We start from the raw sequence: 57,671 nt of genomic DNA on the forward strand, positions 1-57,671 counted from the left end.
ATAAGGTGCAGGACAATTCACACACATGGTTTTTGGGGTATAGCCTGGTCTTGGTGTGACTTTAATAATTTTACCTGTAAAGCTGCCATTTTCAGCTTTGGTAATTTCAATAAGTGCTTTAGGTGAGCCTGTTTTGTCATCAATACTTTGCCAGATACCCGTTAGGTCTGATGCAAATGCTGAGCCACTGAAGATGAAGCTTGCAAATACGCCCATCAATACATTTTTCTTCATATCAGTTCCTTTGATTGTCGAAAGTTATTACAGAGGTTAATTCAAGATATAAAGCGAGTTGTGGTAAGAGTCAAGAGATTTGAGGAAATTTTTAATCTTAAACTTGCAGGGAAAATGCTGGAAAAGATGTGAAAAATGCCACGAACGTGTGGCATTTTAAGTGAAAAGTGAATTAATTAAGTTGATGGAATAACTTATAAATTAATCACTTTTAATCCAAGTTTGGCTGCGACCTAAAGCCGATACACCGACATAACCGCGCATGGTCAAACGCTTACCATTATTGCTCAATTTGGCTTTGGTGCTGTAAATATTGCCGCTTAAAGGGTCAATAATTTTCCCGCCTGTGAAATTGGAATTACCTGTATATTTTAAGCCAGTGAGTACATCCATACCTAAAATCGGTTGGTTGGTATAAGGTGCAGGGCAGTTGACACAGGTTTCTCTTGGTGTGTAACCTGGGCGTGGCGTCACTTTAACGATTTTAGCGGTATAGCTACCATTGCTTTCCTGACGAATTTCTAAAATGGCTTTAGATGAACCCGTTTTATCGTCAATGTTTTTCCAAGTTCCTGTAATATCTTGAGCCAGCGCAAAACTACCTAAGGCTGAGCAGATTAAGGCAACGGTGAGTTTCATCTTGACCATGTTCAATGTTCCTTCATTTCGCAAACTGGATATTTCATAATAAAAAGAAAGTGAAATGGTCACAATCTTTAAAAGTGATTGCTCAGTCACATTCTTTGTAAATACAGTATAAATGTTGGCAGCCAAACTGCGGTAAAGACTGCATTGACTGCCATGCCAAAGGCAGCATAACGTCCTGCAACACTGCCACGTTGCCATGCTTGAGCAGTACCAATGGCATGTGCAGCTAAGCCAAGTGCCAAACCTGAAGCACGTTCATCATTGATATGCCTTAAAATAAGTGGTGAAAAAGCAGCACCCACGACACCTGATAAAATTACAATTAATACTGCCAATTGAATCGGTGCTTCTAATAAGGTTGCGATATTAATCGCAATCGGCGTGGTCACTGCACGGGTGGCAAATGCCATAATATCGGCACTGGACATATGTAGCGCATAAGCAAGCCCCATCGGCAGCGCCACAGCACTAAGACTGGCAAAGAACAAAATACCTAAAATCGCTTTGAGGGGTAAATCGTCATAACGCATGGCTGCTAGAGGAATGGCGAGTGCAACTGTCACATAGCCCAATAATTGATTAAACAAAGGGTTGGTTTGTGCGACGTAAGTTTCGTATGGAATCCCGAAAAAATACAACAGTAGCAACACAAAACACATGCCAAAGACAATCACAGGGATTTGCGGGACTTTTTGGTTGCAAGGTTTTGCCAGTAAATATGCAACGAGAGTGATTAAAAAACCATATAGAATTGACAGCATTTTAATCTCCTAAAGCCAGCGTTTTGCCATTTTGGCATACAGCCAAAGCGGGATCAGCGTACTGATAAACAACACAATTAAGAAGATTGGAATTTGTTTGCCCATGTGCGTGAGCATAATTAATGAACCCGCGCTGATGGGTAAAAAGGCAAAGGCACTTTCTTTCATGATTTTGTTGTTGGTATCGACCAGACGAGCAGGAATTTTACTGAGTTTGCGCCATGTAAATAATACCGCCAGCAGGCTGAGCAAACCGACTAAATTGCCTAATTCTGGGTGATTCAATTGGGTCATGATCCATACAGAGGCTTCACGAAACACAATAATCAAAAGGAGTGTGCCGATCCATGCTGGCCAATCGATATGTTTTATCCTGCTCATTTTTGATCTTTCATTAAAATTTTACTTATCACGTTTTAACCGATCTGATCGTCAATTTCAAATGCTTCAAGCGGACGTTTAAATTGTTCTGCCTGTGCACCTAAAATTTCGTCTATCGGTAAATGTGCCTGTTTAATCAGTTGTTCCAGTTTATGTGGTGCCATGCTGACTTGTAGATGTAATTGACCTTCATCATCGTACTGTTCTGCCTGAATGACATTGAGCGCATACAGTTGATTGCGCAGTTTGCCATAAGCAGGTTGTAATTTAAGATCAAACTTTTGAATTTGCCCCATCAAACATTCATGTACGGCTTGTTTTAACAAGTCTAAACCTTGCCCTGAATGTGCCGATACATAGACACGGTCAGGTTGATGCGGTTTTTCATAGATAATTTTGGCTGTTTCGCCTGAGACATCAATTTTATTGTAAACCCGCAAAATAGGTACATCTGCGCCAATTTCTTTTAGCACACCTTCGACTGCTTCAATTTGTTCCAACACATCGGGGTTGCTTGAATCAATCACATGCAGCAATAAACTGGCTTCTAAGGTTTCTTCCAAAGTTGCTTTAAAAGATTCCACCAAAGAGTGAGATAGGTTTCTTACAAAGCCAACGGTGTCTGCCAATACCAGACGTCCGATGCCATCCCATTCTAAACGCCGTAAAGTAGGGTCAAGCGTAGCAAACAGTTGGTCAGCAGCATAGACATCACTTTGCGCCAAAATATTAAATAAGGTCGATTTGCCTGCGTTGGTATAACCGACCAATGAAACGGTAGGAATGGCGGCTTTTTGCCGAGCCACACGACCTTGTGCACGGGTTTGACGGACTTTATCGAGTTTGGTTTTTAGTTGTCCCATGCGAATACGCAATAAGCGTCGGTCAGTTTCAAGCAAGGTTTCCCCAGGACCACGTAAGCCGATACCTCCTTTTTGACTGTCTAAGTTGCTGCGACTACGCACCAAACGTGAAGATAAATGTTGTAATTGTGCCAATTCGACCTGTAATTTACCTTCGTAAGTGCGGGCGCGTTGAGCAAAAATATCTAAAATGAGTTCGGTACGGTCAACCACACGGCATTGCATCACTTTTTCTAAATTACGTGCCTGTGCAGGACTGAGTGCATGATCAAAAATGACCAAATTGGCGTCGTGTTCTTTGACCAATGCGGCAATTTCTTCGGCTTTGCCTGAGCCAATAAAGAGTTTGGCATCGGGTTTACTACGTTGAGTGTGGACGTGTTGTAAAACTTCTGCACCCGCAGATTCAGCCAAGAGCTGAAATTCTTCGGCATCTAGGTCTTCTAAAATTTGGACAGCGACACTGACCAGTACAACACGCTCGCCATCTTGATGTGGCACAAAATTTTCCACTCAGCGCAATCTCCATGCTAAAGCTATATTCTAGTAGAAAAAATGTTTGTGCAGGGAAATATAGATGATTGGATTTTTCCTGCGCCCTGATTTGATGCTATATCAACGTATGTAAACTCAATTATAAGGATGACCCCAATATAGAATTTATCTATTTAGATTTTGCCAAAAGTCGCATGTTTGCATGCAGGTTTCGGTTTTTATTATCAATGCAAGTTCAGATTGAACAGTATAGAATGAGCAAAATATAGACCTTTATACGTTGTTTTGCGTTTAACAATTATTAGTGATGACCCTATGAACCCAGCTGTTGAAACTCACACATCTCCAATTCATGGTTTTGCAAAGCTTGCTTTGTATAGCAAAAAAGTTCTGGCAACGGCTGGCGCGATTGGTGAAGGGTTTTATTTGGTCTATCGTCATCAATTGTATAAAGACACCAACAACCCGAACAATACGCGCTATGTGCAATATTTTTGCCGTCAATTGTGCAAAGTTTTTAATATTGAAGTGCAAATTCATGGTGAAATTCCGCATGACCCTGCGCTATGGGTCAGTAATCATATTTCGTGGTTAGATGTAGCGGTATTGGGTTCTAGTGCGCGGGTATTTTTTCTGGCCAAAGCTGAAATTGAAAAATGGCCGTTATTGGGTAAGTTAGCCAAAGGTGGGGGGACGCTATTTATTAAGCGTGGCTCTGGCGATTCAGTCAAAATTCGTGAACAAATCACGCAATTTTTAAAACAAGATATTCCTGTATTATTTTTTCCTGAAGCGACCACGTCAGATGGAAGCAAAATTAAAAAAGTGCATGGTCGTATTTTAGGGGCAGCAATTGAAGCCAAACGACCTGTGCAAATTTGTCTGATTTGTTATGTGAATCAGCAAGGTGAGTTAGATACTGTTGCGCCGTTTATTAATGACATGACCTTTGTTGATCATGTGAAAGATGTTTTGGAAATGTCGAAAGTGACAGCGCATTTAATGGCGTTACCTGCAATTGTGGTAGAAGGGCACGATATTGAATCTTTAACTGCTGTGGTACAGGAACGCATGACAGAAGGTTTGGCTGAGTTGCATCGTCAGGTATTAAAACCACAAGTGCTGACATCATAAAACATGCTTAGGCGCATCTTCATGTTAAAGATAGCCTAAGCACATCACATTTTTTTAAGAATAATGGTCATCATCCAACAGCTTCAATATTATGTTGCTACATAAAGCCTTCAATTGGCAGCCATGAGGTAATTTTCATTGCCGCACGTTGATACCATTTCATCCCTGGTTCTTTTTTCAGAATTTGAGTTTCGCCTTGTGGATTTTTCATGTGCCATTGAATGTTTTGCTGTGCATCCAAAACCAGTTTATAAGCATATTTGGACAAATTGACATCCATGGTGTGGTGAACTGCGCGAGCCAATGGCGGACTGTTTAAAATCACCCCAATTTCAGTATTTAAATATGCCGAGCGTGGGTCAAAATTAAACGAACCAATAAATACCTGTTTTTCATCCAATGCCATGAGTTTGGCATGTAAACTAGAACGGCTTAAACCTTTCATACTGACTTTGGCTTTTTTGGAAATTTCGTGCGTATGTGTGTTTAGGTTTTCCATTTCAGGTCGCGCCAAAAACTCATACAGCTGCACGTTATTTGCCAATAAATCTTCTCGATATTTGGCGTAAAAAGCATGCACCACAGGAACATCGTTGGCTTTAAAGGAGTTGGTCAGTACGCGTACCTGAACGCCATCATCCGCCAAGTCTTTTAGTTTTTCTGCCCCCGATTGTTCAGGGACAAAATACGCAGAAATAATATCGACACTACTGCTTGGCTTCTCTAAATGCGTCAGCAATTGAAAGTTGAGATGTTCTTCTTTTGAGGCGCGGTCTTTAATTTTACTCGGCGCATCTTTGACCACTTCAGCACTGACCCAATCGAACTTAATACTATGCGTCATCCACTGTTCAATCGCTTTAGAACGAGTCACCAAATCTAAATAATTTTGTACGGTGGCTTCTTGATCGTGCTGTTCTAATTGCTGTTTTAAGCTTTCATAACGCAAGGTGTAATGTTGTGGATTGACCAATTGCTTGACTGAATAAGCATAGTCATCATTCCAGTATTCATCAAAAGAGTGAATAATTTCATCCGAAGCCGAGCCGACTAACATCACATCGACATCAGAAAATTGATAATTGTCGCTGACGTTATAGTATTGATTGCTCATATTGCGCCCACCAATCAGAGAAATTTGGTTATCGGCAATAAAGCTTTTGTTGTGCATACGACGGTTAATACGCTTCAAATCCAAAATCATGTCCATGGCACGATAATGTCGAAAGCGATATGGATTATACAGTTTGATGTCGATGTTGACGTGTTGATCGAGCGCGAGATAAATGCCTTCCATTTTTTTGGCATTGTTATCATCGACCAATAAGCGGACTTTCACCCCACGATCTGCCGCACGAATAATGGCGTGTAGTGCAAGCGCGCCAATTTTATCGTTATCCCAAATATAATATTGTAAATCTAAAGATTTTTCTGCTTTATTAATCAGATAGATACGTGCTGCTAGGGCTTCGAGCGGATCATACAGGACATGATAACCCGTAAGCTGCGGATATTTTTCGCGTAGCGGCAGTACAATTTTGGCCAAACTGGTTTGATCGGTTGGGGTTTCAAACGCCATCTGGATCGGATGTTCAATCTGTTTGGGCAGCGTGCTACAGCCTGAGAGTGTCAAAACGAAGGCGCAACTCAGCCACAAGACGTTGTGCCGAATATTTTGAAATGGAGCGGATGAGCTGCGGTTTGCCAAATTAAATTCCTTTTTAGCACGAGGAGCAAATAAGTTAAAAATAGGGTTTGAGTATAATTGTCAGCTATGAAAAGATAAATATGACAATACAGATATATGACGTGTGTGGGTTAAATGCGACATCTGGGTTTAGCGCAGCATTGAATAGCAGAAGTATGAAGTAATAGAGAATAAATATGTGGGATAACGATTCAGTCGTGTTGTATTTCTATATGGGTATGGCAATTTTGACGCTGTGGGCAGTTTCGCAAGCATGGCGCAGTCAGGCCAATACAGAAACCATTCACCCGTTTAAGGCCTTTGTGCATTTGTTGGCATTTTATTTGTCTTACCTGTTGCCGCCTTTGGTTTTTTTTAGTGTCTATGCGGGTATTCAGGGCTATTACTCCATCCACGAAGCGATTTTTGTATTTTTAGTCAGTGCTGTGTTGAGCTATGCGCGTTTTATTGAACCGCATTTGATTCAAGTCAAAACTACCAAATATCAAATTCATGCAGATCGCCGTTTATTAAAGCCTGTCAAAATTGCTTTAATTGCAGATTTACATATTGGCTTGTTTTCTGGGCATGAGCGTCAATTGAAGCAAATTGTGAAAAAACTCAATTTGCAAAACCCCGATATTGTCGTTGTAGCAGGCGACTGGACTTATGAGCCTGAAAATAAATTGGTCGAAGAATTGGCGGTATTAAAAGAAATTTGTGCGCCTGTATATTCGGTAAATGGTAATCATGATGAGCAGTATCCTGGCCCGCCCATTCAAGAGCTGTTAAAAACGGCTTTAGAACAAAATAACGTGATTGATATTGAAGGTAGAATTGTCGAGTTTGATGAGTTTCGTTTGCTCGGTATTGGCGATTTATGGGCAGGTAAAACCGACATGCGCTATATGCCCGATTTACCTCAGGATAAGCCGTGGGTGTTGTTATCACATAACCCCGATACAGTGGATATGGTGCCAAAATTGCCGACACGTCCGTTGATGTTGGCAGGACATACCCATGGTGGGCAGGTTGAACTGCCGTGGCTGACCGATTATGTGATGAAAAAAGTATCTATTTTAGGGCATAAAAAGGGGTTATATCGCCATGATCATGCCGATGTATTTGTGACTGTAGGGACAGGAATGGTCGGTGTTCCTTTTCGTTTTGGTGTGCCGCCCACGATTGATATTATTGAATTATTGTAAGCACCGTCACCATCGCCTACATGAAAAAAACCAGCCGAGGCTGGTTTTTTGATGCAATTTTTGCGCTTAAATTTGATTGTTTACATCATCATGCTTGGTTTCTCGAATCATTAAAAATGCGATTAAAGACAAGATGGATGCTGCACTTAAATAATAACCAACTGCAGCCAAGCCATAAGTGGTGGCAAGTTTGGTGGCAATCAGTGGGGCAAACGATGCGCCAAAAATACCCGCCAAGTTAAAGGTGAGTGCCGAGCCTGTATAGCGTACAGAAGTAGGAAAAATTTCAGACAACACTGTACCAATTGGTCCGTAAGTAAGTCCCATAATTGCCAAGCCAATACACAGGAAAATAAATACAATCCACGTGCTGCCTGAAGCAAGCATATCGGCAAAGAATAAGCCAAAAATTGCAGAGACGATGCACACCGCAATAGAGGTAGTTTTACGTCCAAATTTTTCGGCTAAAACGGCTGAGAGGGGAATAAATGCGGCAAAACACAATGTGGCTAGTAGTTGAAGTTTTAAGAATTCTTCACGTGAATAACCCAGTTGTTTGGTGCCCCATTGCAAGGCAAATACCGTAGTCAGATAAAACACCACAAAGGTACAAATTGCAGCGATTGTACCGAGCACTAACATTTTAGCGTGTTTTTTAAAGACCTGAATAAATGGCACATTGACTTCTTTTTGTTTATTCAACACTTTTTGGAAGGCAGGCGTTTCATGCAGTTTTAAGCGAATCCATAAACCGACAATCACCAATAAGGCACTCGAAATAAACGGGATGCGCCAGCCCCATGTCATAAAGTCTTGCTCAGACATCAGCGCACCTAAAATAAGGAATGAACCTGTGGCAAGAATAAAACCAATCGGAGCGCCCAATTGTGGGAACATGCCATACCAAGCACGTTTACCTTCAGGGGCATTTTCTGTGGCTAACAGTACTGCTCCCGACCATTCACCGCCCAAGCCTAAACCTTGCCCTAAGCGACACAACGCCAACAGTAATGGCGCGATAATCCCAATTTGTGCATACGTCGGCAGTAAACCAATACAGACTGTAGAAATTCCCATGGTCAATAATGCCGCGACCAAAGTGGCTTTGCGTCCAATCCGATCTCCTAAATGTCCAAATAAAGCTGCGCCAATTGGACGGGCGATAAAGGCAATTGCAAAGGTGGCGAGAGATTGAATGGTTGCCGTCATTGGGTCAGTACTGGTCGGAAAGAACAGATACGGGAAAATAATGACTGCCGCAGTGGCGTAGATATAAAAGTCAAAAAACTCGATAGTTGTACCGACCACGCTTGCAGTCAGTACTCGAAATTTAGAATTTTGAGTCGGCTGTTCAGCGGCAGCAGTAGATGAAGATGCCATACAGGACCTTATGTAAAGTGAATTTTAAATGAAAGTGCAATTTGGCACAGACTGCACGGGCAGAAAAATAGTCAACACTTCTTGTAGTTATGCTTTTTTGGACAAGAAGTTGGTCACTAAACTGCATCCATGAGCATCGTTTAAATCTGACCGATTCATCTGTAAGGCATGAACGAGATTCAACATGATTAAATCACATACAGATAAATTGCCAGAAAGTGTGCCCCTGCACCAATGAGGACAAATACATGCCAAATTGCGTGGGTATATCTTACGCGTTTTAAGGCATAAAACAATGCACCCACGGTGTAGGCAATGCCGCCAATTAGCAAAAAGGTCAGGGCTTGGCTGCTTAAATAGGCTTGCATATCGTCCATGACCAGAACGGCTAACCAACCCATCACCAAGTAGGCAATTAAAGAAATTTTATGAAAACGGTTGATGAATACCAGTTTAAATAGGGTGCCAATCAGGGCAATAATCCACAGGGCAATTAACAAATATTGTGCTTTTTGAGTAGGAATCGCGATGGATAAAAATGGGGTATAAGTCCCTGCAATTAAATAATAAATTGCGGTGTGATCTAACTTTTTATAAAAATAACGACGGTCTGCTGCGGTTGCCATGTGATACAGCATTGAAGCAGAAAAAAGCAGTACCATGCTTATTGCATAGGCCCACAAACCTAGCCATTGTCCCGTACTTAAATACGCACCTTTAATGATTAAAAGAATACCTGCAATAAATGCCAAGGCCGCACCAACACCATGGCTCAGATAGTTAATCCGTTCTTCTTGCAGGTCATAATCAGGCACTAAAGGGGCATTTAATTTCATGGCGAATCTGCTTTAATTTCTTAATTATACAACTGTATCGTAATTCAATTTTGCTTTTAGGGTAATAACAATTAAACTTGAATTGTAATTTTTTCAGGTTTTTATTATGTCGACTTTGGCTTCTCCCTCTGTGCAGGAACAACAATTCTTAGAGGCTTTTCAGCAAGCCATTGATACACAAAAGCTTGATCGTGTGGTGCTGAGTCAATATAAAGGCGAACTGGAACAATTAGAAAAAATCACCTTACGGGTGATTCAGCTAAATCAAGACACCGTTTTAACTTGTTTGTATCGCCATAAAACGCAGGATATCACCAAAAACTATCCTTTGGCAGAAGCACAGATACAATTGAGTCACTTATTGGCAGATTGTAAACAGGCCAATTTATTCACGACAGATCAGGAAATTCAGCTAAAAAAGAACAAAAAGAAAGCCATGCTTAGCATCAGTAAAACAGCACCGACTATAGCGAAACCGAAAGAACCACAAGGACATGACCGAGAAAAGCAGCGTTATGTCGATCAATCCAGCCCATTTTTACAACACTTGGGGATTAGCGATGCCAAAGCGCAAATTATTCCGAGCATGGCGCGGAAATGGAAACAGATTAATAAATTTATTGAAATTTTTTCGGGTGCCTTGGCGCAAATCAAAATTTCGGAAAATACCTTGCGCGTGGTGGATTTTGGTTCAGGCAAAGGCTATTTAACTTTTGCACTATATGACTATTTGCAAAAGCAGCAATTTATTCCCTTTGTGACTGGGGTGGAACTAAACCTGAAAATGGTTGAGTTTTGTCAGTCGGTGGCGAGTGCTTCAGACTTTCAGCAGCTAGATTTTTTTCAGGGCGATGTGCGCACCTATCAGCCAGAACATTTAGATGTAATGATTGCTTTGCATGCCTGTGATGTCGCCACCGATTTTGCAATTCATACTGGTATTCGCCTGAATGCACAAATGATTATGTGCGCGCCGTGTTGCCATAAAGAGTTGCGTCCACAATTACAAAGCCCAAGCGTGTTGCAACCGATGCTGCAATTTGGCATTCACGCAGGGCAACAGGCGGAAATGTTAACCGATACCATCCGCGCTTTATTGCTCAAAGCCTATGGTTATGACACCAAAGTTTTTGAGTTTGTCGCTTTAGAACACACCAGTAAAAACAAAATGATTTTGGCAACCAAACGTCAAAATTGGAGTGAACCTGATCAAGCAGTTTTGGCACAAATTCGTGATTTAAAAACCATGTACGGTATTCAAAAACATTCTTTGGAGTTGTTGTTGAACGATCAGTGGGATCAACAGGGCATTGGTTCTAAGTGCTAAGCAAGATGGAACAGGATATAAAGATGCAAGATTATGAAATTCAATCGGGCACTTGGACACAATTTGCTGCAAAGGCCAAATCTATTCGTGAGCAAGTCTTTATTCAGGAACAGCGAATTGCGCCTGAAGATGAGTGGGATGCACAAGATGCAGTTGCCTTGCATTTTGTGGTCTATGCAACTGGACAGGCGATTGCAACAGCACGTTTACTGGAAAATCACAGTATTGGGCGGGTCGCGGTACTGAAGTCACAGCGTGGTTTAGGTGTGGGACGTGTTCTAATGCAGCATATTATTCAGATGGCAAAGCAGCAGCAACGTCCGTGGGTCAAGTTGTCTGCGCAGGAACACGCGATTCCGTTTTATCAAAGCTTGGGTTTTCAGGTGGAGGGTGAGTCGTATTTAGATTGTGGTATTGCGCATGTAGATATGCGATTGATATTTTAAATGAATTGTCGATAGTCCTGATTTTAATCGTGCAAAATAAAAATCGCCATGATGAGATGTGATCATGGCGATTTCTTTTTATGAACTATATGAACTGAGCGGCTAGTGCATATTAATGTCCATGTGCGGGTGCTGGCTCATGGTTTTCAGGCATATTGGCATGTTCTGTTTCAGTCATACCGTGTGCATCTGCAGTTTCAGCAGCCAAAGCTTCACGTGCTTCACGATCTGCTTGTGCTTTTGCCAATGCTTCTTGTGACATAGCTGGCGCATTTTTAAAGGCGTGTTGCTGAGTATTCTGCTTTTGTTGCTGGCTAGGCATGTAGTCAGGTTCATTCGTGACCGCTAACCAGAAAATAAACATGAAAATTCCACCCAAAATACAGAAAATAAAGAGTGCTTTCCAACCCCAAGGTGATTTTTCAGGAGTAAGGCGTTCGGTCATGTGCATCTACCCAATTTGAATCTAAATCTTAAAATTATGTAACTTTATAACATAAAATGCATGAAAAACGGATTACATTCTATTTATGCAGGGATATTCATTGTAATTTTGAGCAAATAAAAAGAGGGATGATATATCCCTCCCAGATTGCTTTAAATTTAAAGTTTAGCTTTAAATGCTTTTAGCACCTGCAGCAACACGATCTTGCAAGATTTTAGGTGGGGTAAAACGCTCGCCATATTCAGCAGTAAGTTGCTGTGCTCGTGCCAAAGCCTGTGTTAAACCATATTGATTCAAAAATTGTAAAGCACCACCTGTCCATGCAGGGAAGCCAATGCCAAAAATTGAACCAACATTGGCATCAATGACAGATTCTAAAACACCTTCTTCCAAGCAACGTAAGCTGTCCAGTGCTTGTACAAATAAGAAACGGTTAATCATCTCTTGTTCAGCGATTTCGGTATTTTTATACCAATGACTTAACCCCGACCAAAGCTGTTTTTTACCCTGCTCAGGGTAGTCATAAAAGCCTGCACCTGCAGCTTTGCCTTTACGTGAGAATTGATGAATCATGGTTTGAATGACTTCATCTGCACTCGACAGTGGTCGGTCTTTTCCTTCGGCTTGCAGCGCCTTACGTGCTTCCTGTGCCACGTGTTCAGATAAGGTTAAAGATACTTCATCCTGAATAGCAAGTGGGCCAACAGGCATACCTGCTTTTAAAGCTGCCATTTCAATTTTGGCAGGATGTACGCCTTCTGCCAGTAAGCGCAAGCCTTCCTGCACAAAAGTGCCAAACACCCGACTGGTAAAAAAGCCACGTCTGTCATTGACTACAATCGGTGTTTTACCAATGTGTTGCACAAAGTCATATGCTTTTGCCAAAGTATCGGCAGAGGTGTTTTTTCCTTTAATGATTTCTACCAACGGCATTTTATCGACAGGACTAAAGAAATGCAGTCCAACAAAGCGCTGTTGATCTTGCGCAGCTTGGGCAAGCCCGCTTATTGGCAAAGTTGAGGTATTGGATGCCATCACACCTTGTTCTGCCAGAAAAACTTCGGCTTCTTGTGTGACTTGCGCCTTGAGTGCGGGATTTTCAAATACCGCCTCAATAATCAAATCACAGCCTTGTAAATCGGCAGCCTGTGCCGTTGGATGAATATTGGCTAAGACTTGTGCTGCTCGCTCTGCACTTATACGACCTTGCGATACTTGTTTATCCAATAGTTTTTGACTGTAAGCTTTGCCTTTTTCAGCTTGTTCGATGGATACATCTTTAAGAACAACCGCAATGCCTTTGCTTGCTGTGGCATAAGCAATGCCTGCGCCCATCATGCCTGCACCTAAAATGCCGACTTTTTGAGTTTGATGCGGTGCAATGCTTTGCGGACGGCCACTGCCCGATTTAATCGCATTCAGCCCATGCCAAAAGGTGCCAATCATATTTTTAGAAATTTGACCTGTTGCGAGCTGGGTAAAATAGCGAGATTCAATGCGTAAGGCTGTATCGACATCAACCTGCGCACCTTCTACTGCTGCACTCAAAATTGCTTCAGGTGCAGGGTAACAGCCTTTGGTTTTGTCGCGTAGCATGGCAGGAGCAATGGAAAGCATTTGCGCGACAGCAGGTGTAGATGGTGTTCCCCCAGGGATTTTATAGCCTTTGACATCAAATACTTGTTGTGATTGAGGATGTGCAAGAATCCAGTCTTGGGCTTTGCTGAGTAATTCTGTTTCATTTTCAGCAAGATCATGGATTAAACCTAAACTTTGTGCTTTTTCCACACTCAGCTGTTTGCCTTCCATCAACAGCGGCAGGGCAGTTTGTAAACCCAATAAACGTACCATCCGCACAATACCACCGCCACCAGGCAATAAACCTAAAGTCACTTCGGGTAAACCAAACTTGGTTTTTGCATCACGAATTGCAATACGATGATGACAGCACAGAGCAAGTTCCCATCCGCCGCCGAGTGCCGTGCCATTTAAGGCAGCTACCACAGGAATACCACGGGTTTCAATATAACGCAGCTGTGCTTTTAGGTTTTCAATCATCTGAAAAAATGAGCTGGCATGCTCAGGCTGTACTTGAATCAACTCATCTAAGTCACCGCCTGCAAAAAAGGTTTTTTTCGCAGAGGCGAAAATGATTCCCGCCACTTGTTCGTCTGCTTTTAACTTTTGTACCACTTGCGCTAATGCATCTCTAAAGTCAGCATTCATGGTGTTGGCAGATTGATTTGGTGAGTCAAAGGTTAGAATGACAATGTTATCGGCATTTTTATAATAGTGAATGGCGCTCATTTTTATACTCCTTATACTCGCTCAATAATGGTGGCAATTCCCATCCCACCGCCTACACATAATGTAGCCATGCCGCGTTTTTTATCTTGTCGTTCTAGCTCGTCCAGTAAGGTGCCTAAAATCATGGCACCTGTAGCGCCAAGTGGATGACCCAAGGCAATAGCACCACCATTCACATTGACTTTGGCGGGATCAACCTGAAGTTCTGTAATAAAACGCAGAACCACGGCTGCAAAGGCTTCATTGACTTCAAACAGATCAATATCTTCAATGTTCAGTCCTGCTTTGGCTAAGGCTTTGCGTGCTGCAGGCGCGGGTCCTGTGAGCATAATGGCAGGGTCTGTGCCAACCAGTGCGGTAGCAAGCACTTTGGCGCGTGGTTTTAAGTTGTGTTGTTGTACCGCTTGTTCCGATGCAATCAAGACCAATGCCGCGCCATCAACAATACCTGATGAATTGCCTGCATGATGCACATGATTGACTTGTCCTGCTTCAGGATATTTTTGCAGGGCAATCGCATCAAAACCCATTTGTCCCATATTGGCAAAACTCGGCTTGAGCTGTGCCAAGCTTTCAGCCGTGGTCTGTGGTTTGATAAATTCATCTTGTGCCAAAATCACCACACCTGCCTGATCTTTGACAGGTACAATCGAGCGCTCGAAATATCCCTTTGCTTGTGCTGCTGCGGCTTTGTGCTGTGATGCGGCTGCAAATTGATCAACCTCGGCACGGCTATAACCATCGAGTGTGGCAATTAAGTCAGCCCCAATACCTTGTGGAATAAAGTCACAGGCCATATTGGTTTCAGGGTCAAATGCCCAAGCACCACCATCGGAACCCATTGCCACACGTGACATAGACTCCACACCGCCCGCAACGATTAAATCTTCCCAACCTGAACGGACTTTTTGTGCTGCGAGGTTCACGGCTTCTAAGCCTGAAGCACAAAAGCGGTTGATTTGTACCCCTGCAACATCATTGTCCCAACCTGCGGAAATTGCTGCGGTTTTGGCAATATCTGCGCCCTGATCGCCAATTGGTGTGACACAACCCAAAACAATGTCGTCTACTTGTGAAGTATCTAGATTGTATCGTTGTTGCAATTCATTTAATAAGGTCGTGAGTAGGCGAATGGGTTTAACTTCGTGTAATGCGCCATCTTTTTTTCCTTTGCCGCGCGGAGTGCGAATGGCGTCAATGATGTAGGCCTCGCTCATAATCAATCCTTTGTCGATAGTTTTCTTAGTGATTGCTTTTGAGTGTAAACAGAAAATAGTGAAGTGCAATGACAAGAACGGTTCAGGTCAGTGAGGTTTTTTGCTAATTGGGATGACGCAGTAATTTGGCAGAAAGATTGAAACTATAATAGAGCGATAAAAAAAGCCCTTGCGGTGTGCAAGGGCAATCGATTGGAATTACGAGTTATTGTGAATTGTCGATTCTAAATTAATGATAACCATGCAACTGACGGTATAAACCAGGTGTGACGCCAGTCCACTTTTTGAAAGCACGGTGGAAAGTACTGGTTTCGCTAAAGCCAACTTGTTGTGCCACATCTTCAAGAGTAAGTTCAGGATTCAGCAATAGGTGAATCGCGGCATCACGGCGTAATGCATCTTTTACCCCTTGATAGCTTTTACCTTCTGCAGCCAAACGACGACGCAAGGTTTGTGGCGATAGGTACAGCATGGATGCAACATCGTTCAAGGTTGGCATTTCTTCGCCAATTTGGCTCTTTAACACGTCACGAATACGCGAAGTTAAAGAATTGGTGTTTTTGAATTTCACCAACAATTGCGCAGGCGCGGTTTTTAAGAATTCGTCTAAGGTTTCTTGGGTTTGACGAATTGGTAAATCCAAGTAGTCGGCAGCAAAGGTAATTTCGGTGCGTGGCATGTCAAATTGCATGACAGGCGCAAAGAACAGCGCATCGTATTCATCTGCATGTGCAGGACGAGGATAGCCAAAATGCACACGCTCTAAAGGCAGGCGACGTTCAATCAGCCAAGAGGCCAAGCCGTGCCAAATCATCAACATACTTTCAGTAATAAAGTGATCAGGATCCATGGCTTGTGGAATAGATGGCACCAAACGCGCTTCGTGTTTATCACGTTCTAAGGTAACCGACCAATCATCACCAAACAGTTTGTAGAATTGCGAAGAAAGTTCTAAGGCATCGCCCAATGTTTTTGCGTGTATCACCAATTGACACATGATCGCGAATGTACCCAAACGACGTGGCTGAGAATCAAAACCGACGTGTTCGTCTTGGGTCACCATCCACAACATTTTAATAAAGCGAGTATATTGTTCAGGTGAAATACGTGCTTTCGGTTGGCGCAGAAGTTCTGCCTCAATACCGACATGAGATAATAAGGTTTCGACATCCATGCCGAGTCGCTTAACACCCGTGAGCGCTGCATTTACAAAATGGATACTAATGGTATCTCTGCTCATGTTAAATCCTTCAGTCTCTTTTGTATTCACGTAAGCTTGACCTAAATGACGCTAAAAAATTGAAATTGGCAATTTACAATACCAATTTTACTTATTTTACATAATAAATTGCCGAAATGATCAAGGTAAATGGCTGAACATGACATTGTGTTACAGTTTTGCTGTTTATAAGATGAACGGAAATTCAGTAAAAATAGAGTAATCATCATAATGACACATGCACTGAGCGGTTTAAAAGTTTTAGATTTTTCCACCTTATTGCCCGGCCCTTTTGCCAGTTTGTATTTGGCAGATATGGGTGCAGAGGTGATTCATATTGAATCGGCAACCCGTCCTGACTTAATTCGTTTATTTCCGCCCTATGCCAATGGACAGGCGACTTCGCATAGTTATTTGAATCGGAATAAACAGTCAATTACTTTGGATTTAAAATCCCTCGAAGGTATTCAACTCATTCACGAGAAAATTGCCGAATTTGATATTGTATTGGAACAGTTTAGACCAGGCGTGATGCAGCGTTTAGGGCTGGACTATGCCAGCTTGGCAAAAATTAATCCAAGACTGATCTATTGTTCCATCACGGGCTATGGGCAAACAGGTGATTATCAACAACGGGCAGGACATGACATCAACTATTTAGCCTTGTCTGGCATTGCGGGGCATAGTGGACGGCAAGCGGGTGGGCCGCCACCGCTCGGGATTCAAGTGGCCGATGTAGCAGGTGGATCATTGCATGCTTTGGTGGCGATTTTAAGTGCAGTGATAGAACGTCAGCGCAGTGGTTTAGGGCAGTATATTGATATTTCGATGACCGATTGCGCTGCGACTTTAAACAATATGGCCGCTTCAGCAGTTTTGGCGGCACAGGTTCCTCAATATGCTGAGCAATCTTACTTAAATGGTGGCACCTATTATGACTATTATGAAACAGCAGATGGCCGTTATCTTTCAGTCGGTAGTTTAGAGCCGCAGTTTATGCAGGGTTTGGCACAGATTTTAAACTTACCGATACTTTTGGAAAAAGGGGCATCTTTAGATCCGCAAGAGCGCTTGCAAGTCAAACACGCTATTCAAGATAAAATTAAAACACAAAGTTTTGCCACATGGCAGCAGGTATTCGCGCAATATGATGTCTGCGTTGAACCTGTATTCACTTTAGATGAAGCCTTACATTCACCTTTGGCACAGCAACGCGGTTGGACAGTAGAAGTTCCTATTCAGCAGAATGCCGAAAAAACTGAAACTCAGTTGGCGTGTCCAATTAAATTTTCACGTTCTCAAATGCGTTACGATTATATCGGGCAGGCTTTGGGCGCAGGGCAGTGGTCATCTCAGACTAAAAATCAGGATGAAGATAAAGCCAAGTCATAACCACAGGTAATCAATAAAAGTTCGAACAGATGCTATAGCAGAAAAAGTGCTAAAGCATGCACTATTTTGTGATAGCTCTATAAAAAGCCTGTAAATTTTGGCAAAGGCTTACAGGCTGTGATGTTGCAATGGCTTATCAATAAAACCGCTAAGAAATATGTAAAAAACACATTTTGTTGATAGATTGAATCTCGCTATGCTGTCAGCCGTGATAATAGAAATGACTAGCTGTACGCCATGTATTTATATACTGATTTCGATCAGCAACTGATTAATGAACGTGTTGCACAGTTCCGCGACCAAACGGAACGTTATTTAGCAGGCAAATTGACTGAGGATGAATATCGTCCATTGCGTCTGCAAAATGGTTTGTATGTACAACGCTATGCGCCAATGTTGCGTATTGCGGTGCCTTACGGTCTGATGAACTCTAAGCAATTGCGTAAAGTTGCGCAGCTTGCCAAAGACTATGACCGTGGCTATGCGCACGTATCAACACGTCAAAATATTCAGTTTAACTGGCCTGCACTGGAAAATGTGCCTGACATGCTGGCAGAGCTTGCAACCGTACAAATGCACGCAATTCAGACTTCGGGTAACTGTATTCGTAATACCACCACAGACCAGTATGCAGGTGTCGTGGCGGGCGAAATTGCTGACCCACGTCCAACCTGTGAATTAATTCGTCAGTGGTCGACTTTCCACCCTGAATTTGCCTTCTTGCCACGTAAATTCAAAATTGCGGTGTCTGCACTGGAAGAAATTGACCGTGCTGCGACTGCATTTCATGACATAGGCGTCTATATTGTTAAAAATGAAGCAGGCGAAATTGGCTATAAAATTAAAGTTGGTGGCGGCTTAGGTCGTACTCCAATTATCGGTAGCTTTATTCGTGAGTTCTTGCCACGTGAAGATTTGATTGCTTACTTAGAAGCTATTTTACGTGTCTATAACTTGCATGGTCGTCGCGACAACAAATATAAAGCACGTATCAAAATTTTGGTAAAAGCTTTAACGCCAGCAGTATTTGCAGAAAAAGTTGAAGCTGAATTTGCACATACGGTTAAAACCTTAAAAATTGATGCAGAAACTTTGCAAAAAATGGATGAAAACTTCACGCCATTTGCTTATCAAAACTATGCCGATGAAGATTTTAGCGAGCTGTTTGCGCAGTATCCAAAATTCAAGCAATGGTTCAACATCAACACCAATGCGCACAAAGTACAAGGCTATCGTATTGTCACCATTTCATTGAAACGTGCAGGTGTTGCACCGGGTGACATGACGACAGAAGAAATGAATCTGATTGCAGATTTAGCCGATCAATATACCTTTGGTGAGTTGCGTACCACGCATGAGCAAAATATTGCTTTGGTAGATGTGCCACAAAAAGACCTGTTTGCATTGTGGCAAGTGCTCGATCCCAATAACTTGGCGCGCGCGCATATTGGCTTTATTACCGATATTATTTGCTGTCCGGGTGGTGATTTCTGTTCACTTGCCAATGCCAAATCTATTCCAATTTCAGAAGCCATTTCACGCCGTTTTGATGATTTGGATACCATTTATAATCTTGGCAAACTGGATTTAAATATTTCAGGTTGTATGAACGCTTGTGGTCATCACCACGTTGGTAATATCGGGATTTTAGGTGTCGATAAAAAAGGCGCGGAATTCTACCAAATCACTTTGGGCGGGCATGCAGACCATGATGCGTCAATTGGTGATATTTTAGGGCCATCTTTTGCTGCTGAAGTGATTCCTGATGTGGTGGAAGAAATTTTAAATACCTACTTAGATTTGCGTAGTGAAGGTGAAGATTTCATTGACACTTATCGCCGTGTCGGCATTCAACCATTTAAGGAGCGCGCTTATGCTTAATACTGCACTCCCTGTGCTCGCGAAAGATGGCACGATTGCAGACAATACTTATCAAGTGATTGCTGAAGATGCAGCATTACCGCAAGGTGATGTGGTACTCAGCGTTGAACAGCTTGATCAGTTGGCACAAATTACAGGTAAAAAAGCCTTATATCTAACGGTAGATGCTTCTCCTGAAAACCATGAATTTCCATTGGCAGAACTGGATGCGATTTTTATTGAATTCGCAGGTTTTAACGATGGTCGTGGTTATTCTTTTGCGGCATTGTTACGCCGTCAAGGCTTTCAGGGCGAACTTCGCGCAGTCGGTGATGTCTTTAAAGACGTCTTAAATTATATGAAGCGTGCAGGTTTCGATACTTTCGTGATTAAAGAAGGTAAAGATGTGCAAGAAGCTGCAGCAGGTTTGGCGGACTTTACCCATCCTTATCAAGCATCGACTGCTGTACCAAAACCGAATTATCAGACTGGTGCTTAAGTTTAAATACTCAAGTATTAGACCTGAAAACAGTATTGATTCTGTTGCAACAAAAAGCCTGCATTGCAGGCTTTTTGTTTGTTTGAAATTTAGAGTACGGATTGTTTTTCCGTTATTCTTCATGCTTTAATTTGGTGCAAAGTGCTGTAGTATAAGCACGCTGATGTAGCATCGCAGTCTTATGTAAGCGTTATTTTTACATTATCAAAAATCAATCAAGACGATAATTTGATGTGATTATCCTCTGATTTATTTTTCAATTTTTTCATGATGAAGTGATTTGTCTTTATGCAAAATTCTATCCGTATTGGTATTGCTGGTTATGGCAACTTAGGTCGTGGTGTTGAAACGGCGATTCATAAAAACCCAGATTTACAATTGGTGGGTATTTTTACCCGTCGTGCGCCTGAAAGCGTTTCACCATGTTTTGCTGAAACAGCAGTGTTTCACATGGATTCATTGTCAGATTTTCAAGACAAAATTGATGTGCTGATTTTATGTGGTGGTTCAAAAGACGACTTGCCACAACAAGGTCCAGTACTGGCGAGCCAATTTAATATTGTCGATAGTTTCGATACGCATGCACGTATTCCTGAATATTATGCATCTGTAGATGCACCTGCGACAGCGAACAAGAAAACTGCACTCATCTCAATTGGTTGGGATCCAGGCATGTTCTCGATTAATCGTTTATTTGGTGAAGCGTTGTTACCTGATGGTGAAACCTATACTTTTTGGGGTAAAGGTTTAAGTCAGGGTCACTCAGATGCCATTCGTCGTGTTGATGGTGTAAAAGCAGGTGTGCAATATACCATTCCATCGAATGATGCCATTGAACAAGTGCGTAGCGGTGCGCGTCCTGTATTAAGCACCAAAGATAAACATACTCGTGAATGTTATGTCGTACTTGCAGAAGGTGCCGATGCTGCTGCGGTAGAGCAAGCGATTGTGACCATGCCAGATTATTTCGCTGACTACAACACAACCGTAAATTTCATTGATGAAGCGACTTTAGCCAAAGATCACCAACGCATGCCACATGGTGGTTTTGTCATTCGCAGTGGTAATACCAGCGATGAACAAAAACAAGTGCTTGAATTCTCATTGAAGTTAGACAGCAATCCTGAGTTTACCGCGAGTATTTTGGTGGCTTATGCACGTGCTTGCTATCGTTTAAACCAAATGCAGCAATATGGTGCAAAAACTGCTTACGATGTTGCGCCAGGTTTATTGTCAATGAAATCGCCTGAACAGTTGCGTGCAGAATTGCTCTAAGACTTTATTAAGGCTATAAGCAAAAAGACGAATCATTGATTCGTCTTTTTGCTTTTTGAATTAAAGAGGAGTTAGGGAATGACTGTATCCCATCTGCCCTAATTCCGTTTTACAAATAGGGCTTCACGGCATTAAAGCAATTCAATCGCAACAGCGGTTGCCTCACCACCACCAATACAGAGAGCGGCCACACCACGCTTGCCACCTGTGCGTTTAAGCGCATGAATTAAAGTCAGAATAATACGTGAACCTGTAGAACCCACAGGATGCCCAAGCGCGCAGGCACCACCGTTGATATTCACTTTTTCAGGATCAAGCTTGAACTCATCTATTGGGCACATGGTGACCATAGCAAAAGCTTCATTGATTTCCCATAAATCTACATCTGCAACTTGCCAACCCGCTTTATCCAATACTTTTTGAATTGCAGCAACAGGGGCGATGGTGAACTCAGATGGGTGTTGTGAATTGGTGGCATAAGCCACAATTTTTGCTAATGGTTGTAAACCTTTATTTGCTGCATTTTCTGCAGACGTTAGGACTAAGGCTGAAGCACCATCTGAAATTGAGCTGGCATTGGCTGCGGTAATCGTGCCATCTTTGGCAAAAGCTGGACGAAGGGTTGGGATTTTTTCAATATTGGCATTAAAAGGTTGTTCATCTTTATCTACAATGACATCGCCTTTACGAGTTGTAACTGTCACAGGGACGATTTCATCAGCGAAATAGCCTTCATTGACTGCAGTTTGTGCACGTTTGAGTGAGCGAATCGCAAAGTCATCCATTTGTTGGCGTGTGTAACCTTTGCTATTGGCCATATCTTGTGCGAATGAACCCATTAAACGACCTGTTTCAGCATCTTCAAGGCCGTCTAAGAACATGTGGTCTTTCACATCACCATGTCCCATACGGTACCCAGCACGTGCTTTGGTCAGTACATAAGGTGCATTACTCATTGACTCCATACCACCAGCGACAATGATTGAGGCAGAACCTGCTTTGATTACATCGGCTGCTTGCATGACAGCTTTCATACCAGAACCACAGAGTTTGTTGATGGTGACCGCACCTGTAGAATCTGGTAAGCCTGCTTGACGCATAGCTTGACGAGCAGGGCCTTGCTTTAAGCCTGCAGGCAGGACGCAGCCCATAATGACTTCATCGATTTCTGTTGCTTGTACCCCCGCACGTTGAATGGCCGCTTGGATACTTGCCGCACCTAATTCTGGTGCAGTCACATTGGCTAAACTGCCTTGAAAGCCACCCATTGCAGTGCGTGCACCATTTACAATAACGATATCCGTCATTTTATTCTCCCAGTTTTTTATATGTGCTTTTGTCTAGATTTAATTCCAAGCAGGAATAGATCACTTCAGCAGTATAGGCAAAAAAAGATGAGAATAAAGTGACAATATAAAGATCATTTAGACTGCTCAGTTAACATCCATTGATGTCTTCAGCTCGAGTTTGCCCCATTTTACTAAGCACCAGTCGTTTGCTCGCGACGTGAGTAGAGCAGTAAAAGAAACTACCATTCGAGCCGATCGGCAAACCTTGTTGTGCATTAAAAGTTACACTGGGTATGTTTAAAGTGCCACGCCAATCCAAGGTACCGTATTTAAGTGCAGTTTTTTCTGTATAAAGAATGTATTCATTGTTGTCTATCTGACGATTTTTATTTCGATCAATAAAAATCATAAAACCCGTATTCCAGTTTTGCTTACTGCATTGGCTAAAGTCATGTGTTGGACAGATCACAACATTACTATGATGGGTGAAGGCATGGGAGCGTGCTATTTTCAGGCTGGACTGTAATGAATACTGAATTCGCTTGAGTTCTTGTTGTGCCATCAGCTGATGAAAATAGGGCAGGGCAACCATGATTAAAATCGCACTAATCGCTAACGTGACGATCAATTCAAACAGCGTGAAGCCGTTTTTGCTTATATTCGACATAAGTCTATACCTGTTATTGTTATGTTTTTTTATGATTAATTTGAGTAATTTGTTGTTTTATAGTGCTTTATCTGCTGTATAATAAATATTAAACAACTTTCGATAAAGCTGTTAAAATAAAGCGCAAGAAAGATAAGCTATTCACAATAAAAAATTGAGTAGAAAGTTACCGAATTACAACGGAAATTGTAAGTAATTTTGTCAATAATTTACTTGATTAAAATTATCAAGCACTTGGAAAAGTAATAAAGTGTTTGTATGATTCAAAGTGACTAGCTTAAAAATAATACTGGGGTATAAGAAAGCCTATCTCAGGGTAGTCGAAAATTTAGGCTTGAGCTTGAACAACAATTGTTATCTCTGGAGGATAAATCCATGAAAATGAGTCGTATTGCATTAGCAATGCTCGTAGCTGCTCCTTTAGCTGCTGCAAACGCGGGCGTAACTGTTACCCCATTAATGCTTGGTTACACATTCCAAGATACTGGTCATAATAACAGTACATTTGATAGCGACAATCGTCTATTATGGAGCGAAGGTGCGGAATCGCTTTCAATTCAAGATGATCTATTTGTTGGTGCTGCACTTGGTGTTGAATTAACTCCATGGTTAGGTTTTGAAGTTGAATATAACCAAGTGAAAGGTGATGTTGACTACAAAGACGTTGGCGTAGCTGAAACTGCTGGCGAATATAAACAAACACAAATCAATGGTAACTTCTATGTTACCTCTGATTTGATCACGAAAAATTATGACAGCAAAATCAAACCCTATGTACTTTTAGGCGCTGGTCATTATAAATACGATTATTCAGGTGATGTGTCTGATCTTCCTGATGACGAAGGTACTTTAGGTAATGTAGGTTTAGGTGCTTTCTGGCGCTTAAACGATGCTTTGTCTCTACGTACAGAAGCGCGTGCTACACATAATTTTGACGAAAAATTCTGGAACTACACAGCTTTAGCTGGTCTTAACGTTGTTCTTGGTGGTCACTTGAAGCCAGCTGCTCCTGTAGTAGAAGTTGCTCCAGTTGAAACAGTTGCTCCAGTTCAACCAGCTCCACAAGAGTTGACTGAAGACTTGAACATGGAACTTCGTGTGTTCTTTGATACTAACAAATCAAACATCAAAGATCAGTACAAGCCAGAAATCGCTAAAGTTGCTGAGAAGTTAGTTGAATATCCAAATGCTACTGCTCGCATCGAAGGTCACACTGACAACACTGGTCCACGTGCATTGAACGAACGTTTATCTTTAGCGCGTGCGAACTCTGTTAAATCTTCACTTGTAAATGAATACAATGTAGATCCAGCTCGTTTGTCTACTCAAGGTTTCGCTTGGGATCAACCGATTGCTGACAACAACACTAAAGAAGGTCGTGCTATGAACCGTCGTGTATTCGCGACGATCACTGGCAGCCGTACAGTGACTGTTGAACAACAAGCTCAATAATTTGAGTTAAGTTGAAAAAAACGACTCTTCGGAGTCGTTTTTTTATGCTTATTTTTTATGGAATGTATGGATCAGAGAGTGTCTGAAATGATCCACATTCAATGCGCTTTAAAAAATACTGTAAAAGTATGGTCTCGCAGAATAATGGGTAAATAGAGTAGGGGCTGATAGTACTTAATATTTTGGTTTGTTGAATCCTAAACTAAGTCAAATTTTTATGGCGAGTTTATTGACAATTCATTTAAAAAATTCATAAGCGTCGTCCCAGATTAAACTTTTCAGACAAGATACATAGACCTGATGTATATCAGTCAATCAAGTAGTTGATTAGCGATTATGAAAATCAACATTGAGCAGTTTGTGATGTGATCTCTCGCCGTATTATCAATAATGAAAGTGCTTTAAAAATAAAATTTGTCTTAAATTTACGCCATAAAAAAAACAGCCAAATGTTGGCTGTTTTTAGAATCTTGGATTCTTATGAAGTGTAACAGAAGAAGATCTGCTTTAGTCATGATCAGGATGTAGTGGTTTCACATCCATCTCCTGATATGCAATCAGTTTGGTTTTGTGTTTCCATTTATAGCCTAACCAAATGACCAAGAACAAAAGAATACCAATATAAGTCGATAAAACAGCGAGCCATTCACCATCAAGCACCGCTTGGTAGTTTTGACCTAAGACCACAATCGCACATAGGATAAAGGCAAACCACGGGGCAAATGGAAAGAATTTAGCACGGTAGGCTAAATCATGCAGTTGGTAGCCTTGTGCTAAATAGCCTTTACGGAAACGATAATGTGATACAGCAATACCGAGCCAAACGATAAAGCCACACATGCCTGACATATTCAGAAGCCAGTTAAATACTTGTTTTTCGCCAATAAATGTTGTTAAAAAACAAAGTGCAGCGATTGCTGTTGTGGCATACAGTGCATTCATTGGGACGCCACGAGCATCTAAGCGGGCAAAAGCTTTTGGTGCACTGCCTTTACGTGCCATATCAAATAGCATACGGGTCGATGAATACATACCCGAGTTACCAGCAGAAAGAATCGCAGTTAAAATTACTGCATTCATGAAACTTGCGGCAAAGGCAAAGCCTGCCTGTTCATACAGTAAAGTAAACGGAGAGAGTGCAATGTTATCGGTAGCGGCTGCTTGAAGTAAACGTGGGTCATCATAGGCGATTAAGGTACCAATAATGAAAATACACACGATATAAAACAACAAAATACGCCAGAAGATTTGTTTAATTGCAATCGGAATTGTTTTCTTCGGATTTTTAGATTCACCCGCAGCAACCCCCACCATTTCTGTACCCTGAAATGAGAATCCTGCAATCATTGCTACCCCAATTAAGGCGGATAATCCACCTACAAATGGAGCTTCGCCTTTGCTCCAATTGGCAAAAGTAGCAACATCTGGAGTCAGCATGATTTTGATAATCATGAATAGACCAATAATGATGAACACTACAATTGCAAGGACTTTGACCAGTGAGAAGAAAAACTCAGATTCCCCAAAACCTTTGACGGTTAATGCGTTAATTGCGAAAACCACCGCTAAAAATAATGCACTCCAGTAAAAGCCAGGAATATCAGGAAACCAAAATTTCATGATGAATTGCACCGCAACCAATTCAAATGCCACGGTAATGGCCCAGTTGTACCAATAGTTCCAACCCAGTGCAAAACCAAAACCACCTTCGACATATTTACTGCCATAGGTAAAGAACGCGCCGGAAGTTGGATTATGCGTTGCAAGTTCGCCTAGACTGGTCATCAAAAAATAAATCATGACGCCAATTAGCGCATACGCAAGCAAGGCGCCACCAGGACCTGCATTGGCAATCGTCGCACCTGAAGCAAGAAATAAACCTGTACCAATTGAGCCACCAATGGCGATCATGTTTAAATGACGCGCACCGAGCTTACGCTGCAGTTTTCTACTGTTGTGTGAGTCGCTCATCCTACTTCCTTTGTATTTTTCTGTGTGCTGGCAAACAGCACTTTAAAGCCTTGTTGATCTGCCTTGATTGTGCATTGACCGAAACTTTGTTCAATTAAGAGTGGATAATTCAAAAAGCGATTGGCCACAATCCAAAGTTCACCACCCGATTTCAGATGACGACGTGAGGTTTTACACAGATTTTCACTGGCATCGTAATGTGTTTGAATGCCTTGGTGGAACGGGGGATTACTCACGATGGCATGCAAAAATAGCGGTGCATCTTCAATGCCTGTCACGGCTTTAATTTCAAGTTGTTGTGGATTGAGCTGATTTTTTTCAAACGTCATTTGCGTTGACGCTAAAGCAAAGGCATCGACATCTAAAGCAAAAATACGATTTTCAGGGTTAAGTTTGGCTAAGTAAGCACTGATCACACCCGCGCCACAGCCAAAATCTGCAATTTTTCCAGCAGTAACCTGATTCAAATAAGGCAATAATACAGCCGTGCCAACATCCAAGTGTTTTTGGCTAAATACACCCGGCAAGGCACTAATTTGTAAATCACCTTTAGGTGTAGCAACTGTATAGTTTTTCGCCCAATCTGCTAAGGTTTTAGTTTGAACCTTGCAGTCTAAAATCAGCTGCCATAGTTGGCAGTGGCGGGCGCTATCTAGTTTGAGTGTTTTGCCATAAGGTTGTAATTGCTTTGCAGCCCGTTCAATTCCTGCTTTCTTTTCACCGACTAAAAATACGCTGCTGCCTTGTGGGAGTTGTGCGGCAATGGTGTGAATCAGGTAATTGAGCAGTTCCTTGGATTTCGGCACAAAAATAACAGCCTGATCAAATTCACCGACAGGCAATTCTGCACCAAAATGCACTTGCGCCTGTTGATTTTGAAAGTATTGATAGTCGTTAAAATTCCATGTCCAAACAGAAGCTTGGATTGAGTCACCCAATTCTGCGAGGAGTTGATCGGTCGGGGCATTGATCAGTAGAACGCGACCAGACAAATAGTCGTATTGTCTGAGTAAAACTTCGCTTTGGGGGTTCATGGTTCTCTCTCCAATAGAAAAACACTGTCTAAGTTCAGCTCAGACAGTGTTTTTTGGACATGCAATTACTTTTTAGTTTCAGGAAGCACAATATTTAAAATGAGTGCTGCAATACCGCCTGTTGCAACGCCTGAACTGAAAATATTACGGAATAATTCAGGTAAGTGTTCCAGAATTTGTGGCACTTGTGCAACACCTAAACCTAAGCCCAATGAAATTGCAATAATCAGCAAGGCACGACGATCTAAAGCGACACCTGAAAGAATATTGATTCCCGAAGCGGCAACAGCACCAAACATCACCATCACAGCACCACCTAGTACGGCTTGAGGCACAGCCTGAATCACACCCGCGACTGTAGGAAGTAAACCTAAAATGATGAGCAGGGCAGCAATCCAGATACCGACATAACGGCTAGCAACACCTGTAAGTTGAATCACGCCATTGTTTTGGGCAAATACCGAACTTGGGAATGTGTTGAAAATCCCTGCCAAGAATGAGTTAGCGCCATTTACCAATACACCGCCTTTAATGCGCTGCATCCACTGTGGACCATCGACAGGTTGATTGGAGAGTTTAGAGGTCGCGGTAATATCACCAATGGCTTCTAATGACGTCACCAAATAAATAAATGCCAATGGAATGAATAAGCTCCAAGAGAAATCCAGTCCAAAATGCATCGGAGTCGGCACTTGTACCAGAGGGGCATCTTTCAGACCTGAAAAGTCGAGATGACCCATCATGCCTGCCATTGCATAACCAATCACCAAGGCAATTAAAATGGCAGAGCTTTTAATCCACGTGATATTGATGCGGTTCAAAATAATAATAATTGCCAAGACGGTACACGACATAATCAGGTTGTCGGTATTGGCAAAGGTATTATTGCTCATGGCTTGGTAGCCACCGCCCATACTGATTAAACCTTCTTTAATTAAGGTCAAACCAATGAGAAGTACCACAATACCAGTGACCAATGGGGTAATCAGCTTTTTGACCCACGGTAAAATTTGCGATACGCCCATTTCAATAAACGAACCTGCAATGACCACGCCAAAAATTGCCGCCATGACCGATTCAACAGGTGTGCCTGCGGCGACCATAGCAGAGCCAATACCAATGATTGGGCCAATAAAGTTAAAACTGGTGCCTTGCACAATGAGCAAACCTGCACCAAAAGGGCCGACTTTTTTACATTGTAAAAAGGTTGCAATGCCTGAAATGACCAAAGACATTGACAAGATCATGTTGGTATCTTGTTTGGAAACACCTAAAGCCAAGCAAATTAAGAGACCTGGTGTGACAATTGAAACAATAATTGCCAGTAAATGCTGAAAAGCTGCTAAAAAAGCGATGAATGGTTTTGGACGGTCATTCAGACCATAGACCAAATCGAGCTGGTCTTTTGGGTGGGGAGAGTGGTTTAAATCAGACATGAGTCATAAAAAATTGCAAAAGTGGCGCTATTCTAATCGAGTTACACAGCTTTACAAAACCCAAAGCACGCCACTCATCAAAAAAAATTGTGTGTGTCAATAAAGTGTCACTATAAAACTTTAGTATTTTTCTGTATAATTTGCCCTCAAATTTATAGCGTATTGAATTTAAATGTCTGATATTAAAACTCTCCGCAACATCGCAATTATTGCGCACGTTGACCACGGAAAAACAACTCTTGTGGATAAACTTTTACAACAATCGGGCGCACTCGGTGAACGAGCGGGCGAGATTGAGCGTGTCATGGATTCAGGCGCTATTGAAAGTGAACGTGGTATTACCATTCTTGCAAAAAACACTGCAATCAAATGGTTAGACAAACGTACTGATACTGAATACCGCATTAACATTGTGGACACCCCGGGACACGCCGACTTCGGTGGCGAAGTTGAACGTGTAATGTCGATGGTGGATTGCGTACTTCTTTTGGTTGACTCACAAGAAGGCCCAATGCCACAAACACGTTTCGTAACGCAAAAAGCGTTCGCACGTGGTTTGAAGCCAATCGTGATCATCAACAAAGTAGACAAGCCAAACGCGCGTCCAGACTGGGTTATTGATCAAGTATTTGACTTGTTTGATAACTTGGGTGCAACCGATGACCAATTAGACTTCCCAATCGTATATGCATCAGGCTTACGTGGTGTTGCTGGTCCTGCGCCAGACGAATTAGCGGAAGATATGACGCCGTTATTCCAAACCATTGTCGATATCGTCGAGCCACCAGCAGTTGATGTTGATGGTCCATTCCAAATGCAAGTCTCTTCACTTGACTATAATAGTTTCGTGGGTGTGATTGGTGTGGGTCGTATTCAACGTGGTTCTGTGAAATTGAATACACCTGTAACCGTGATTGACCAAGAAGGCAAAACACGTAACGGTCGTATCTTAAAAATCATGGGTTACCACGGTTTAGAGCGTATCGACATCGAATCTGCATCTGCAGGTGACATCGTTTGTGTAACAGGTATGGACGAATTGCATATTTCTGACACGATTTGTGATCCGAAAAATGTAGAAGCTTTACCACCGCTTTCTGTAGACGAACCAACCGTATCGATGACTTTCCAAGTCAACAACTCACCGTTTGCAGGTAAAGAAGGTAAATTCGTGACTTCACGTAACATCCGTGAACGTCTAGACCGCGAATTAATTCACAACGTTGCACTTCGTGTAGAAGACACTGACAGTCCTGACCGTTTCAAAGTATCAGGTCGTGGTGAACTTCACCTTTCAGTATTGATTGAAAACATGCGCCGTGAAGGCTTCGAGATGGGTGTATCTCGTCCGCAAGTCATCTTGAAAGAGATTGATGGCGAAATGCAAGAACCATACGAAAACGTGACTTTTGACGTGGAAGAACAGCACCAAGGCGCTGTGATGGAACAAATGGGTAACCGTAAAGGTGAGATGACCAATATGGAAGTAGACGGTAAAGGCCGTATCCGTATTGAAGCCACTGTGCCTTCACGTGGTTTAATTGGTTTCCGTTCTGAATTCATGACCATGACTTCTGGTACGGGTATCATGACGTCAAGCTTCTCACACTATGGCCCAATGAAAGCAGGTCAAGTTGCCAAACGTCAAAACGGTGTGTTGATCTCTATGGTTCAAGGTACGTGCTTGGGTTATGCATTGTTCAGCTTGCAAGACCGTGGTCGTTTATTCGCCAAGCCTCAGTTAGAAGTTTACGAAGGTATGATCATTGGTATTAACTCTCGTTCAGATGATATGGTGGTTAACCCAACCAAAGCGAAACAGTTAACAAACGTACGTGCTTCTGGTACTGATGATGCGTTGACACTGGTACCTGCAATTGAATTCACGCTTGAACAAGCGCTTGAATTTATTGAAGATGATGAGCTGGTTGAAGTAACGCCAAAGTCAATTCGTATCCGTAAGCGTTACTTGACTGAAAACGAACGTAAACGTAACCGTTCTGGTAAATAAGTTTTAAAAATGATGTTGTCCTCATGCGGGGCAGCAAAATTTAAAAATGCCATCAATTTATTGATGGCATTTTTTGTTTAAAATTAGCAAACCAATATATAAAAGCAGATGATTTCCGAGTAAGTTACGTGGAAATGAAGCTATAAAATTAATGTATACTTCGTCACATAAATTAAAGTCAAAAAAACTGGAGATTTAAATGAGTATTATTCAAGAGTTCCGCGAATTTGCGGTAAAAGGTAACATGATCGACTTGGCTGTCGGTGTGATTATTGGTGGGGCATTTGGTAAAATTGTTGACTCATTAGTGAAAGATATCATCATGCCATTGATTACTGTGATCACTGGCGGTGGTGTGGATTTCACACAAAAGTTCTTTGTTTTGGGCGATAACCCAAACAATTTACAGTCTTTAGATGAGTTAACCAAAGCAGGTGTAAATGTCCTGACCTATGGTAACTTCCTTACGATTTTAATTAACTTCATCATTTTGGCATGGGTGGTGTTCTTAATGGTGAAAATGATTAATCGTATGCGCCGTAAACAAGAAGAAGCAGCGCCAGAACCAGCAGCAACGCCAGAAGATATCGCGTTGCTACGTGAAATTCGTGATGAATTGAAAAAACGTCAATAATTTTTAATACGCAATCAAAACAAACGGCGCTTTATGCGCCGTTTTTTTGCACCCTATTCTCTAGGATGGAGAGGCGCTGAAGGCATAAAAATCACATCCGAAACTTTACTTCTACCAAATGAAAACCAAACTGACTTTTTACAGGTCCGTGTAGTACGCGTTCTGCTGCGGTAAACACTAATTTATCAATGACGGGTACCAATTGTCCTTTTTTGACCTCACCCAATTCCCCACCTTTTTTTCCTGAAGGGCAGGTCGAAAATTGTTTGGCAATTTTGGCAAAATCAGCACCTGATTGAATCCGCTTTTTCAGTTGTTCACAGGTTTCTTTATCTTTCACTAAAATATGACGCACAATAGCGGTTCTCATACTTTTTTACCTCGTTTGCTTGTTGCAGCTTTTGTCGCAGTGAGTACTTTTTTCAAAGGCTGACATTCAGGACAAAATACCGAGGCACGTTGGCCCAGTTTTAAATTTTCTAGTGTGGTTTCACAGTTCACACACATTTCACCTGCACGTCCATACGCCAACAAGGTTTGTTGGAAATAGCCATTTTCGCCCATCGCATTGCTGTAATCACGTAAGGTCGAACCGCCTAAATCAATCGCTTGTTTTAAAATGCGTTTGATTTCGAGCACTAGTTTTTCAATCTGTTTCAAACTGAGTGATGATGCAGGTTGTGCAGGGTGAATACCTAAATTAAACAGACTTTCCGTGGCATAAATATTACCCACACCCACCACGACATGGTTATCCATAATTGCAACTTTGATGCCAACATTTTTGTTTTTGAGCTTCTGTGCAAGATAGTCGGGGTTAAAGGCATCACTCAACGGCTCAGGGCCAAGTGGATCTATCAGTTTGCGTTGAGAGCTTTCATTTAGCCATAAAATACAGCCAAAGCGACGTGGGTCGTGGTAGCGCAATTGTATATCTTCAAACTGAATAATCAAATGGTCGTGTTTGCGTAAATCTTCCTGCGCATCGCAAAGACGAAAACTGCCCGACATGCCTAAATGCCACAACATGCTGTCCTGTTCAAATTGCGCCAGAATGTATTTGGATCTGCGGGTCAATTGCAGTAATTTTTGTCCTGTGAGTTTATGTAGGTTTTCTGGAATGGGCCAGCGTAAATTGGCTTGACGTACTTCTACATTCAGGACTTTTTGATCAAGTAGCGGCAATAGACTAGTTTTGGTAGTTTCAACTTCTGGTAATTCTGGCATGGTACAAATTCAATCCGCTTTTAGAAATTAAGCAGGCAAGGACATACAGTAATGCGCTTAATATTGGGCATTATCCATAGAATGCAAGCCATAGAATACAAGCCATAGTGTGCTGTCGCAAAATTATTCTGTGTAAAACAAAAGCAGGCTTTGCAAAAACCATACAACACGTTATAAATAAATCATTTTTAAACATCTATTATAGAAAAACCATCTAAAACAGATGGCAGATTCTGAGTGATTACTTCTTTTTTATTTAATGATTCGCTTTTGGTGAATCGCACTGTATGAGGGCTTGCAGCGTGACATTACTTTTTCAGCCGATTCAATTTGGATCACTGCAACTTGCCAACAAAATTATTATCGCTCCGATGTGTCAATATTCTGCCAATGAACAAGGTGAATTGAGCTATTGGCATGAGCAGCAATGGGCCAATTATGCCTTGTCCGGCGCAGGGATGTGTATAGTAGAAGCCACGGCAGTGCAGGCAGAAGGACGTATTAGTTATGCAGATTTAGGCTTATGGAATGACATGCAGCGTGCGCAGATGAAAGCACTATTGCATAAAGTTAAAAGTTTATCGCCTATGCCATTTGCTGTGCAGTTGGCACATGCGGGTCGTAAAGCTTCAACCGATAAACCGTGGCAGGGCAAAGGACAGTTTGCACCGAATGAAGAACATGGCTGGCAGACGGTATCGGCCAGTGAGTTACCATTTCAACCGCACGAACATCCTCCGCATGCTTTAACGCAAGATGAAATTCAACAGGTGATTGCAGACTTTGCCAGTGCCGCAGTACGAGCGGTGGATGCAGGTTTTGATTTAATCGAAATTCATGCTGCACATGGTTATTTGCTGCATCAATTTATGTCACCACTGTCTAATCACCGCCAAGATGAATATGGCGGCAGTTTGGAAAATCGGATTCGCCTTACATTGGAAGTATTTCAAGCCATTCAAAATGCTGTACCAAAAGGCTATCTAATTGGGGTGCGAATTTCTGCAACAGACTGGATGGATGATGCAGATGGCTGGAATGTGGAATCTTCTGTGGGTTTGGCAAAGGCACTAGAGCATTTAGGTGCGGCTTATATTCACGTGTCTAGCGGAGGTTTGCATGTCGATCAAAAAATTGATGTGCATGCGGGTTATCAAACGCCGTTTGCTCATGCAATTAAGCAAGCTGTAAAAATCCCTGTAATTGCGGTGGGTTTGATTACTGAAGCGATGCAGGCAGAAGGTATTTTGCAATATGAACAAGCCGATGCAATTGCGATAGCACGTGCCATTTTATATGACCCACGTTGGCCATGGCATGCTGCGGCAGAATTGGGCGAAAAAATTGAAATTGCCCCGCAATATTTACGATGTCAGCCGCATGGGTTCCGTACTTTATTTGCGCCGTTTAAATCAACAGATACGGAAGTGGAATCCTAATATTTTATCTGCTTAAAATAAGTGAAACTTACACTATTTTGCCGTGCTTTATCGGGAGCTTCGGTGTAAGCTAAATCAGTAAAACCATGTCGATCATGGGCAACACTGAAAAAGGATGTCAGGGTGTTACTGAGTATTTTATTTCCCATTTGTGCTGTGGTGCTGTTGGGATATTTTGCCGTCAGAAGCCAATTTATTGAAACCAGTGCGATTCAGTTTCTAGGTCAATTTGTCATGAAAGTGGCGTTGCCTGCATTTCTATTGCAGGCATTGGCCAGTAAAAGTTTGTCAGAAATCTGGCATCCTGCTTATTTCTTAGGTTACGGTGGCGGTTCTATTCTGCTGTTTATCTGTGCCTTTTTACTGTATCGGCATTATTTTAATTCAAATTTGACCCATGCCAGTGTATTGGCAATGGGTGCATCAATGTCAAATACAGGGTTTATTGGCACTGCTATTTTGACTTTGTTGATTGGCAGTCAATCGGCAATTTATTTGTCTTTAACTTTAATTGTCGAAAATTTAATTATTGTAGCTTTGATGCTGATTTTGGCAGAAAGAGGGCTACAATCTTCAGCGAAATCAGGTTGGCAGGTGTATGCCGAAACTGTGCAGCGCTTACTGAAAAATCCAGTAATTTTATCTATTTTATTGGGTATGCTGTGCGTATTGTTGAATTTCAAACTGCCGCAAGCTATTGCACAAGTGCTGGAAATGTTGGGCAAAACTGCTTCACCTTTGGCTTTATTTGTGATTGGTGGAAGTTTGGTCGGCATGCAAATCAAGTCGGTGAATTTGCAAAGTATTGTTTTGGTTGCATTCAAAGTATTGCTGATGCCACTCACGATTTTTGGAATTTTATGGGCATTAGATGTGAACCGAGAAATGCTATTTGTCGGGACTTTGCTTGCGGCTTTACCAATGCCAATTGCCTTTGGTATTTTCGGGCAGCACTATGGTTTACATGAAAAAGCCTTAGCCCCCTTGGTGTTGAGTACAGTTTTTGGTTTTGTGATGGTGGCGATTTTATTGACACAATCGGGTAAGTATTTATAGCATCGGTATCGAAGTGCTCAAATCATAAAAAAAGTCTGTACCATGCTGATACAGACTTTTTTAAAAATTTCTCTGATTAATAGCTTTTATAAAGAAACTATCTTAACTTTTCTTAGCGGTTGCCTTGTTGGAAGCTTTGGCTTGATCTGCCATCATTTTTTCAACCACAGCCAATGATTCTTTGGCTTGCGCTACATTTTCCTGTGCCAGTGAGGCAAAAATCTTTTTCGCTTCAGGCAAATTTTGCGGCACGATATTGCCATTCACAAACATATTGCCCACTGCCATGAGTGCAGGAATATAACCCTTTTGCGCCAAGTTTTGAATGCTTTGCAGCCCTTGCTTAATTGGTGCTTCATCTTTGTTTTTAAAGCCTGTGCTAATGTCATATAAGGCTTTGGCATGTATGGCTTGATAATGATCTTTGGCAATTAAAGGTTGTAATAGTTTTAAACCTTTTTGGTCAGATGCTGCCGTATTTTCCGAGAAATATAAAACGGCTAAATCGACTGTGGCATCATTAAAACCCTGATTGGATGCCGTCTGTAAATATTGTTTGGCTTTAGCAGCATCCTGTTTTAAACCCAGTGCGCCAGTAAGATAGTTTTTGCCTAAAACATAACTCGCAACAGGGTAGCCTTTTTGGGCAGATTGCTCATACAACTGAATGGCTTTCTTTTCATTTTTTGCTGTGCCTTGTCCAGTTTGTGTCAAATAGCCTAAGTTATACATGGCTTGCGCATTGCCTGTTTTGGCAAGCTTTTCTAATTCCTGATAGGCATCTTTAACCTTGTTGGCTTGCATTAATTGTTCAATTTTGGCAAAAGCAGGATCGGTTGGAATGTTACTATTTGCCATACTGATGCTGCTAGATAGGGCGATTGCACCCGCAATGAGTAGTTTTTTCATCATTTGAGTTGTACCTTGTTCTCTTTTACACATCATTCCGTTGATGTGCGTTTTGTTTTTACAGTGGTGCATTCATCATAAGTTGAAAAGTGTGAATGTAAATATAAAAAATGTGTACGAATGCTTTTTTTTTCATTGTCATTTGAAGGGAATCTTGCGACTCCCTTAACCTGAGCGGGTGGAATCTATTTTATTGCGGACGTGCAACATCGCCATTCAAATGTTCAGGCAAAGCCAATACTTGTACAGCTAACTCTTCCAAAGCACTTGGTTTGGCAACCACCAACGCTTTAAAACCTTCTGCAGTCGCTATGCTATTCACCACTTCCACATCATTATTCAGTTTGGCGGCAGGTGCAGGTGCTTCGCCTGAACCCTGAATTAAATGCAACCAATGTTTTGGTTTGGCTTTAAACCATAAACGTGCCACGACTTCCTGACCCAAATAACAGCCTTTGTCATAATGCACGCCATCTCGTTGATGCAAACGCAATTCCTGCGGTTGAAACACTTCTGCTGTTGAGGCTTGAATCCATGCCTGACCTGTTTCAATCGCTTGTAGTTGCCATGCGTTTAAATCAGTCACTTCAGCTGAAAATTCAGTTTGATTGCCCTGAATGGTTGGGTAAACCGTACCGATGGTTTCAAGCTGCATTTTTGAAAATGCACCAAACTTTTTAATGTGTTTGGCTAAATCTTCGGCTTGGTCGGCAGTGCTAACAATTTCAAAACATTCGGACGAGATTTTTTTAAGCCAGAAGCCAAACTGAACGCGTCCTTTTAAACTGCAAATTGCGGTATAACAGGTTGTATTTTCTGCTAATGTTTCGACATTGACTGTTACCTGACCTTGCAGGAATTTTTGTGCATCGACACCGTTTAAACTTAAAGCACTGAAAGCTAAATCGCGCATGAATAACCTTTCACATTGAAATCTAAGACTAAAGAATGAGGTCAATTTTGCGCTATTTTTCAAAAAAAAGCATTTTTAGGGCAAGAATTTTACTCAAAATGTAATTAAATGTTTCAAAAACCCCTGTTTTTATATTTAAGTGTATGAAATATATAGGATTTGGGAAATGGGTTTTTGGCAGCGTACAATGCTTTCGACGGGTGGAAACAATCATCCCATAAGATGTTGAGAACAATAGAGTAAGGGCGAATACCAGATGAATAACAACTACCGCAAACCACTGCAAGGCACTCAGCTCGATTTTTATGACGTGCGACAAGCCGTTGAAGATATCCAGCCAGGCGCTTATGCCAAACTTCCTTATACCTCAAAAGTACTTGCAGAACAGTTAGTGCGCCGTTGTGATCCTGCAATTTTAGAACAATCTTTAAAACAATTGATTGAGCGTAAACAAGAGCATGATTTTCCGTGGTATCCAGCGCGTGTGGTATGTCACGACATCTTGGGGCAAACTGCGCTCGTTGACTTAGCAGGTTTACGTGATGCAATTGCCGATCAAGGTGGCGATCCTTCTAAAGTGAATCCTGTCGTACCTACCCAGTTAATTGTCGATCACTCTTTAGCTGTGGAATATGGCGGTTTTGACCCAGATGCTTTCCGTAAAAACCGTGAAGTGGAAGATCGTCGTAATGAAGACCGTTTCCACTTTATTGAATGGACGAAAACTGCATTTGAAAATGTTGATGTGATTCCGGCAGGCAACGGCATCATGCACCAGATTAATCTGGAAAAAATGTCACCAGTCATTCAAAACCGTGAAGGCATTGCATTCCCAGATACTTGTGTGGGTACAGACTCACACACACCACATACCGACGCTTTGGGTGTCATTTCTGTAGGTGTGGGCGGTCTTGAAGCTGAAAACGTAATGTTGGGTCGTGCTTCTTGGATGCGTCTGCCAGATATTATTGGTGTTGAGTTGGTTGGTCAGCGTCAGGCAGGTATTACGGCAACCGACATCGTATTGGCTTTAACTGAGTTCTTGCGTAAAGAGCGTGTGGTCGGTGCGTATTTGGAATTCTTTGGTGAAGGTGCAGATAGCATGTCGGTCGGGGATCGTGCCACGATTTCTAACATGACACCTGAATATGGTGCAACTGCTGCCATGTTCTACATCGACCAAAACACCATTGACTATTTAACCTTAACAGGTCGTGAAGCAGATCAGATCAAACTGGTTGAAACTTATGCCAAAGAAATTGGTCTTTGGGCATCTGAAATGACTCAGGCTGAATATCCACGTGTATTACGTTTTGATCTTTCAACGGTAACTCGTAATATTGCAGGCCCATCGAATCCGCATGCACGTGTTTCAACTGCAGACCTAAAAGAAAAAGGCATTGCAGGTGTGGTTGAAAACCGTACCGATGGTTTAATGCCAGATGGTGCCATCATCATCGCTGCGATTACTTCTTGTACCAATACCTCAAACCCGCGTAATACTGTAGCAGCAGGTTTGTTGGCACGTAAAGCCAATGAGTTAGGTTTAGTACGCAAACCTTGGGTGAAATCATCATTTGCACCAGGTTCTAAAGCGGCTGCATTGTATTTGGAAGAAGCAGGCGTACTGAAAGACTTAGAAAAACTTGGTTTTGGTATTGTGGCTTATGCCTGTACCACCTGTAACGGTATGTCGGGCGCATTAGACCCAGCGATTCAACAAGAAATTATTGACCGTGACTTGTATGCGACTGCGGTGCTGTCGGGCAACCGTAACTTTGATGGTCGTATCCATCCGTATGCGAAACAAGCATTTTTGGCATCGCCACCGTTGGTTGTGGCTTACGCGATTGCAGGAACGATTCGATTTGACATCGAAAAGGATGCTTTGGGTACAGATCAAAATGGCAACCCGATTTATCTGAAAGATATTTGGCCGTCAGATGAAGAAATTGATGCTTTGGTGAAAGAATCAGTTAAACCTGAACAATTCCGCCAAGTGTATATTCCAATGTTCGATTTGGGCGAGTCGGAAAAATCTGAAAGTCCACTTTACGACTGGCGTCCACAAAGTACTTATATCCGCCGTCCGCCATATTGGGAAGGTGCATTGGCGGCTCCACGTACATTAGCCAATATGCGTCCGTTGGCAATTTTGGGCGATAACATCACCACAGATCATTTATCTCCATCGAATGCGATTGTTTTAGATTCGGCAGCAGGGGAGTATTTGGCAAAAATGGGCTTGCCAGAAGAAGATTTCAACTCTTATGCAACGCACCGCGGTGATCACCTGACTGCACAACGTGCAACTTTGGCGAATCCGAAATTGTTTAATGAAATGGTGGTACGTTCAGACGGCACAATTAAGCAAGGTTCTAAAGCGCGTGTTGAGCCAGAAGGCGAAGTAATGCGTATGTGGGAAGCGATTGAAACTTATATGAACCGTAAGCAGCCGTTAATTATTATTGCGGGTGCAGATTATGGTCAGGGTTCAAGCCGTGACTGGGCTGCAAAAGGCGTGCGTCTTGCGGGCGTGGAAGCAATTGTGGCTGAAGGTTTTGAGCGTATTCACCGTACCAACTTGGTGGGTATGGGCGTATTGCCACTTGAGTTTAAAGCGGGTGTTAACCGTAAAACTTTAGGTTTGGATGGTACGGAACTTTATAGCGTGATTGGTAATATTGCGCCACGTTCGACTTTGACTTTGGTGATTGAGCGTTCAACGGATGATGGTAAAAACCAAACAATTGAAGTGCCAGTAACTTGTCGTTTAGATACCGAAGAAGAAGTATCTGTGTATGAGGCGGGCGGTGTATTGCAACGCTTTGCGCAGGATTTCTTGGAAGGGAATGTGGCTTGATATTTAGTCCATAGCTGATTGAAATTTATTCTAAAAGACCCTATCTTGATGATGGGGTTTTTAGTTTTTAAGATTGCAGTAAATATAATGATAAATTTGTATATGAAAAATAGTGTTAAATATTAAATCAAATTTTGAAAAATTAATTGTATTCTGATTGGGAAATATAATTTTTTCCAAAAGCTCTTTTTTTCCATAATACTTAGTTAAATCAAACTTATTGTTTGAAGAATTATAAGTTCGTGTACCAATTAAAGAGCCAGTAACAGTAGTATCATAAAAGTCTTCAATTACTTGGTCTTTAGGTAGTTGAAGAATGTAAAGGTTTTCAAAAATATGAAAAAATTCTAATTTAGCTGAGAGATTTAGTGATACGTTATTAATTGCCTTAAATGTTTTTGAGAACTCACTTCGTGCAGTTTTTATCACATCATTGCCGGCTTTATCTCCATCGACAATAATTAAACAAGGTTTACAGCTTATAACATTAGCTTTGTAAATAAGCTTATAATTTTTAAGAAATTTGTTTAGTAATCCTGTTCCCCCTGAATAACCCATAATTTTAGAAAAACGTTTAGTTTCTTGGAGGGATGAAAATTTTAAAAATTTTAATATGTCTGGGTAAAGATTGTGAGAAGCTAGTTTAAAGTGTGTAGGGTCAGTGTAACCTTCTCCAATTACTATCATTCTTTGTGGGTGAATAAAGTAATGGTGAAATAGAAATTTGGCATAGAGTTTCTCAATACTATTAAGTTCATCAAAGTTTCTAGTTTGATTTTTAAACTCAATTTGCTGTTTATTTTTTATTTGAAAAATATGACTTAAAATACCATTTAATGCTTCTCGACTTATTTTTTGCTTATCCATGTGAACTTTGGATTTGACAAAATTACCTTCTGTACAAAAACTTTGAACCATAGACCTTGTGTAGCGGTAATACTCTTTACTCACATTAACTTTTCTATTAACAGTTAGCCCTGTTACTTCTTGCCTATTATATTTATTAGTTAATCTTGTCTTTTGAGGGTTAACTTTAAATTTACTACTATTAACTACATTTTTTAATTCAGAACCGATTACCCAAGTGTTATCTTCTAATTTGACTATTTCCTCATTAAATTTAGGTAGATTAGTTGAAAATGTTAGGTCATCAACGTATCTTGAGTATGTAAATTTATATTTTTTTGCCAGTTTAAGCATTTTAATGTCGAGTATATTACCAATTAAATTGCTGATAATTGGTGAGCAAGGACTACCTTGTGGTAGAAATCCTTCTTGAGATTGATTTGGGCGGTAAGTGGCAATTTGTGCAATTAGCACCGCGATATCAAAATTTAATTGAAAATATTTATTTTTTGTAAAAAAACCAATAATTCTTGAAAAAGTAATACTTTGAAAAAAATCTTTTAAGTCTATATTTAATATTAGATTTTTACCGACATGCTTGCTGGCATTACTATATATACCGAACTTAATTACTTTTTTTTCAAAAGGTGTACGAGATTTTTTTGTGAATGGTATATCTAACAATAATTTTTTTCTAAAACCATGTGAGCTAATACACTGTACGTATGAAGATTTAGATAATCTTTTTTTTTCAAGTTCTTCATAACAATTAGTTAGGAGTGTGGATAAACGAGTCTGTAAAATTTTAAGGTCTGGAGTTGGCGCTAGAATTTTACGTTTATTACCATTCTTTTTTGGTATATCAAAGCTTTGATACTTGTTTTGAATTGATTGGCTAAATAAAATGAAAGTAAATTCTTTTTCAGAATAGCCTAGTACTTTGGCAAAATCTTTTTGCGTTTGGCACGTTCTCAATAAAAACAAGTTATTCAAAAAATGCCCCTTGGGAACTCATATGGTCACAGTACGGGGAAAAAACCGCACAGCACAAGTGTAGCATCGGCAAGAGTTCAGACATAAGCCGTTCACATTTTCAAAACAGACTGCGATACGCAATCTAAAAATCTTCCCAAAGGGCATTTAAATATTAACTTAATAATCCACTGTTAACAAATTTAGAAATAGAAAACCTGAAGGTGTATAAGTTTATTTTTTGAAAGTTGTTTTAACCCGTTATACTTTTTATGTGAATCTCTAGAAAAAATCGGCTTAATTTTCTAACAAAATCATCCTTCGCCCAACTGCCCTCATCACCCGTCAAAATGGACAATAGACAATCATCACAGAATAGATATACTGGATTGACCATTTCTAAACCACACGGAGAACAAAGATGGTAACTGCAGGTGATAAACCAGGAACAGGCTTCTATTTTTGTGTCCAATGCGGGCATCGCGTTTACTTAGAAATTGGTACAGACCGTCTACCACCGTGTACCAAATGCCATGGCACCGAATATAACAACAAGGTTGCCTAAGCTACACGACTTAAAACAGCTGATCCTGTTTTTAATCTAAAGCCCTATCACCCGATGGGGCTTTTTGCTATTTTACCTAAAGAAAACCCAAGGCAATGAGCTACAACATGGAAACAATACTCGGTTTATGTGTCGGCATTGGGCTAAGTGCTGCCAGTGGTTTTCGGGTTTTCGTACCTTTATTGGTTATGAGTGTTGCCGCGCTCATGGGTTGGTTTGAACCCTTAAAAGGTTTTGAATGGTTGGCGATGCCTGCTGTTTGTCTGGCTTTGACCGTGGCAACAATCAGTGAAATTGCTGCGTATTATGTACCGTGGGTTGATAACTTACTCGATACCGTTGCAACGCCTGCCGCCATGATTGCAGGTACACTCACCACAATGGCTGTAAGCAGTGGCGAAATGTCGCAATTTGCCAGTTGGGCTTCTGCCATTATTGTCGGTGGTGGAACAGCAGGTGTGGTGCAAATGAGTACAGTTGCGGCACGTGGTGTATCAACCGCAACCACAGGCGGTGTTGCAAATCCTGTGATTTCTACAGGAGAGTGGATTGGGGCTGCCGTACTTTCAGTGTTGTCCTTCATTGTGCCTGTATTGGTGGTTTTTGTGGTGCTCCTGACCTTAATTTGGGCAATTCGCTGGATTCGAGGAAAAAAGAAAGTTGTTGAATCCTCCACATAGGTTTGTGGTCAGTTTGAAAATATTTTAAAAATAAGTGTGGTAATAAATTTAATATTTAAGCTTTATTTGATGATTTGAGTGCAAAAAAAATGTAGATTTGGAAAATTTTTTAAAATATGACTTAAAAAGTGATAAAAATTTTAAAAATTAATCAAAATAAAATCATTTCGGGGAAACAATCCCATCCTCAAATCACTACTATATATCTTAAGGGTGTGATGGGGATCGAAAAGAGTAGATTGCTACCAGTTGCGTACAACGTGCGTGTAGTACTTACCCAAAAGGTCTCGATTCGGCTTAGGACGCTATAAACCAGAAGTTTATAGGCTATAAGATCATGGCTTATCCAGCATGATAGTTGAAGTAAACCACAGTTGTTTTCCCTAACACCCTAAAGAATATTGTTAAAAATATAAAAAACAAAACAAGATCAAGTAAATAAAATCCAGATAAAATAAAAACTTAAATGAATTTTAAACCATCTTTCAGCTACAAAACTCCCATCAAATTTTTCATTCAAATCTGTTAATTTGCAATGATCATCTACATCTAATTAGGTGTGATATGAGTGTTGATTACGATTTTTGGTGTCGTTTATTACTGACCTGTGCACTGATTAACTATGCCATTTTAATGCTGTGGTTTGTGGTGGTGATTTTCGCGCATGACTGGCTGCGACAGTTACATGGCAGATGGTTCAAATTGTCAGACGCAAGTTTTGATGCCATTCATTATGGCGGCATGGCGGTCTATAAAATTGGGGTATTGCTATTGAATATCGCGCCACTCATCGCGCTGTATATGATGCGACCTTAATTTAAAACTCTATAAACAAGCAACAGCTTTAAACAGTACATTAAAAACACACGGTCATCGAAATAGAGGCGAAAAGCCCGCAATTTGAGGAGTTGGCAAACATGAATCAATTTAAACCTGCACTGATTTTAGGCGGTCTAATTTGTTTGGGGATGGTGCTCGCGGGTTGGATTTTGGGCAATAGCGCACTCAAAATTAAACAATATGAGCGTGTGGTTTCAGTCAAAGGTTTGTCTGAACGAGAAGTAAAAGCCAATGTGGCGGTGTGGCCAATTCGTTTTAGTACTGCCAGTCAAGACTTGGCAGCGCTATACGACACCATGCAAAGCCAAACCTCCCAAATTCAAAACTTTTTAAAAAATGAAGGTTTTAGTTCTGAAGAAATGACCATTGCGGCACCTGTAATTACCGATAAATACGCCCAGCAATATGGTGGCGATGGTAATGTTGCTTTACGTTATACCGCACATCAAACCATTACGGTCTATACCAAAAATATTGATAAAGTGCGCAGCGCACAAAGTCGCTTGGTCGATTTAGGTAAAAATGGAATTGCCTTTGGCGGTGAGGATTACGGGCAACGCACCGAATATTTATATACGCAACTAAATGACATCAAACCTGCCATGATTGAGCAAGCCACACAAAATGCCCGCAGTGTTGCAGAAAAATTTGCTGCAGATTCTGACAGTCGTTTAGGCAAAATTAAATCGGCCAATCAGGGCGTATTTAGTATTGAAGACCGTGACAGCAACACGCCATATTTGAAAAAAGTACGTGTGGTGTCTACGGTGGAATACTATTTAGCAGACTAAGTTTGGCAGACTAAGTTTCGCAGACTAAGTTTGACAGATTAAGCTTGGCAGACTCAGCCAATTTAAAATCTAAATCTTTACACTAAAAAGTACATCGCCCGACTGAATTGACAGTTTGGGCTGTGCTTGATATTTTGCCCGCACCGCTTTGCATGCTGTATGTTCATGGCTTTAAACGACAACTTTATTTATGCACCTCCACAAGATCCGTTAGTAATTGTCTATGAAGATGACGACTTATTGGTGATTGATAAGCCAGCAGGTTTATTGTCTGTGCCTGGACGTTTGCCCGAACATCAGGACAGCGCATATTTAAGAGTACTCGCAGATTATCCTCAGGCAAAAATTGCCCATCGTTTAGATATGGCGACCTCAGGTATTCTCATGTTTGCCAAGCATCGTGATGCAGAAGTCGCATTGAGTAAAATGTTTCAGGCGCGAACAGTAGAAAAAAACTACATTGCTTTAATTCAAGGCAAACTTGAAGGTGAGGGCAGTGTCGATGTGCCTTTAATTACCGATTGGGAAAACCGTCCACGCCAAATTGTGCATTTCGATTTAGGCAAGCCTGCGCAAACGCTGTATCAGGCTTTGGAATATTGTGCGGTTGAAGATATTACCCGTGTATTGCTCACCCCGATTACAGGGCGCTCACATCAGTTACGAGTACACATGCAATATATTGGACATCCCATTACAGGCGATAAGTTATATCATCCTGAACCGAAAAAAAGCACTTTAGGTCGGATGGCGCTGCATGCTAGTTATTTGGCTTTTACGCAACCGTTAAGCCAAATTCCTGTTGCAATTCGGGCACAGCTTCCTTTTTAGAGATTTTTGGATTCAATTTTTCTAACAGGCGCATATTTTTCAATTTTTTTGTGAAAATACTCAAAAATTGGGATAGTCTTCGTGCCGCTAACTCGCTAACGTATCCTTAGAGCTGTCGTTATTCATTTGCCTTGGCATAAATAAAGGATGTGAATAACTCGCTGTTTTAAAACTTTGTGTTTTTGAGTGTGGTGGGCTGTCAAAGCGGGTTAGAAAGCGTCTTTAAAAACTGAAGATGACTTTTTAAAATATGGCAGACCAATGCGGTGGGAGAAGTTATATGCTGTATATATTGGGTGCAATCATTATTGTTTTGGTGGTGATTATTTTTTGGCAATCTCAGCGCCGCCGTGAGTTGTCTGCCAGCATTCAATCTTTACAAAGCAATTTAGACCGCACTCGCTCCAATTTGGCGTCCGATGAGTTAGAAAGTAATGAATTAGAGCATCAGCTCACCATGCTACGCATCGAAATAGGCAGTTTAAAAGGTCGTTTAGAAACCTTGCAGCACTATCAACATATTTTAGACGTTGAGCAATATGTATTAGAACGTCGTCAACAAGTAGAAATGTTTGTAGAAATGATTAAATCCGAAGCGGAAAATACGCGGGAGCAGTGCAAGCAACAAGTTGAAAAAGTCCGAGATTTTTTAGCCGAGCATGAGCAAAAAACCAAAGCCAAAACGCTTAAAACAGCACAAGATCAATTGGGTGCTTTTTATAACTTGGTTGAAGAACGTCAGCAACTCGAACAGATTATGACCGCGCTGTATCATAAAATTGAACATCATACGCCTGCTTTTCAGTTGCCTGCACAGCAGCTATTGGATGATCTGATTGAAGGTTATGGCTATAGTGATGCAGCACAACACCTGCAGCAAGTACGACACAAGATTCAAGATGCGGTTAAAAATCAAGAAGTTGCGCATTGTGCTTTTGTCGATGAGCAACGCCGTCTAGCGGCAGTGACTTTGCTGGCTCAAGCATTTAATAGTAAAGCAGATTTATATTTGGCGCAGCTGACTGAACATAATCTGGCTGAATCGCTTCAAGCTTTGCAGGATGATTTTACTTTGCTGAATCATTATGCGGCTGCATTTGGACACGCAAAAATTTTAGACTCTTATTTGACACTTCGACAAGAAGAATTAAAGTTTGCTGCTTTACTGTTGGCATTTAAACAGGAAAGCTCTTGTCAGATGCCACAAATTAAACTGGCTGCAAATGCTTAAAGCAATTGCAGTGTCATTTAAAAGCAAGCTTCTAGGGAATTCAGACTAAAGTCAGTGTAAAACGAGATGAAAAGTGAGTCCTTCGGGCAAATTTGTGCTATGTTGAATTCACTATTTTGTCACTTGCCAGATATATATTGGCTAAAAAGATAACAAGGATATTCGCATGACACGTGACTATGAACAATTCCCTGATGATGATAATGGCAATGTACTTTGGCAAATGCATGAAGATGGGGATGACCTGACAGAGCCACATGAGATTGAGTACTCCATCGCTTTTACCACACAAGAACAAGCTGAAAAATGTGCTTTGTATTTGTTGGCCGAAGAACAAAAAATTTCATTATTCCAAGATGAAGAATCTGACGCAGTTGAATGGATCATTACCATTTATGTTTACATGGAACCAGAGTATTCAGACATTGTCGATTTAGAGCAATGGTTCAGCAAAATTGCTGAAGAACATGGCGGTGAATACGATGGCTGGGGCTGTATGGCTTACGTCTACGATGATGAAGACGAAGACGATTACGAAGATTAAATCGGGTATCTTAAAAGCATGTGTTGATCACATGCTTTTTTATTTGTGATACATAATCTGCTGCCTAAAACTTTGGCGCTGATGACGTCATCATAAAAAATGCAGAGGTGCAAATATGGATATTGCAATGAAACGCGCTTATCTTGAAGCGACTCAGGCAGATGGAACACGGGTGCTGGTTGATCGCTTATGGCCGCGTGGTGTGAGTAAAGAACGTGCTCGTATTGACTTATGGCCCAAAGAAATTACGCCTTCGACTGGGCTGCGTAAATGGTATCATCAAAACCCTGAACAACATTGGGATGAGTTTCAGCAGCGTTATATAGCTGAATTAGCAGAGCAAGAAGAGGCTTTACAGGCGTTGTGTGAACTGGCACAGCAGCAAAAAATCACTCTGGTCACAGCAGCTAAAGATGAGCAGCACAATCATGTAGTGGTATTAAAACGGGTGATGCTGCAACGCTTAGCACAGTCCAATTAAAGAGTTTTATTTGATTATCCTTGTGCTTTATAAGGATTTTAAGTTTATGAAAATTCAGTAAAAAATGCTATAATATAGTTTTTGAGGTTTTTTATGTCTTTGCCAAATTGCCCAAAATGCCAATCAGAATACACTTACCAAGATGGCGACCTACTGATTTGTCCTGAATGCTCACATGAGTGGAAAGAAGGGGAACAGCTAGAAGAAACTGCTGCTGTGATTAAAGATGCAAACGGCAACGTGTTGGCAGATGGCGACACGGTGACTGTGATTAAAGACCTGAAAATTAAAGGTTCTTCGGCTGCTGTAAAAGTGGGAACGAAAGTGAAAAATATTCGCTTAATTCCAGATGCAGCAGATGGTCATGACATTGATTGTAAGATTGATGGCATGGGGGCTATGAAATTAAAATCTGAATATGTGAAAAAAGCTTAAGTTTAAGCAGATTTCAACAGCGCAGGCGACTTGAGTTGCCTGCGCTTTTTTATGGAGTTTATAAAAGTATTTTAGTATTCAAATTGAGCAACAATAACTTTAAGAGTGTACAAAATTAATACTGTTTTCTTGTGCCTAAGTCCTTTATATTTTAAGTGAAAAGAATAATTTTTAGGCAGTTTAAAGCCTAGCATCATTCAACAACACACTTCACCACTCATAAGAAAACTGGGGGCAAGTATGTCAGGATGGTTTGAGATTTCACAAGCAAGCAATGGTCAGTACCGCTTTGTACTTAAAGCTGGGAATGGCGAAATTATCTTAACCAGTGAACAGTATAAGGCGAAAGCATCGGCAAAAAATGGCATCGCTTCGGTACAAAAGAACAGTCAGGATGATGGGCGTTATGATCGACTGACATCTAAGAATGATAAGCCGTATTTTAATTTAAAAGCTGCCAACCATCAGATTATTGGTACGAGTCAGCTCTATACTTCTGAACAATCACGTGACAAAGGAATTGAGTCAGTGAAAACCAATGGCGCAAGCACCACGGTCAAGGATTTAACACAGGAATCGTAATTTTTTACATTAAATCTTGATGTTCAATTGCATTAGAAAAGCATGCTCTGGCGTGCTTTTTTATTGAGCTGAGTAGGCAAGGTGCTAAATTTAGCTTTGATTGAGCCGTTGAATTATAGATGACCATTTCAGGAGTTGTGAAGATCATGAATTTCAGATGCAATCTAAAAATATTGCTAGCGATCAGTGGTTTGTTGGGTAGTGTTAATATTTTTGCAGTACCAATCACTACTGAAAAAGCGATTGCTGCAAGTCAGCCGACTGCTTTGCAAGGACTGTATTTTCAGCATCAAGATTGGGAGTTGGCCTGTGATAATACAGGAACTTGCCGTGCTGCAGGCTACCAAACCGATGATGATTTTGAACAACCGATCAGTATGTTATTGACCCGTCAAGCAGGTGCAAAGACTGCTGTACAAGGACAATTGCAAATTCAGGAGGATATTGCTCAAGCGACTTTATTTTTAAATGGACGTGCTTTGCAGCAATTAAACTTTCATGAAAGTATCGCCAATCTATCTACTGCCAGTGTGCAAAAGCTGTTGGCACAGGCGCGTCAGCATGTCGTGATCGAGTTGAAACATGGCCAACAACGCTGGAAATTGTCTGATGCAGGCATGAGTGCAGTGTTGCTAAAAATGGATGAATTTCAAAAACGTGTGGGCACAGATTCCGCAATATTGGCAAAAGGCAATCAGGCATCCACGCAGGTTTTGAAAGCGCAAGCGATGCCTAAAATTAACATTCTCATGCAGCCACAATACCGAACCGCCAAAGCACAGGTGCTTAGCGCGGCCAGTGCAGAAAAGTTATATCCAATTTTACAAAAAACCGTAGATCGTGAAGATTGTTATATGCTGTTTGAACCTGAACAAGCAGAACAGCAGATTCATACTTATCCCTTAAATCAAGATAGCGTGTTGGTTGAGGCAAGCTGTTGGCGAGGGGCTTATAATTGGGGTGTGGCTTATTGGGTCATGGATAAAAAATTGCAAAAGATACAGCAATTTGTAACCGATTCTGCTTCAGAATTTAGCAACGGACAGATTTTTTCCTATCAAAAAGGACGTGGAATTGGTGATTGTTTCAGTCAAACTGAATGGGCGTGGAATGGTCAGCAGTTTGTCAAAAGCTATCAGTTTGATGCAGGACAATGTAAAGGTTTTGCAGGTAGTGCATGGGAAATGCCAAGCTTTGTCAGCAAGGTTGAATAGATGATACTCACCAATAAAAGCTGAAATTTTTAGATGAATCTTGAGCTTGATGGATTCACTGTTTAAGTCGTGTGTGCGACTAATTTTTCAATGATTTCATCCAGTTTTTTCAGACGTTTGATTTCATCCCATAAAGTTTTGGCTTCGGGATAATGTTTCGACATCATGCCAAGCCATTGTTTATAACGTCCCAGCATCCCAATTTCTGTTTTGGCAGGGCCGTGAATAAAGCGAATTTGTAGTTGCAGCAAATCTTGCCAACTCAGCAAAGGCAGGTCTGAATTTTGACGAATACATTGGGTCAAATCTGGGGTGGTGACCGCACCACGACCAATCATCAAATCTTCACAGCCCGATTCTAACTGGCATTGTTTGGCATCGGCATTGTTCCAAATTTCACCATTGGCGATGACGTTAATCTTCAAGGCTTCACGAATAGGACGTAGCTGATCCCAAAATGCGGGAGGCGTATAGCCATCGGCTTTGGTACGTGCATGCACTGTAACCCATGCTGCGCCTGCATCTTCAATGGCGTGCGCATTTTCTAGCATGAAGTTCCGATCCATATAGCCTAGACGCATTTTGGCGGAAACTGGAATGTGAGCAGGAACGGCATCGCGAACCGCTTTAACCAGTTCATATACTACTTCGGGTTCATCGAGTAAAACTGAACCGCCACGATGCCGATTGACTGTTTTGGCAGGGCAGCCAAAGTTCATATCAATTGCAGGTGCACCCATAGCCGCAACTTTGGCTGCATTGGCGGCTAACATTTCAGGATTATTCCCCAAAAACTGAACATGCACAGGCGTACCTGCCGCAGTTTTGCCATTGGTGAGTAGTTCTGGGCAATAGGTGTGGTAGATATGGTCTGGCAAAATGCTGTCTGTGACCCGAATAAACTCTGTTACACACCAGTCAAAACTGCCTACAGACGTGATTACATCACGCATGATGGGGTCGGTTAAGCCTTCCATGGGTGCAAGAATCAGTTTCACAAGATGCTGCCAGTTCAAACAAAAGTGGAGTTATACGTTTTTTTCTGTGGGTTGTCTAGGAAAAGGGTTTTGAATTGAAGTGGTTGTAGCTAAGGTTCTGGTATTTAAGCTGTTTTATTTGACACAGTGATCTGTATCTCAAGTTTTATCTAGTCCATGCAGTTGATGTGCATCCTAGACTAGATCTTTTAATTGAGTTCTTACATCGTTAGAAATCATTTAAATGATTGGCTTAATTTAAACAGCCCATTCCCCCTCGACTATGCTATTAAATAATTGATCATCCTACACTTTGAATGAGCTAAACAAAAACATCTTACTTGCTTAAAATCATTTCCAACACAAATTTAGAACCAATAAAACCGAGCGCCAATAAAAAGAAGCCAATAATGGTAAAACGAATCGCTTTTTGTCCACGCCAACCAAACTTATAACGCCCAAGTAACAACGACCCATAGACAAACCAAGAAATAATACTAAAGGCAGTTTTATGTGCTAAATGTTGTGCAAAGAAATGTTCTACCGTAAAGAAACCAAAACCTAGTGCGACTGTGAGTAAGGCAAAACCTGCAATTAACATATCAAACAGCAAAGATTCCATATCTTGCAAAGACGGCAGCAAATTTACCCAAACCCGACGTTTTTGTTTGTTTTTCAGTTCGCGGTTTTGAAACCACATGAGCACGGCATGAATGGTCGCCATCAACAATACGGCATAAGCAGACAGCGATAAAATAATATGAATATCTAAACCAATCGAGTTTTGGTTAATAAATAAATTATGTTGGCTGAATGAAAAACCTGCAATTAAACCCACTGCTGCTACAGGAATACCAATCAAATTTAGCGCAATTACAGGTCGGTAACTGCTGAACAGCAAGCTCAATAACAACATTAAACCCGCAGTAAATGACATTAGGTTAAATACGTTGTAGTTGACACCCATCGGTGTCCACATATCGTTATACAACACGGCAGCATGCAGCAATAAGCCTAAACTGAGCAGAAAACGAATAAACCAGTGATTTGGCGCACGTTTAGACATTAAATGTGAAAATAAATACCAAAAAGAACTGGTATAAGCGATTAATGCTAAAATCGTATAAACCAAGGGGAGACTGATCATGTCAAACCTTTTTCAGGATGATGAATATTCATTTATATAAATTCGATGCGAACTACAGTATCCTATAACATCTTGTGCATAAATTTTCTATTTTAAAGAAACATTTTTTTGCTAATGGCTATTTTAAGCGGAATTTGCAATGTTTGATACCTTAACAGAACGACTCACGCAGAGTTTAAGAAATGTTACTGGCTCAGGGCAGCTAACCGAAGACAATATTAAAGATACGTTACGTGAAGTACGTATGGCACTTCTTGAAGCCGATGTGGCGTTACCTGTAACTCGTGAATTCATCGCGAAAGTTAAGGAAGAGGCATTGGGTCAGGAAGTGATGACTCAGTTATCGCCTGGTCAGGCGTTCGTCAAAATTGTCTATGACGAACTCACAAAAATGATGGGCGAGGCCAATGAAAGCCTTGACCTTGCTGCCAAGCCACCGGTTGTGGTGTTATTGGCAGGTTTGCAGGGTGCGGGTAAAACCACCACTGCAGCAAAATTGGCACGTTTCTTACAAGAACGTCAAAAGAAAAAAGTAGCGATGGTGTCTGCCGACGTTTACCGTCCTGCGGCAATTAAACAGCTACAAACGGTTGCAGGTGAAGTTGGCGCGATTTTCTTTGACTCGAATGCTAATGAAAACCCTGTCGATATTGCCAACCGTGCCATTGAACAGGCAAAAATTCAGTTTGCTGATGTTTTAATTGTCGATACTGCAGGTCGTTTGCACGTCGATGATGACATGATGGACGAAATCAAGGCATTACATTCAGCGATTAAACCGACTGAAACCTTGTTCGTGGTCGATGCCATGACGGGTCAGGATGCGGCAAATACCGCTAAAGCCTTTAATGATGCCTTGCCATTAACAGGTGTAATCCTTACTAAAACTGATGGTGATGCGCGTGGTGGTGCTGCACTTTCAGTTCGTGCGATTACGGGTAAACCGATTAAATTCTTGGGGATGGGTGAAAAACTCGATGCCCTAGAGCCATTCCACCCAGAACGTGTTGCACAACGTATTTTGGGCATGGGTGACGTGCTGTCTTTAGTCGAAGAAGTTGAACGTAAAATCGACAAAGAAAAAGCCGAAAAAATGGCGAAAAAACTGCAAAAAGGCGGCAGCTTCAACTTTGAAGATATGCTGATGCAGTTTGAACAAATGAATAAAATGGGCGGCATGATGGGCTTCTTAGACAAGTTGCCTGGCATGAGCAACTCAGGTATTCAAGATGCAATTGCACAAGCCAACCCTGAAAAGCAAGTGAAAAAGATGGAAGCGATTATCCAGTCGATGACCATCAAAGAGCGTCGTAACCCAGACCTGATGAATCCAAGCCGTAAAAAACGTATTGCTGCGGGTTGTGGTATGGATGTGTCAGAAGTGAATAAGTTGATCAAGCAACATGCACAAATGGCAAAAATGATGAAAAAATTTGCCAATCCATCGGGCATGGCAAAAATGATGCGTTCACTGGGCGGTTTACAAAAGCAATTTAGTGGCGGCGGTATGGGCCCATTGTTTGGTGGCAACGACCCAACTAAGAAATAATTGTTTTTAAAGCATCTTAGAATCAAAGTGTTAAAAAAGCAGGCGCATAAAAATGCGCCTGCTTTTTTGTTGTTCTTTATTCGTAGATGACAGCTACACCGAAAGATTTATCAGCGTAGATGGAGCAATGTTTGGTTTTTAGTGCACTTCATGGGTTGCATATTGAATATAACGCTGCAAACCTTTGAGCAATAAATCTTGCTCGACTTGCGGTTGATATTGCTGCAAGAATTTGGCAAACAGCGGTGCATCGCCACCCGTTAAAATCAGTTTACGTGGTGACTGTCGAATTACATGCTCAATGGTGCTGAGCAAGCCGAGTAAAATACCATGATGAACAGCATCAATGGTGCTGCGTCCTGGGGTGAGTTCATCAAATGCAGCATCGGGAATTTTAATGCCTTTGGTGTTTTGAATCAGTGCATCACGTTGCAAATATAAGTTCGGTAAAATATAGCCGCCTAAATGCGTCAGTCCATCCGCCAAATCAATAGTCAGCGCCGTACCACAACTAATGACACAATAATTTTCTTGTGGGTCATTTGCCACGGCAAGCACTTGCAGCCAGCGATCTATCCCCAGTTGTTGAATATCATATTCACAATGCAAACCTGCATAATCTGCATGCACTTTGGCATAAATCACAGGCACATTCAGGGTTTTTAAAATCAAGTGAATGCGTTGATTATTCTTCTGATCTTGTACCGATGACACGCCTACTTTATGCACATTCAGACTTTTAAAGTGTTGAATCAAACCCAGCAACAAATCGGCAGGAGATTGCAAATGCAATTCTGCTTCATGTTCGATGATGCGGTCTTGTTCTGTGACCCAATATTTCAGGCGGGTGTTACCAATATCTAGCCATAAATTTTTCATGAAGATGACTCGGCATGATCGATAGGGCGTAAACGTCCCTGATAAAAAACTTCAAGCCCTTGTGCTGTTTCAATTTGCACTGCGCCATCATCCTGAATGCCTAAAAAAGTACCCTGACAAGTACCTTTAAAATGTTCAAATTCAACTTGTTGTTGCATAAATGCGGCATGATGATTGAAGCGAGATGCCAAATTATAGCAATCGTGATTAAACCAGTCGCAGGCTTGTTGAATGGCAAGATAAAGCTCTGCGATCAGGCGCACACGATCAATAGATACCAAACCCAGTTCGGTTAAAGATGTGGTTTTTTGATCAATAACTGCTGAGCTGACAGGTGCAAGATTAAGCCCAACCCCAACAATGACTTGCTGTGCAGAAATTGGCTCAATTAAGATGCCGCCCCATTTGCCTTGCGGGCTGTATAAGTCATTTGGCCATTTTACTTGTAGATTCAGCGCCTGTAGACTCGGCATTTGCAAGATATTTAACGCAATTTCTAAAGCCAAACGCCCATTTACAGGTGTTCGTAAATTTAGCAATGTGCTTAAATAGATGTTCCCTTCGGGTGATACCCATTGCCGTTGACGTTGTCCTCGACCATGCGTTTGTCTGGTACTGCATACCAAGACACTCTGCACACCTTTTTGTGCAATTTCCCGTACATCATCATTGGTGGAAGTGGTAATCGGCTTCAGGATGAGTACTTCTGGAAGCTGTCCTGCTTCTGTGAGTTGTTGTTGCAGTTGTCGGGTTTCTACATCCATACGAATTTACAAATAGTGGAATATATTTATGGAGTTAATCATATATTTATTGATTGGTGCAATTGCTGGATTTGCAGCAGGGCTGTTTGGCGTGGGCGGCGGCTTAATTATTGTGCCAATTTTATATATTGTGTTCACTCAACTCAATTATGACCCATCGGTGTTAATGCACATGGCGGTGGGGACATCATTGGCAACCATTATTGTAACTTCGATCAGCTCAGTTACGGCACACCATAAAAAAGGTGCGGTGATGTGGCCTGTATTTCGTAATCTTGCGCCTGGTTTAATTGTGGGTGCATTTGTTGGTGCAGGTATTGCCGATTTCCTTTCGGGGCAAGGCTTACAATTATTAATTGGCGGTTTTGCACTGTGGGTGGCTTTTAAGATGTTTAGAGGCGCAAATATTGCGGTTGATCCTTCACATCATTTGCCTTCAACTGCAAAGCAAGTCATGGCGGGCGGTGGGATTGGCATTGCCTCTGCAATTTTTGGGATTGGCGGTGGCAGTTTAACAGTGCCGTACTTAAACCGTTACGGCGTGGTCATGCAAAAAGCGGTAGCAACCTCAGCCGCTTGTGGTTTGCCAATTGCGGTGGCGGGCGCATTAGGCTTTATGTGGTTTGGTAAGCAAGCCGAAGTTGCAGTACCCAATACCATTGGTTATATCCACATTTATGCATTTATAGGCATTAGTGTGATGAGCTTTATTACTGCCAAAGTTGGTGCGAAAGTGGCACATTTGTTATCGCCAGCGATGTTGAAAAAATGTTTTGCCTGCTTGCTGACCACCGTTGGCTGTTATTTTGTATATCAGGGTATGCGAGTATTTTTCTAAGTTGAGTCGCTATTTTCTTTGTTTTAAGCCATGTAAAATTGGCTCTAGCGCCATGAAATTGTCGGACAATGTCATGGCGTTGTGATCTGTTTCGCAGTAAAAAGAAAGATGCTTGTATCGGAGCTATGCTTGCAGTCGAAGGATGATCCTGAGATGTCTTAAATGAGAGTAGCTCCGAATTTTCATCACTGCATCTTATAAAAACAAGATAGGAACAGTATGCAACAACAAGAATCAGAAAGTTTATCGGAACAAATTGCCCGACACATCGCAGAACAGATTATTAGCGGTGATTTGGTTGAAGGTGAGCGTATTCAGGAATTGCGCATCGCCAAAGAACTGGACGTGAGTCGTGGTTCGGTACGTGAAGCGCTGTTGTTATTGCAACGTACTCATCTGATTGAAATTTTTCCACGTCGTGGTGCAATTGTGTCGGAAATGTCGGCACAGCAAGTCCGAGCTTTGTTTGACAGCAGCAGTTTGTTATTGGGTTATATTGTGCAGCGTATTGCGGACACGTGGCGAATGCATGAAGCCGAAGCCTTACAACAACTTTTGCTGCAACTGGCAGAGCAATGTCGCTTGGGCAATACTGAAAAGTTTTATGATTTAATTTTTCAATATCTGGCACGGCAGCCTGATATGGTGGGAAATTTATATTTAATGAAGTTCTATCAAGAGTTATTGCCATCGTTAAGACGCAGTTACTTTTTGACCTTAAATACTTCGCGTCGGGAGTTACAAGAATCTTTTGAATTATTTAAACTGGTGAGTGATGCAATTTTAAGCAGAAAATCACAACAAGCCACTTTATTTATGGAAGATTTTTGCCGACACTTGCGCAACTTGGTGTTGGAATCTCTGACCCGTATGAAACAGATCGAGCTTGCATGGGCAAGACGTTCACGCCGTTAATTGGGACATTATGCGTTTAAGCAGTTTAAAACTTTCTGGCTTCAAATCTTTTGCCGACAGTACGACCTTACATTT

At 41.4% G+C, this 57,671-nt stretch carries 55 protein-coding genes (2 of these 55 cut by a window edge); 29 read left to right on the forward strand and 26 right to left on the reverse strand.

Features of this window, described 5'->3' with window-relative positions; all coding sequences use genetic code 11:
• From C3Y93_RS12505 to hflX, 5 genes are all read right to left on the reverse strand, one after another.
• A protein-coding gene (locus C3Y93_RS12505; RefSeq protein ID WP_019837802.1) for a DUF2147 domain-containing protein crosses the window boundary here: on the reverse strand, positions 1–234 show its 5' portion. The gene continues 213 nt to the left of window position 1, outside the view; only the first 234 of its 447 coding nucleotides appear in the window; its start codon is at positions 232–234; its stop codon lies off the left edge, out of view.
• 201 nt (positions 235–435) lie between these two features.
• On the reverse strand, positions 436–882 hold the full coding sequence (locus C3Y93_RS12510) for a DUF2147 domain-containing protein (protein ID WP_104853073.1): 447 nt from the start codon (positions 880–882) through the stop codon (positions 436–438).
• 86 nt (positions 883–968) lie between these two features.
• Positions 969–1,643 carry an LrgB family protein gene (locus C3Y93_RS12515; protein WP_004972468.1) on the reverse strand — a complete coding sequence of 225 codons (675 nt, stop codon included), beginning with the start codon at positions 1,641–1,643 and terminating at the stop codon, positions 969–971.
• 9 nt (positions 1,644–1,652) lie between these two features.
• The gene (locus tag C3Y93_RS12520; RefSeq protein ID WP_104853074.1) at positions 1,653–2,024 is read right to left on the reverse strand and encodes a hypothetical protein; all 372 of its coding nucleotides are present in this window, start codon (positions 2,022–2,024) and stop codon (positions 1,653–1,655) included.
• Between the two features lie 35 nt (positions 2,025–2,059).
• Positions 2,060–3,400, reverse strand: coding sequence for a ribosome rescue GTPase HflX (gene hflX, locus C3Y93_RS12525; protein WP_104853075.1), 1,341 nt, complete (start codon positions 3,398–3,400; stop codon positions 2,060–2,062).
• A gap of 297 nt (positions 3,401–3,697) precedes the next feature.
• On the opposite strand from hflX, the gene C3Y93_RS12530 reads away from it, so the two are divergent.
• Positions 3,698–4,516 (forward strand): lysophospholipid acyltransferase family protein, encoded by an 819-nt coding sequence (locus tag C3Y93_RS12530; RefSeq protein ID WP_004972464.1) that lies wholly within the window; start codon positions 3,698–3,700, stop codon positions 4,514–4,516.
• Positions 4,517–4,613: 97 nt separating this feature from the next.
• Here C3Y93_RS12530 and C3Y93_RS12535 read toward each other — a convergent pair whose 3' ends face one another.
• Positions 4,614–6,224, reverse strand: coding sequence for a phospholipase D family protein (locus tag C3Y93_RS12535; RefSeq protein WP_026438286.1), 1,611 nt, complete (start codon positions 6,222–6,224; stop codon positions 4,614–4,616).
• Positions 6,225–6,400: 176 nt separating this feature from the next.
• Here C3Y93_RS12535 and C3Y93_RS12540 point away from each other — a divergent pair, with 176 nt between their 5' ends.
• Positions 6,401–7,411 carry a metallophosphoesterase gene (locus C3Y93_RS12540; RefSeq protein WP_104853076.1) on the forward strand — a complete coding sequence of 337 codons (1,011 nt, stop codon included), beginning with the start codon at positions 6,401–6,403 and terminating at the stop codon, positions 7,409–7,411.
• A 66-nt stretch (positions 7,412–7,477) separates the two neighbouring features.
• On the opposite strand, the gene C3Y93_RS12545 is transcribed toward C3Y93_RS12540, so the two are convergent.
• Positions 7,478–8,791 carry an MFS transporter gene (locus C3Y93_RS12545; RefSeq protein ID WP_104853077.1) on the reverse strand — a complete coding sequence of 438 codons (1,314 nt, stop codon included), beginning with the start codon at positions 8,789–8,791 and terminating at the stop codon, positions 7,478–7,480.
• A 188-nt stretch (positions 8,792–8,979) separates the two neighbouring features.
• Positions 8,980–9,627 (reverse strand): PAQR family membrane homeostasis protein TrhA, encoded by a 648-nt coding sequence (gene trhA, locus C3Y93_RS12550; RefSeq protein ID WP_004972459.1) that lies wholly within the window; start codon positions 9,625–9,627, stop codon positions 8,980–8,982.
• A 106-nt stretch (positions 9,628–9,733) separates the two neighbouring features.
• On the opposite strand from trhA, the gene C3Y93_RS12555 reads away from it, so the two are divergent.
• Positions 9,734–10,954 carry a class I SAM-dependent methyltransferase gene (locus C3Y93_RS12555; protein ID WP_104853078.1) on the forward strand — a complete coding sequence of 407 codons (1,221 nt, stop codon included), beginning with the start codon at positions 9,734–9,736 and terminating at the stop codon, positions 10,952–10,954.
• Between the two features lie 23 nt (positions 10,955–10,977).
• Positions 10,978–11,400, forward strand: a complete 423-nt coding sequence (locus C3Y93_RS12560) for a GNAT family N-acetyltransferase (protein ID WP_104853079.1) — start codon at positions 10,978–10,980, stop codon at positions 11,398–11,400.
• A 112-nt stretch (positions 11,401–11,512) separates the two neighbouring features.
• Here C3Y93_RS12560 and C3Y93_RS12565 read toward each other — a convergent pair whose 3' ends face one another.
• The 4 genes from C3Y93_RS12565 to C3Y93_RS12580 form a co-directional block, all read right to left on the reverse strand.
• Entirely contained in the window at positions 11,513–11,845 is a 333-nt protein-coding gene (locus C3Y93_RS12565) for a hypothetical protein (RefSeq protein WP_004972453.1), read from the reverse strand.
• A gap of 171 nt (positions 11,846–12,016) precedes the next feature.
• Complete coding sequence (locus tag C3Y93_RS12570; RefSeq protein ID WP_104853080.1) at positions 12,017–14,152, reverse strand: 3-hydroxyacyl-CoA dehydrogenase NAD-binding domain-containing protein; 2,136 nt, start codon at positions 14,150–14,152, stop codon at positions 12,017–12,019.
• Positions 14,153–14,163: 11 nt separating this feature from the next.
• A complete protein-coding gene (locus C3Y93_RS12575; protein ID WP_104853081.1) occupies positions 14,164–15,369 on the reverse strand; it encodes an acetyl-CoA C-acetyltransferase in 1,206 nt (401 codons plus the stop codon).
• Between the two features lie 229 nt (positions 15,370–15,598).
• Positions 15,599–16,609 (reverse strand): AraC family transcriptional regulator, encoded by a 1,011-nt coding sequence (locus C3Y93_RS12580; protein ID WP_004972448.1) that lies wholly within the window; start codon positions 16,607–16,609, stop codon positions 15,599–15,601.
• Positions 16,610–16,819: 210 nt separating this feature from the next.
• Between C3Y93_RS12580 and C3Y93_RS12585 the strand changes: the two genes are divergently transcribed.
• The 4 genes from C3Y93_RS12585 (at position 16,820) to C3Y93_RS12600 (ending at position 21,614) form a co-directional block, all read left to right on the forward strand.
• Positions 16,820–17,980 carry a CaiB/BaiF CoA transferase family protein gene (locus tag C3Y93_RS12585; RefSeq protein WP_104853082.1) on the forward strand — a complete coding sequence of 387 codons (1,161 nt, stop codon included), beginning with the start codon at positions 16,820–16,822 and terminating at the stop codon, positions 17,978–17,980.
• A gap of 237 nt (positions 17,981–18,217) precedes the next feature.
• Positions 18,218–19,861 (forward strand): nitrite/sulfite reductase, encoded by a 1,644-nt coding sequence (locus tag C3Y93_RS12590; RefSeq protein WP_104853083.1) that lies wholly within the window; start codon positions 18,218–18,220, stop codon positions 19,859–19,861.
• Positions 19,854–20,339 (forward strand): DUF934 domain-containing protein, encoded by a 486-nt coding sequence (locus tag C3Y93_RS12595; protein ID WP_104853084.1) that lies wholly within the window; start codon positions 19,854–19,856, stop codon positions 20,337–20,339. The genes C3Y93_RS12590 and C3Y93_RS12595 overlap by 8 nt, the downstream gene beginning before the upstream one ends.
• 288 nt (positions 20,340–20,627) lie before the next feature.
• Positions 20,628–21,614, forward strand: a complete 987-nt coding sequence (locus C3Y93_RS12600; RefSeq protein ID WP_004972441.1) for a diaminopimelate dehydrogenase — start codon at positions 20,628–20,630, stop codon at positions 21,612–21,614.
• Positions 21,615–21,745: 131 nt separating this feature from the next.
• Here C3Y93_RS12600 and C3Y93_RS12605 read toward each other — a convergent pair whose 3' ends face one another.
• Together C3Y93_RS12605 and C3Y93_RS12610 are read right to left on the reverse strand one after the other, a co-directional pair.
• Positions 21,746–22,921 carry a thiolase family protein gene (locus C3Y93_RS12605; protein ID WP_104853085.1) on the reverse strand — a complete coding sequence of 392 codons (1,176 nt, stop codon included), beginning with the start codon at positions 22,919–22,921 and terminating at the stop codon, positions 21,746–21,748.
• A gap of 130 nt (positions 22,922–23,051) precedes the next feature.
• Complete coding sequence (locus tag C3Y93_RS12610; protein WP_104853086.1) at positions 23,052–23,570, reverse strand: GspH/FimT family pseudopilin; 519 nt, start codon at positions 23,568–23,570, stop codon at positions 23,052–23,054.
• Between the two features lie 375 nt (positions 23,571–23,945).
• Here C3Y93_RS12610 and omp38 point away from each other — a divergent pair, with 375 nt between their 5' ends.
• A complete protein-coding gene (gene omp38 / locus C3Y93_RS12615; protein WP_104853087.1) occupies positions 23,946–25,022 on the forward strand; it encodes an outer membrane protein Omp38 in 1,077 nt (358 codons plus the stop codon).
• A 507-nt stretch (positions 25,023–25,529) separates the two neighbouring features.
• On the opposite strand, the gene C3Y93_RS12620 is transcribed toward omp38, so the two are convergent.
• From C3Y93_RS12620 to C3Y93_RS12630, 3 genes are all read right to left on the reverse strand, one after another.
• A complete protein-coding gene (locus C3Y93_RS12620) occupies positions 25,530–26,993 on the reverse strand; it encodes an amino acid permease (RefSeq protein ID WP_104853088.1) in 1,464 nt (487 codons plus the stop codon).
• Positions 26,990–28,027, reverse strand: coding sequence for a methyltransferase (locus C3Y93_RS12625; RefSeq protein ID WP_104853089.1), 1,038 nt, complete (start codon positions 28,025–28,027; stop codon positions 26,990–26,992). Before C3Y93_RS12625 ends, C3Y93_RS12620 begins: the two co-directional genes overlap by 4 nt.
• 65 nt (positions 28,028–28,092) lie before the next feature.
• Positions 28,093–29,463 (reverse strand): uracil-xanthine permease family protein, encoded by a 1,371-nt coding sequence (locus C3Y93_RS12630; RefSeq protein WP_104853090.1) that lies wholly within the window; start codon positions 29,461–29,463, stop codon positions 28,093–28,095.
• Positions 29,464–29,635: 172 nt separating this feature from the next.
• Between C3Y93_RS12630 and typA the strand changes: the two genes are divergently transcribed.
• Positions 29,636–31,474 (forward strand): translational GTPase TypA, encoded by a 1,839-nt coding sequence (gene typA / locus C3Y93_RS12635; protein WP_104853091.1) that lies wholly within the window; start codon positions 29,636–29,638, stop codon positions 31,472–31,474.
• Between the two features lie 199 nt (positions 31,475–31,673).
• Positions 31,674–32,108, forward strand: a complete 435-nt coding sequence (mscL, locus tag C3Y93_RS12640; protein ID WP_004972423.1) for a large conductance mechanosensitive channel protein MscL — start codon at positions 31,674–31,676, stop codon at positions 32,106–32,108.
• A 91-nt stretch (positions 32,109–32,199) separates the two neighbouring features.
• Here the strand turns inward: mscL and C3Y93_RS12645 are convergent, their stop codons facing one another.
• The gene (locus C3Y93_RS12645) at positions 32,200–32,478 is read right to left on the reverse strand and encodes a peptidylprolyl isomerase (RefSeq protein ID WP_004972420.1); all 279 of its coding nucleotides are present in this window, start codon (positions 32,476–32,478) and stop codon (positions 32,200–32,202) included.
• Positions 32,475–33,335 carry a bifunctional DNA-formamidopyrimidine glycosylase/DNA-(apurinic or apyrimidinic site) lyase gene (gene mutM / locus C3Y93_RS12650; RefSeq protein WP_104853092.1) on the reverse strand — a complete coding sequence of 287 codons (861 nt, stop codon included), beginning with the start codon at positions 33,333–33,335 and terminating at the stop codon, positions 32,475–32,477. The genes C3Y93_RS12645 and mutM overlap by 4 nt, the downstream gene beginning before the upstream one ends.
• A gap of 302 nt (positions 33,336–33,637) precedes the next feature.
• On the opposite strand from mutM, the gene C3Y93_RS12655 reads away from it, so the two are divergent.
• Together C3Y93_RS12655 and C3Y93_RS12660 are read left to right on the forward strand one after the other, a co-directional pair.
• A complete protein-coding gene (locus C3Y93_RS12655; RefSeq protein WP_104853093.1) occupies positions 33,638–34,774 on the forward strand; it encodes an NADH:flavin oxidoreductase/NADH oxidase in 1,137 nt (378 codons plus the stop codon).
• A gap of 123 nt (positions 34,775–34,897) precedes the next feature.
• A complete protein-coding gene (locus tag C3Y93_RS12660) occupies positions 34,898–35,830 on the forward strand; it encodes an AEC family transporter (protein WP_104853094.1) in 933 nt (310 codons plus the stop codon).
• A 102-nt stretch (positions 35,831–35,932) separates the two neighbouring features.
• Here the strand turns inward: C3Y93_RS12660 and C3Y93_RS12665 are convergent, their stop codons facing one another.
• Positions 35,933–36,739, reverse strand: coding sequence for a tetratricopeptide repeat protein (locus tag C3Y93_RS12665; protein WP_104853294.1), 807 nt, complete (start codon positions 36,737–36,739; stop codon positions 35,933–35,935).
• 190 nt (positions 36,740–36,929) lie between these two features.
• Positions 36,930–37,652, reverse strand: a complete 723-nt coding sequence (locus C3Y93_RS12670; protein ID WP_104853095.1) for a YgfZ/GcvT domain-containing protein — start codon at positions 37,650–37,652, stop codon at positions 36,930–36,932.
• 256 nt (positions 37,653–37,908) lie between these two features.
• Here C3Y93_RS12670 and acnD point away from each other — a divergent pair, with 256 nt between their 5' ends.
• On the forward strand, positions 37,909–40,515 hold the full coding sequence (acnD, locus tag C3Y93_RS12675) for a Fe/S-dependent 2-methylisocitrate dehydratase AcnD (protein ID WP_104853096.1): 2,607 nt from the start codon (positions 37,909–37,911) through the stop codon (positions 40,513–40,515).
• A 60-nt stretch (positions 40,516–40,575) separates the two neighbouring features.
• Here the strand turns inward: acnD and C3Y93_RS12680 are convergent, their stop codons facing one another.
• Positions 40,576–42,354, reverse strand: coding sequence for a retron Ec67 family RNA-directed DNA polymerase/endonuclease (locus tag C3Y93_RS12680; RefSeq protein WP_104853097.1), 1,779 nt, complete (start codon positions 42,352–42,354; stop codon positions 40,576–40,578).
• Positions 42,355–42,754: 400 nt separating this feature from the next.
• Here C3Y93_RS12680 and C3Y93_RS12685 point away from each other — a divergent pair, with 400 nt between their 5' ends.
• The 11 genes from C3Y93_RS12685 to C3Y93_RS12735 all read left to right on the forward strand — a co-directional run bounded on the left by C3Y93_RS12685 (position 42,755) and on the right by C3Y93_RS12735 (position 50,527).
• Positions 42,755–42,898, forward strand: coding sequence for a zinc ribbon-containing protein (locus C3Y93_RS12685; protein ID WP_096901556.1), 144 nt, complete (start codon positions 42,755–42,757; stop codon positions 42,896–42,898).
• Positions 42,899–43,005: 107 nt separating this feature from the next.
• Positions 43,006–43,578, forward strand: coding sequence for a DUF4126 domain-containing protein (locus C3Y93_RS12690; RefSeq protein ID WP_096901555.1), 573 nt, complete (start codon positions 43,006–43,008; stop codon positions 43,576–43,578).
• A 564-nt stretch (positions 43,579–44,142) separates the two neighbouring features.
• On the forward strand, positions 44,143–44,394 hold the full coding sequence (locus tag C3Y93_RS12695; RefSeq protein ID WP_004972400.1) for a DUF6868 family protein: 252 nt from the start codon (positions 44,143–44,145) through the stop codon (positions 44,392–44,394).
• 101 nt (positions 44,395–44,495) lie between these two features.
• On the forward strand, positions 44,496–45,209 hold the full coding sequence (locus C3Y93_RS12700; RefSeq protein WP_104853098.1) for an SIMPL domain-containing protein: 714 nt from the start codon (positions 44,496–44,498) through the stop codon (positions 45,207–45,209).
• A gap of 165 nt (positions 45,210–45,374) precedes the next feature.
• Positions 45,375–46,040, forward strand: coding sequence for an RluA family pseudouridine synthase (locus C3Y93_RS12705; protein WP_104853295.1), 666 nt, complete (start codon positions 45,375–45,377; stop codon positions 46,038–46,040).
• A 280-nt stretch (positions 46,041–46,320) separates the two neighbouring features.
• A complete protein-coding gene (locus C3Y93_RS12710; protein WP_104853099.1) occupies positions 46,321–47,271 on the forward strand; it encodes a DUF5660 family protein in 951 nt (316 codons plus the stop codon).
• A gap of 166 nt (positions 47,272–47,437) precedes the next feature.
• Positions 47,438–47,815, forward strand: coding sequence for a ribonuclease E inhibitor RraB (locus C3Y93_RS12715; protein WP_004972392.1), 378 nt, complete (start codon positions 47,438–47,440; stop codon positions 47,813–47,815).
• Positions 47,816–47,930: 115 nt separating this feature from the next.
• Positions 47,931–48,296, forward strand: coding sequence for a DUF488 domain-containing protein (locus C3Y93_RS12720; protein WP_004972391.1), 366 nt, complete (start codon positions 47,931–47,933; stop codon positions 48,294–48,296).
• 93 nt (positions 48,297–48,389) lie between these two features.
• Positions 48,390–48,731, forward strand: a complete 342-nt coding sequence (locus C3Y93_RS12725; protein ID WP_004972388.1) for a zinc ribbon domain-containing protein YjdM — start codon at positions 48,390–48,392, stop codon at positions 48,729–48,731.
• Between the two features lie 240 nt (positions 48,732–48,971).
• Positions 48,972–49,313, forward strand: a complete 342-nt coding sequence (locus tag C3Y93_RS12730; protein ID WP_004972386.1) for a YegP family protein — start codon at positions 48,972–48,974, stop codon at positions 49,311–49,313.
• Positions 49,314–49,459: 146 nt separating this feature from the next.
• On the forward strand, positions 49,460–50,527 hold the full coding sequence (locus tag C3Y93_RS12735; protein WP_104853100.1) for a DUF1176 domain-containing protein: 1,068 nt from the start codon (positions 49,460–49,462) through the stop codon (positions 50,525–50,527).
• Positions 50,528–50,589: 62 nt separating this feature from the next.
• Here C3Y93_RS12735 and C3Y93_RS12740 read toward each other — a convergent pair whose 3' ends face one another.
• On the reverse strand, positions 50,590–51,525 hold the full coding sequence (locus tag C3Y93_RS12740; protein WP_213064878.1) for a tRNA dihydrouridine synthase: 936 nt from the start codon (positions 51,523–51,525) through the stop codon (positions 50,590–50,592).
• 316 nt (positions 51,526–51,841) lie between these two features.
• Complete coding sequence (locus C3Y93_RS12745; protein ID WP_104853102.1) at positions 51,842–52,651, reverse strand: cytochrome C assembly family protein; 810 nt, start codon at positions 52,649–52,651, stop codon at positions 51,842–51,844.
• Positions 52,652–52,790: 139 nt separating this feature from the next.
• Here C3Y93_RS12745 and ffh point away from each other — a divergent pair, with 139 nt between their 5' ends.
• On the forward strand, positions 52,791–54,200 hold the full coding sequence (ffh, locus tag C3Y93_RS12750) for a signal recognition particle protein (protein WP_096902093.1): 1,410 nt from the start codon (positions 52,791–52,793) through the stop codon (positions 54,198–54,200).
• 138 nt (positions 54,201–54,338) lie between these two features.
• Here ffh and C3Y93_RS12755 read toward each other — a convergent pair whose 3' ends face one another.
• Both C3Y93_RS12755 and C3Y93_RS12760 read right to left on the reverse strand, forming a co-directional pair.
• A complete protein-coding gene (locus C3Y93_RS12755; protein WP_004972372.1) occupies positions 54,339–55,079 on the reverse strand; it encodes a type III pantothenate kinase in 741 nt (246 codons plus the stop codon).
• On the reverse strand, positions 55,076–55,843 hold the full coding sequence (locus tag C3Y93_RS12760) for a biotin--[acetyl-CoA-carboxylase] ligase (protein WP_004972369.1): 768 nt from the start codon (positions 55,841–55,843) through the stop codon (positions 55,076–55,078). The genes C3Y93_RS12755 and C3Y93_RS12760 overlap by 4 nt, the downstream gene beginning before the upstream one ends.
• Positions 55,844–55,871: 28 nt before the next feature.
• Between C3Y93_RS12760 and C3Y93_RS12765 the strand changes: the two genes are divergently transcribed.
• From C3Y93_RS12765 to smc, 3 genes are all read left to right on the forward strand, one after another.
• A complete protein-coding gene (locus tag C3Y93_RS12765) occupies positions 55,872–56,681 on the forward strand; it encodes a sulfite exporter TauE/SafE family protein (RefSeq protein WP_004972366.1) in 810 nt (269 codons plus the stop codon).
• A 219-nt stretch (positions 56,682–56,900) separates the two neighbouring features.
• A complete protein-coding gene (locus C3Y93_RS12770; RefSeq protein WP_004972365.1) occupies positions 56,901–57,596 on the forward strand; it encodes a GntR family transcriptional regulator in 696 nt (231 codons plus the stop codon).
• 10 nt (positions 57,597–57,606) lie between these two features.
• A protein-coding gene (gene smc / locus C3Y93_RS12775; RefSeq protein ID WP_104853103.1) for a chromosome segregation protein SMC crosses the window boundary here: on the forward strand, positions 57,607–57,671 show its beginning. It continues 3,400 nt past the right edge of the window; the window shows 65 of its 3,465 coding nt (coding positions 1–65); it begins with the start codon at positions 57,607–57,609; the stop codon falls past the right edge of the window.

Origin of the sequence: Acinetobacter sp. SWBY1 (assembly GCF_002946595.1) — a bacterium.
In the GTDB taxonomy this organism is placed as follows: domain Bacteria; phylum Pseudomonadota; class Gammaproteobacteria; order Pseudomonadales; family Moraxellaceae; genus Acinetobacter; species Acinetobacter towneri.

Excerpts from the sequence above, each read along its gene's own strand:
- C3Y93_RS12510 (WP_104853073.1), bottom strand. The coding sequence starts at position 882 with ATGGTCAAGATGAAACTCACCGTTGCCTTAATCTGCTCAGCCTTAGGT.
- C3Y93_RS12515 (WP_004972468.1), bottom strand. The coding sequence starts at position 1,643 with ATGCTGTCAATTCTATATGGTTTTTTAATCACTCTCGTTGCATATTTA.
- C3Y93_RS12520 (WP_104853074.1), bottom strand. The coding sequence starts at position 2,024 with ATGAGCAGGATAAAACATATCGATTGGCCAGCATGGATCGGCACACTC.
- C3Y93_RS12530 (WP_004972464.1), top strand. The coding sequence starts at position 3,698 with ATGAACCCAGCTGTTGAAACTCACACATCTCCAATTCATGGTTTTGCA.
- C3Y93_RS12540 (WP_104853076.1), top strand. The coding sequence starts at position 6,401 with ATGTGGGATAACGATTCAGTCGTGTTGTATTTCTATATGGGTATGGCA.
- C3Y93_RS12545 (WP_104853077.1), bottom strand. The coding sequence starts at position 8,791 with ATGGCATCTTCATCTACTGCTGCCGCTGAACAGCCGACTCAAAATTCT.
- trhA (WP_004972459.1), bottom strand. The coding sequence starts at position 9,627 with ATGAAATTAAATGCCCCTTTAGTGCCTGATTATGACCTGCAAGAAGAA.
- C3Y93_RS12555 (WP_104853078.1), top strand. The coding sequence starts at position 9,734 with ATGTCGACTTTGGCTTCTCCCTCTGTGCAGGAACAACAATTCTTAGAG.
- C3Y93_RS12560 (WP_104853079.1), top strand. The coding sequence starts at position 10,978 with ATGCAAGATTATGAAATTCAATCGGGCACTTGGACACAATTTGCTGCA.
- C3Y93_RS12565 (WP_004972453.1), bottom strand. The coding sequence starts at position 11,845 with ATGACCGAACGCCTTACTCCTGAAAAATCACCTTGGGGTTGGAAAGCA.
- C3Y93_RS12570 (WP_104853080.1), bottom strand. The coding sequence starts at position 14,152 with ATGAGCGCCATTCACTATTATAAAAATGCCGATAACATTGTCATTCTA.
- C3Y93_RS12575 (WP_104853081.1), bottom strand. The coding sequence starts at position 15,369 with ATGAGCGAGGCCTACATCATTGACGCCATTCGCACTCCGCGCGGCAAA.
- C3Y93_RS12580 (WP_004972448.1), bottom strand. The coding sequence starts at position 16,609 with ATGAGCAGAGATACCATTAGTATCCATTTTGTAAATGCAGCGCTCACG.
- C3Y93_RS12585 (WP_104853082.1), top strand. The coding sequence starts at position 16,820 with ATGACACATGCACTGAGCGGTTTAAAAGTTTTAGATTTTTCCACCTTA.
- C3Y93_RS12590 (WP_104853083.1), top strand. The coding sequence starts at position 18,218 with ATGTATTTATATACTGATTTCGATCAGCAACTGATTAATGAACGTGTT.
- C3Y93_RS12595 (WP_104853084.1), top strand. The coding sequence starts at position 19,854 with ATGCTTAATACTGCACTCCCTGTGCTCGCGAAAGATGGCACGATTGCA.
- C3Y93_RS12600 (WP_004972441.1), top strand. The coding sequence starts at position 20,628 with ATGCAAAATTCTATCCGTATTGGTATTGCTGGTTATGGCAACTTAGGT.
- C3Y93_RS12605 (WP_104853085.1), bottom strand. The coding sequence starts at position 22,921 with ATGACGGATATCGTTATTGTAAATGGTGCACGCACTGCAATGGGTGGC.
- C3Y93_RS12610 (WP_104853086.1), bottom strand. The coding sequence starts at position 23,570 with ATGTCGAATATAAGCAAAAACGGCTTCACGCTGTTTGAATTGATCGTC.
- omp38 (WP_104853087.1), top strand. The coding sequence starts at position 23,946 with ATGAAAATGAGTCGTATTGCATTAGCAATGCTCGTAGCTGCTCCTTTA.
- C3Y93_RS12620 (WP_104853088.1), bottom strand. The coding sequence starts at position 26,993 with ATGAGCGACTCACACAACAGTAGAAAACTGCAGCGTAAGCTCGGTGCG.
- C3Y93_RS12625 (WP_104853089.1), bottom strand. The coding sequence starts at position 28,027 with ATGAACCCCCAAAGCGAAGTTTTACTCAGACAATACGACTATTTGTCT.
- C3Y93_RS12630 (WP_104853090.1), bottom strand. The coding sequence starts at position 29,463 with ATGTCTGATTTAAACCACTCTCCCCACCCAAAAGACCAGCTCGATTTG.
- typA (WP_104853091.1), top strand. The coding sequence starts at position 29,636 with ATGTCTGATATTAAAACTCTCCGCAACATCGCAATTATTGCGCACGTT.
- mscL (WP_004972423.1), top strand. The coding sequence starts at position 31,674 with ATGAGTATTATTCAAGAGTTCCGCGAATTTGCGGTAAAAGGTAACATG.
- C3Y93_RS12645 (WP_004972420.1), bottom strand. The coding sequence starts at position 32,478 with ATGAGAACCGCTATTGTGCGTCATATTTTAGTGAAAGATAAAGAAACC.
- mutM (WP_104853092.1), bottom strand. The coding sequence starts at position 33,335 with ATGCCAGAATTACCAGAAGTTGAAACTACCAAAACTAGTCTATTGCCG.
- C3Y93_RS12665 (WP_104853294.1), bottom strand. The coding sequence starts at position 36,739 with ATGAAAAAACTACTCATTGCGGGTGCAATCGCCCTATCTAGCAGCATC.
- C3Y93_RS12670 (WP_104853095.1), bottom strand. The coding sequence starts at position 37,652 with ATGCGCGATTTAGCTTTCAGTGCTTTAAGTTTAAACGGTGTCGATGCA.
- acnD (WP_104853096.1), top strand. The coding sequence starts at position 37,909 with ATGAATAACAACTACCGCAAACCACTGCAAGGCACTCAGCTCGATTTT.
- C3Y93_RS12685 (WP_096901556.1), top strand. The coding sequence starts at position 42,755 with ATGGTAACTGCAGGTGATAAACCAGGAACAGGCTTCTATTTTTGTGTC.
- C3Y93_RS12690 (WP_096901555.1), top strand. The coding sequence starts at position 43,006 with ATGGAAACAATACTCGGTTTATGTGTCGGCATTGGGCTAAGTGCTGCC.
- C3Y93_RS12695 (WP_004972400.1), top strand. The coding sequence starts at position 44,143 with ATGAGTGTTGATTACGATTTTTGGTGTCGTTTATTACTGACCTGTGCA.
- C3Y93_RS12700 (WP_104853098.1), top strand. The coding sequence starts at position 44,496 with ATGAATCAATTTAAACCTGCACTGATTTTAGGCGGTCTAATTTGTTTG.
- C3Y93_RS12705 (WP_104853295.1), top strand. The coding sequence starts at position 45,375 with ATGGCTTTAAACGACAACTTTATTTATGCACCTCCACAAGATCCGTTA.
- C3Y93_RS12710 (WP_104853099.1), top strand. The coding sequence starts at position 46,321 with ATGCTGTATATATTGGGTGCAATCATTATTGTTTTGGTGGTGATTATT.
- C3Y93_RS12715 (WP_004972392.1), top strand. The coding sequence starts at position 47,438 with ATGACACGTGACTATGAACAATTCCCTGATGATGATAATGGCAATGTA.
- C3Y93_RS12720 (WP_004972391.1), top strand. The coding sequence starts at position 47,931 with ATGGATATTGCAATGAAACGCGCTTATCTTGAAGCGACTCAGGCAGAT.
- C3Y93_RS12725 (WP_004972388.1), top strand. The coding sequence starts at position 48,390 with ATGTCTTTGCCAAATTGCCCAAAATGCCAATCAGAATACACTTACCAA.
- C3Y93_RS12730 (WP_004972386.1), top strand. The coding sequence starts at position 48,972 with ATGTCAGGATGGTTTGAGATTTCACAAGCAAGCAATGGTCAGTACCGC.
- C3Y93_RS12735 (WP_104853100.1), top strand. The coding sequence starts at position 49,460 with ATGAATTTCAGATGCAATCTAAAAATATTGCTAGCGATCAGTGGTTTG.
- C3Y93_RS12745 (WP_104853102.1), bottom strand. The coding sequence starts at position 52,651 with ATGATCAGTCTCCCCTTGGTTTATACGATTTTAGCATTAATCGCTTAT.
- ffh (WP_096902093.1), top strand. The coding sequence starts at position 52,791 with ATGTTTGATACCTTAACAGAACGACTCACGCAGAGTTTAAGAAATGTT.
- C3Y93_RS12755 (WP_004972372.1), bottom strand. The coding sequence starts at position 55,079 with ATGAAAAATTTATGGCTAGATATTGGTAACACCCGCCTGAAATATTGG.
- C3Y93_RS12760 (WP_004972369.1), bottom strand. The coding sequence starts at position 55,843 with ATGGATGTAGAAACCCGACAACTGCAACAACAACTCACAGAAGCAGGA.
- C3Y93_RS12765 (WP_004972366.1), top strand. The coding sequence starts at position 55,872 with ATGGAGTTAATCATATATTTATTGATTGGTGCAATTGCTGGATTTGCA.
- C3Y93_RS12770 (WP_004972365.1), top strand. The coding sequence starts at position 56,901 with ATGCAACAACAAGAATCAGAAAGTTTATCGGAACAAATTGCCCGACAC.